This window comes from Vibrio sp. CJQ_6, assembly GCF_043106745.1.
GTDB lineage: Bacteria > Pseudomonadota > Gammaproteobacteria > Enterobacterales > Vibrionaceae > Vibrio > Vibrio furnissii.
In genome coordinates, this window is the sequence record NZ_JBICMV010000027.1 from 1 (window position 1) to 57,671 (window position 57,671).

Below are 57,671 nucleotides of genomic sequence, written 5' to 3' on the forward strand. Positions count from 1 at the left end.
TCTCCCCATGTGAGAGTAGAACATCGCCAGGCTTTAATATCGTTTTCAGATATTCATTTTAAGGAATAATTTGAAAACACAGCTAAAGATCCAGCATCATCTGTATAAGACTCGATTTTTAGTGACAATTTGTGGAGAGATGGCTGAGTGGTTGAAAGCACCGGTCTTGAAAACCGGCGATGGTTAATAGCTATCCTAGGGTTCAAATCCCTATCTCTCCGCCACTATTCAAAAAGCCCGCTGAGCAATCAGCGGGCTTTTTGTCATTTGTCACGGTGAAAATGAATCGTAAAAAAGCCGCAGTGATTGCGGCTAGCATATTCAGTCAACAATACTGCGTTTGGATGACACCACTCGCCACAACGCTCGAACCAACGGATCATCGAGCTGTGAGCGCTTACAGCACACCCCAAGCTTGAATGGTTTGATCGGTGAGAAGGCGAGTCGCTGTACTTTCTCTCGCACAGGGCTGTTGTTGATCACCACATCCGGCGCAATTCCGACACCACACCCCAAAGCCACCATGCTCACGATCGCCTCATGTCCGGCAATCTGTGCGTAAATGTTGGGCTTAATCTTCATCTTCTTAAACCAAGCATTCGCACGATCCCGTGCGGTTCCGACTTCTGGCACAATGAAGGGAACTTGTGTCCAGTCAGGGTGCTCTTTTTGTACTTCCTCAACGAAACTGCTGATGCCAATCGGCGCGATCACCGACAGTGGGATTTCGCTGATGGTTTCAAACTCAACCCGGGATGGCAGACTTTCTGGCATGGCGGAGATGGCGATGTCTGCTTCATCATTGAGGATTTTATCGATCGCTTGTGCTGGATCGCCTGTCAGCAGTTTGAATTCGATGTAGGGATGCTTTAAACGAAAAGCATTCAGTAGTTCAGGCAGATGACTGTAGCTGGCGGTCACGGAGCAAAAAAGGCGAATCTCACCTTTTAATTTGGCTTCCTGATCATTGAGTTCGAATTGAAACTGACGCCATTCATTGATCATCCGCATCGCGACAGGCAGTAGTTTACTCCCCGCTGGCGTGAGCTCAACGCTTCGGTTGTCGCGGACAAACAGGGCATGACCAATCTCTTCTTCCAGTTTCTGGACCTGACGGCTGAGTGCTGATGGACTGACGTGCATCGCGGTCGCGGTTTTACTGAAATTCATGCTGTCACACAGATGCAGAAACAGCTGTAAGGTTTTAATGTTCATGGAAACTCTCACGTTGCATTAATTGCAATAACTAATTGTGAATATATCACTTTGAGCAACTGAATGTCTGTTTTAGTATGAATTCATTCGGTGCAGAGCCACCGCCCTAATGGAATAACGATAAAGGAGCACCCTCATGGCTAACTATTTCAATACGCTAAACCTACGTGAACAACTTGATCAACTTGGCCGCTGCCGCTTTATGGCGCGTGAAGAATTTGCAACCGAAGCAGATTACCTGAAAGGCAAGAAAGTCGTCATCGTGGGGTGTGGTGCTCAAGGCCTGAACCAAGGTCTGAACATGCGTGATTCGGGTTTGGACGTTGCTTATGCTTTGCGCCAAGCGGCAATCGATGAAAAGCGTCAGTCGTACAAAAACGCCAAAGACAACGGCTTTGTGGTTGGTAGCTATGAAGATCTGATTCCACAAGCTGACCTCGTAGTTAACCTCACACCAGATAAACAACACTCTAATGTGGTTGAAACGGTGATGCCATTGATGAAACAAGGTGCAGCGCTGGGTTACTCACACGGCTTCAACATCGTGGAAGAAGGCATGCAAATTCGTCCAGACCTGACGGTTGTGATGGTGGCGCCAAAATGTCCAGGTACGGAAGTGCGTGAAGAGTACAAGCGTGGCTTTGGTGTACCAACATTGATTGCGGTTCACCCAGAAAACGATCCAAAAGGTGAAGGTTGGGATATCGCGAAAGCATGGGCTGCTGCAACTGGCGGTCACCGTGCGGGTTGTCTGGAATCCTCGTTCGTTGCGGAAGTCAAATCGGACTTGATGGGTGAGCAAACCATCCTGTGTGGCATGCTGCAAGCCGGTTCTATCGTGTGTTACGAGAAAATGATTGCTGACGGTATCGAACCAGGTTACGCCGGTAAACTACTGCAATTTGGTTGGGAAACCGTGACTGAAGCGCTGAAGTTTGGTGGCATCACGCACATGATGGATCGTCTGTCGAATCCGGCGAAAATCAAAGCGTTTGAACTGTCTGAAGAGCTGAAAGATCTGTTGCGTCCACTATACAACAAACACATGGATGACATCATCTCGGGTCACTTCTCAAGCACCATGATGGCCGACTGGGCGAACGATGACGTGAACTTACTGGGCTGGCGTGCAGAAACGGCGGAAACAGCGTTTGAAAACTACCCAGCAACGGACGTGAAGATCGCAGAACAAGAGTACTTCGACAATGGCATTCTGATGATTGCGATGGTTCGTGCTGGGGTTGAACTGGCCTTTGAAGCGATGACGGCATCTGGCATCATTGATGAGTCGGCGTACTATGAATCACTGCACGAATTGCCACTGATTGCGAACACCATCGCTCGTAAGCGTCTGTACGAAATGAACGTGGTGATCTCTGATACGGCGGAATACGGGAACTACCTGTTCGCTAACGTCGCGACGCCGCTGCTGCGTGAGAAGTTCATGCCAAACGTTGGTACGGACGTGATTGGTAAAGGCTTGGGTGAGACATCAAATCAAGTGGATAACGCGACGCTGATTGAAGTGAACAGCATCATCCGCAACCACCCTGTGGAATATATCGGTGAAGAACTACGTGGCTACATGAAAGACATGAAGCGCATCGCAGTGGGTGATTAATCACTCGGCTTAAAAGAATTACAAACGCAAACACAACAACATAAAAAAGAAAAAGGGCTTAGTCGCAAGACTAAGCCCTTTATATATTCAGCGTATCCGCTGCCAATGACATTCTGGCCGAATGGCCTTATTTATCCGCCAGTTTAGCTTCCAGCTCGGCGAGCTTGGCTTCCATCTCGGTCAGTTTTTGACGTGTGCGCAGCAGGACTTGAGTTTGAACGTCGAACTCTTCGCGGCTAACAACATCCAGTTTATTCAACTGTCCTTGAATCACTTGGCGCACTTTTTGTTCCACGTCCGCACCCAGCTCTTTCACTGGCTGAGGCATGGATTCGTGAATCTGCTTGGCAATTTGCTCAAGTTTTTTTGGATCAAACATGCGGTTTTCACTCCTATATTTATTCCGCTCATTCTATGCAATTCGTCGTGGAATGTCGTTAATTGCGACCATAAAAAAGGCCACCGAAGTGACCTTTTGTGAGTCAGAAACTCTTTAGTGATTTACTTGTTCTCTGCCAGTTGGCGTTGTGCGGCTTTCGCTTCATCAACTCGGGCCAGTTTCTCCAAGTCTTTGTCTTCGACAAACACAGGCAGCGGTTTGTGTTTCTCCGCCAAGTAGCTGTAAATCACCGGCAGGACGAACAGGGTAAAGATAGTCCCGATGGCCAGACCAGCGACGATGACAATCCCGATACTGAAACGCTGAGCAGCACCGGCACCGGTGGCGTACATCAACGGGATCAGACCTGCAATCATCGCTGCGGTGGTCATCAGAATCGGACGCAGACGCACTTTAGCAGCCGCCATGACGGCATCAATACGATTGAGTTTGTTGTGCAACTGCTCTTCTTTGGCCACTTCACAAATCAAAATACCGTGCTTGGTGATCAGACCCACGAGGGTAATCAAACCGACCTGCGAGTAAATGTTCATGGTTGCCATCCCCCATGCCAGCGCAATCAATGCACCACAAATGGCGAGTGGTACCGACACCATGATCACGATCGGGTCTTTGAGTGATTCAAACTGAATCGCCAGCACCAAGAAGATGATCGCCAAGGCCAGACCAAACGTGGCATACAGCGCGCTGCCTTCGGTCACGTACTGACGGGCTTCACCCATGTAATCGTGATTGTACCCTTTCGGCAGTTTGGTATCGGCGATGTTCTCGAACCACGCGATGGCATCCCCCATGGCAGTGCCGGGCGACGGAACCGCTCCTACGGTTGCTGAGTTCAACTGGTTGAAGTGTGGCAGCGCACGCGGCTCAGCCACAACATCAATGTTGATCAAGCTACCCAGCGGCACCGCTTGCCCATCTGCGCCGCGAACGTAGTAATTGTTCATCGACTCTGGGTTCAAGCGCCATTTACGCTCAACCTGTGGAATCACTTCGTACGAACGGCCGTTCAGGTCGATACGGTTGACGTAACCGTCCGCCATCATGGTGCCGAGCGTGACACCGATGTCTTGCATGGTGACACCATACGCGCCGGCTTTGTCCTTATCGATGTTGATTTTCATCGTGGCCGAGTCGTAGTTCAAATCCAAGTTGGAGTACACAAACAGCGGACTGTTTTGAACTTCGGTCAGCACGTCGGTTGCAATGGTAAACAAGCTCTCAAATGCATTGGGCGTGGTGATGACAAACTGAATCGGTAGGCCTGAACCCGCACCCGGCAATTCCGGCATCTGGAAGGCGGTGACTGCCATCCCCGGAATGTCTTTCACCAAGTTACCCACGCGTGTGGTCACTTCAGCCTGGCTCGCTTCACGCTGGCTCCAAGGGACCATTGATGCGATACCAAACGCTTGGTTTGAATCTGGCACCCCGGTGAAGACCTGCGCAAATTGCACTTCTGGCTGATCGGAGAGAATCTTGTTCACATCCGCCATGGTGTTGGACAGGTAATCCAAGTTCGCATTGGATGGACCGGTACCCAGCAGCATGACCACGCCTTTATCTTCCGATGGTGCCAGTTCACTTGGAATGAACTTGAACAGCACCGGCAAGCTACCAAACACGATGATCGCAAACGCAATGACCACCGGACGGTGTTGCATGACCGCACGCAGCATTTTTTCGTAGCGGTTGGTCATTTTGTCCAGCACGTGGTGCACTTTCTGTTCAAAGCGATTGGGTTTTTCATTCGCTTTGAGCATTTTTGAACACATCATCGGCGACAGCGTCAGTGCGATAATACCGGACACAAACACGGAACCGGCCAGCGTGAGGGCAAACTCTTTAAACAGCGACCCGGTGATCCCGCCCATCAGCGCGATAGGCGCGTATACTGCACCCAGCGTGAGCGTCATGGCAATCACGGGCACGGCGATTTCACGCGTCCCGATAATCGCGGCGCGGAATGGGGATTCGCCTGCCTTGATATGGCGGTCGACGTTTTCCAGCACCACGATCGCATCATCCACCACCAAGCCGATGGCGAGTACCATCGCCAGCAGGGTCATCAAGTTCCAGGAGAAGCCCATCGCCTGCATCACCATCGCCACACCAATCAGCGACAGCGGAATGGTGACGATAGGAATGATCACGGCGCGGAACGAACCAAGGAACAAAGTGATCACCACCAGAACGATCACTGCCGCTTCGATGATGGTTTTAATCACTTCATGAATCGATTCGTTGATCGCAACGGTGGAGTCATACAACACGTTCATCTTGATGTTGCTTGGCATGTTGCGTTGCAGCTCTGGCAAGATCTCCAACACATCTTTGGCGATGTTGATTGGGTTTGCACTGGGCGCAGCGTTGATTGCGGCAACCACCGCTTCTTGGCCGTTGGCACTCGCGCGGTATGTGTCGTGGCTTTTCGCCAATGTCACGTTGGCAATGTCGCCCAGACGGGTCACGTTCCCGTCTTCGGTTTTCACCACCAGACTTTTCAGCTCGTCGACGTTCGAGACTTGCGTATCGGCGCTACCGTTAAACAGCACGAATTCGCCTATCGCTTGACCGGTAGCCGATTGGTAGTTGTTGGCACTCAGAACGCTCATCACGTCGGTGGCGGTCAGGTTAAACGCCGCCATTTTGGCTGGGTCGAGCCACACGCGCAGGGCGTATTTCAGGCCACCGTACAGATCGATACTGGAAATCCCGTTGATCGAGTACAGCTGAGGGTTGGTCACACGTTGCAGGTAATCGGTGATCTGACTCGAATCCAGTTCATTACTGGTAAAGCCGATGTAGAGAACCGCGGTGGTGGAACCGGTCGACATGGTCACTGTTGGGTCTTCCGCTTCTTTAGGAAGCTGAGAGCGCACCGAGTTGGTCTTGGCCAGCACGTCAGACAACGCCGCATTCGGATCGGTGTTGAGCTTCATGTTGACCGTGATTTTCGAAGTCCCCAAGACGGATTGCGACGTCATGTAGTCGATGTTATCGGCCTGAGCAACCGCCTGTTCCAAAGGCTGGGTAATAAAGCCTTGAATCAGATCGGCACTCGCACCGTAATAACTGGTACTGACGGTAATCACCGTATTGGTCATTTCCGGATATTCACTGACCTGCATTTTGAACACAGCTTGCAAACCAAGCAGCGCAATCAAAAAGCTGATCGAAATCGCGAGTACCGGACGTTTAATAAAAACATCAGTAAAGCGCATACATCCTCCGCTTACAGCATTGGGGTTTCAGCAGGAGGCGTTGTTGCATTGCTTTCGACAATGCGAACTTTGGCGCCATTACTTAAACGAACCTGACCTGAGGTCACCACCACATCGCCGGCTTTCACGCCATCAAGAATGTGGGCAATGTCTTTGGTTCGCTCACCCACTTTCACCACATGCTGTTGCACGCGTTTCACGCCATCTTCTTCGGTCACAACAAACACGTTGTTGCCGTACAGTGTAAAGGTGATTGCGGTTTGTGGCAGCGTGACCTGATTTTCCAGTTTCGGCAGAATGATGCTGGCGCGCGCAAACATACCGCTGCGCAGCTTCCCGTCGCTGTTTGGAATATCGGCTTGCACTTGAATCAGACCACTTTGCACGCTCACTGCCGGTTCAATGGCCGTGATCGAGCCGTGGAATGAAGTGGCTGGGTACGCATCGACAAAAATGTTCACGTCCTGGCCCATCGAAATGCGCGAAATGTCTGTTTGTGGCACGGTAAAACGTAAACGCATCACGCTGGTGTCTTCCAGACGCACGATGTCGGTGCCCGGTTGCAAGTACTGACCCAGGTAGACGTTACGAATACCGACCACGCCAGCAAATGGCGCTTTGATTTCGCGACGGGCAATCGAGGCCTTCAGGCTCTCGATGTCGGCAGACAAGGAGTAGTAATTCGCTTCGGCATCATCAAACGATTCTTTAGAAATGGAGCCTTTTGCGTACAGACCTTTGTAGCGTTCGTATTTGGCTTTCGCTGCCGGTAAGCGGGCCTGAGAACTTTTCAGGTTCGCTTTCTCGACGTCGGAATCCAGCATGACCAGTGGTTGGCCTTGAGTCACTTGTGTGCCTGACTCAAAGGTGATTTGGTCGATGACACCGCTGGTTTCTGTCGTCAGCGTGACGCCCTGATTGGGTTCAATAAAGCCGATGGCATCAATGACCGGAATCCAGTCCACAGGTTTCACTTCGGTCACTGTGATTGGAAATTCTGCTTCAGGGCGATTGGCCATGTATTCAGCAATTTTCTTTTGCTTAAACAAATTGAAACCTATCACGCTGCCAAACAGCAGAATCACGATAAGTATCATGAAGAATGTCCACTTTTTCATTCTAGTGAGAACCCCAGTTTAGTGTTGAATGATTGTGTCCCAACAGGCTTCAATTACTGCCTGAAGGTCGTCGTTGCTTAGTTGGTACAAGCCGGACGCATGTTTTTGCGCCAAGGCGACAGTCGTTTCAAAACTTAGCGCCGCGAGGATTTGATTATCCAGCGGTTTGAATAAGCCTTGTGCTTTACCTTGATCGAACAGCAAATCGACTTTGGTAAACATTTTCCTCTCAAGTTCCTTAATGTTGCAACCAGTTGTTGTGGGTAATGATTCATATTGAACATAGTTGCAAATCAGATCACTGTCCGAGTTCGCCAAACTCCAGATGTTCAGCCACATGGTACGAAAACGCTGTTTCAGCGGCATGTCATCGCTGACATTGTCCTGCACAGCATCCGCAATTCGGCGACTGACATGTAATCGCACTTCACGTAGCAGATGTTCCTTATCGTCGAAGTAGCGATACAACGTTCCTGCGGCTACATCGGCTTTTCTCGCTAATTTGTGCATCGACAAACCACGAAACCCCAATTCTGCAATCAGGGTTTCCGCCGATTCAAGAATCGCCAGTCGCTTGTCAGTTAGTTGATCAGGCACAGAAAAATTCCGTAGTGAATGAACGTTCATCCATTATAGCTTATATTCTGCTCCTTTTTGCAACACAAATGTGCAGTAAAAATAAAGCCACGGTTTTTTCTTTGTGTGGAAAGCAGCGCCGACGGGCATTATCATTAGCAGCTTGAATAAGCAGACCCAGAGAGCAACATGAAGCTGAATCCAAGACAAGATGAAGCCGTGAAATACGTATCCGGTCCGTGCCTGGTTTTGGCGGGGGCTGGCTCGGGCAAGACTCGAGTAATCACCAATAAAATTGCCTATTTGGTTCAGCAGTGTGACTACAAGGCGCGCCATATCGCAGCCGTGACGTTTACCAATAAAGCCGCGCGAGAAATGAAAGAGCGCGTGGGTCAAACATTGGGGAAAGCCGAATCCCGTGGTTTGATGGTTTCGACTTTCCATACTCTGGGGCTCAATATCATTCGTCGCGAATACAAACAGCTGGGCTTAAAAGCGGGTTTCTCGCTGTTTGATGATCAGGACCAGTTGGCCCTGCTCAAAGAGCTGACCGAAAAACAGCTCGATGGCGACAAGGATTTGCTGCGCCAATTGACGAGCACTATCTCCAATTGGAAGAACGACATGCTGTCGCCGGAGCAGGCCAAAGCGCAGGCGCAGGGTGAGCAGCAGCAACTGTTTGCGTTTTGCTACGAGATGTATCAAAAGCAGATGCAGGCGTACAACGCACTCGATTTTGACGACTTGATTTTGATGCCGGTGCTGCTGTTGCGTCATCATGATGAGGTACGTCAGCGTTGGCGCAACCGCATTCGTTACCTGCTGGTCGACGAATACCAAGACACCAACTCCAGTCAGTATGAGCTGGTGAAATTGTTGGTTGGGGAGCGTGGCCGTTTAACCGTGGTGGGGGATGATGACCAGTCGATTTACTCATGGCGCGGCGCGAAGCCCCAAAACCTGGTGTTGCTTGGCCAAGATTTTCCGAATCTGCGTTTGATTAAACTGGAACAGAACTACCGCTCCACCAGTCGGATTTTGCGCGCGGCGAACATTTTGATCGCCAACAACCCGCACGTGTATGAGAAGTCACTGTTTTCCGAGATTCCCGACGGAGAAAAACTCAAAGTCGTGCTGGCGAATAATGAGGATCACGAAGCGGAAAAAGTGACGGCGGAGATCATCGCGCACAAATTCCTCAACCGAACCGAATATCGTGATTATGCGATTTTGTATCGCGGGAACCATCAGTCACGCTTGATTGAAAAATCCTTGATGCAGAACCGCGTGCCGTACAAGCTCTCCGGCGGCACCTCGTTCTTTTCGCGCGCTGAAATTAAAGACATCATGGCTTATCTGCGCGTGTTGGTGAATCCGGACGATGACAACGCGTTCTTGCGTATTGTGAACACGCCGCGGCGTGAGATTGGGCCGGCGACCCTAGAAAAACTGGGTAGTTACGCCAACATGCGTGGCAAAAGCTTGTTTGAGTGCAGTTTTGAGTTGGGGTTGGAGCAGCACCTGTCCGGTCGTGGTTTGGAGAATTTGCGCCGTTTTACCCAATGGTTGGTGGCGATCGCCGACAATGCCGAACGGGGTAATACCGTCGATGCGGTGCGTTCGTTGGTGCGTGACATTCATTACGAAGACTGGTTGTACGAAACCTCCTCCAGCGCTAAAGCGGCGGAGATGCGGATGAAAAACGTCTCGGATCTCTACTCGTGGATTGTGGCGGATTTGGAAGGTGACAATTACGATCAGGAAGAGAAAACCCTCAAAGAGGTGGTGCAACGCCTCACCCTGCGCGACATGATGGAGCGCGGTGAAGAAGATGACGACAGCGACGCGGTGCAACTGATGACGCTGCATGCTTCCAAAGGGTTGGAGTTTCCGTATGTGTATTTGATTGGTGCGGAAGAGGGCATTTTGCCCCATCAAACCAGCATTGATGAAGATAACGTCGAGGAAGAACGCCGTTTGATGTACGTGGGTATTACTCGGGCGCAGCGGGAACTGACATTTGTGATGTGCAAAGAGCGGCGCCAGTTTGGTGAATTGCTCAAGCCGACGCAGAGCCGCTTTTTGGATGAGCTGCCGTTTGACGATGTCGAATGGGAAGTGAAGAAAAAACCGCTGTCGCAAGAAGAGCGAATGGCCAAAGGTCAGGCACACATTGCCAACATTCGCGCCATGTTTAAGAAGTGATTGGCGACCGCACGTGAATAAAAAAGGCTTGGAATCTCCAAGCCTTTTTTGTGTCTGGTCTACTTACAAACCTTCAATCATGTGCTCGATGGCAGCCATGATTTCATCATCGCTACAATCCATACATGTGCCTCGTGGCGGCATCAGGTTCAGACCGTTAATCGCGTGTTGTTGCAAGACGTCTTTCCCTTGTGCAATACGCGGAGCCCAATCACCGGCGTTACCTTTGATGGGCGCGCCACTGACGCCAGATGCGTGACAGGCAATACAAAATGTGCCATAAACTTTAGCGCCATCACGAGGTCCGGTCGGTTCAGCGACAACCGGTTCACTGCCCGCCAAGTACACATCCCCAACGGGTTTGATGCGTTCGGCAATGGCGTCGTAATCGGCTTGGCTGGTGGCAAATGCTGCCGTAGAAAAGGTTAGTGCAGCGAACAATACGCTTAAGACTGATCGAGACATATCCATTAAACTCACTTTACATTCCAAAGGTAAGTGCTGCTTACCCAATTATTATTTAGCGTAGGGCGATTTAAAAAGCGATCAAAGCTGTTAAATCAATGTAAATATTGGGTGATTATATCCCGATAAGTTGTTGCAATAAACAACAAGTTGCGATCTTCAGGGGCTTAGTCACATCCTTTGTGTGGGGTTATTGGCAACTAACTGACGAAAAAGACGCCAAACGATAAAAAAAGTTGAAAAAGTACTAGACGGCCTTGGGGGATATCCGTATTATTCCACTCCGCCGATAGGGCATGCGCCCGTAGCTCAGCTGGATAGAGCGTTGGCCTCCGGAGCCAAAGGTCGAAGGTTCGAATCCTTTCGGGCGCGCCATTTCCCGGAGGAAGATCGGTAACAATTGATAGTGGTGGCTATAGCTCAGTTGGTAGAGTCCCGGATTGTGATTCCGGTTGTCGCGGGTTCGAATCCCGTTAGCCACCCCATTTGTCGGTGAATAGCGCAGTTTGGTAGCGCATCTGGTTTGGGACCAGAGGGTCGGGGGTTCGAATCCCTCTTCACCGACCACTCTTTATCTAGTTAGGCTTTAATCGCGTGACTAGTTCGGCAAGCAGCCGGTTACACAAATTGATGGTGGCTATAGCTCAGTTGGTAGAGTCCCGGATTGTGATTCCGGTTGTCGCGGGTTCGAATCCCGTTAGCCACCCCATTCTTTTAAAGAATAAAAGCTCGGTGAATAGCGCAGTTTGGTAGCGCATCTGGTTTGGGACCAGAGGGTCGGGGGTTCGAATCCCTCTTCACCGACCACCATTCAAAGCCTCGTCAGAAATGACGGGGCTTTTTTGCATTTGTAATTTGTAATTTGTAATTTGTAATTTGGATGTTGGAAGCTTGGGCGGTTGGAGGCTGCGTTTGCTTTTAGCAGACTCGAGTCGTGGGCTGGAGCGCCAGTCCGATCGAATCCTCATTCACCGGCCGTCATTCAAAGCTTCGTCAGACATGACGGGGCTTTTTGCCTGTGTGGTTTCGATACTTGGCAGCGCATTGGTGCACTCACTGGTAAGCTCGGCTTGAATGCGGCGTGGCAACGAGCGCGATGGTAGTGAAAAGGTTTTCCTGGGCGCGAGCGTGCACCGTTTGCGGGGCGATGAGATGGGGACATCCGTCACGAAGACGCCGGCATGCGTTCGCTTAGCGGTGATTAATTTGATCGATATCAGGGAATGGTGCTGTTTCTGTGGTTCATTTGGCATTTTCTGGTTTTATGCGTTTGCGACGCCTGAAAGCCATCTAAGCTCTATGAGTCGAGTGAACCGCGAATGGCGAGTGTTGGGTCGTGGTGACGGTGAAATCCCTGCTTTTTTGTTTTAGATAGTTCTCGATAATCATGCTAATTAGTTTTGAAAGTTTGGTTTTATACACTGGTTTTTGATTTTAATTCCAAGATCTAACGCTTAGGTAATGGATTTCACTTGGCGGTTGTTTCTTTATTGTTAAAAGTCATTGTTTGCATAATTGTGAACAAATATGCGTACAGTCCTATTTACAATATTTTTATATTTACTCGGAATATAGAGTTTAAAACTATATGAATCGGTATGAATTGGCGTGCTAGAAACGGCTTTGATTATTTATATATGTAATTTAAATGCATAACAATTCGACAAAGCTGCTTTATTTTTGGTCGTTATCGATTTTTTATCCTCTCAATGTTGCTTTTCTGTGAAATATTTGCCAAATTGATGACCTTGTAAATTGCCAGAATAATGTACTGGTAAGAATGGATTCACTTGTACTCGTGGTGAGACGGCCAATTCAGGTCGTGCGCCGTGAGTCTCAGACAGGGCAGAAAACTGCCGAAGCAGTAGAGGTCTGGTTAGATGTCACTTTTAGAAGTTAAAAACCTTCGTATTGAATATCCGTCACGTCACGGCGTCCATGCCGCGGTGAAATCGCTGTCGTTCAACATTGAACGCGGTGAAATCGTGGGTGTGGTTGGCGAATCTGGCGCGGGTAAATCGACGGTGGGCAATGCCATCATCGACTTGCTCAGCCCACCGGGAACCATTGCTGGAGGCGAGGTGTTCCTTGATGGCCAAAAAATCTCCGGTTTGTCCGCAGACAAGATGCGCGCCGTTCGTGGATCTAAAATTGGCTTCATCTTCCAAGACCCAATGACGTCTTTAAACCCACTGTTTACCGTCGAGCAGCAGCTCAAAGAGACCATTCACGCCAACATGAAGGTGAGTGATGATGAGGCGTACCAACGGGCGCTGTCTCTGATGCAACAGGTGGGGATTCCTCAACCGGAAAACCGTCTGAAACAGTACCCGCACCAATTTTCAGGCGGCATGCGTCAGCGTGTGGTGATTGCCATTGCGCTGGCGGGCGAGCCGGATCTGATCATCGCTGATGAACCCACCACCGCGCTGGATGTGTCCATTCAGGACCAAATCCTGAGCCTGATTCGCGAGCTGTGCATTCAAAACAATGTGGGTTGTATGCTGGTCACGCATGACATGGGCGTGGTGTCGAACGTCACGGACCGCGTGGCGGTGATGTATCGCGGGGAGCTGGTGGAATTTGGCCCAACCGCCAAAGTGCTGGGCGACCCGGATCACCCCTACACGCGCAGCCTGATTTCGGCCGTGCCACGTTCAGACATCAAACTGGATCGCTTCCCGCTGGTGACCTACATCGAAGATGTGGGCGATCATCAATCACTGGATATCAAAAATCACTGGTTGGGTCAGAGTCAGGATCAGCGCCAATACACCGGCCCGCTACTGAACGTTGAACATGTGAACCTGCGTTTTGTGACCAAAGATTCGCTGTTTGAGAGCCGCCGGGAGTACGTGCAGGCGTCAAACGACGTGAGTTTTGAAGTGTTTGAAGGCGAAACCTTTGGTTTGGTGGGAGAATCGGGTTCAGGTAAATCGACCATTGCGCGTGTAATCGCGGGGTTGTATGAACCGAATGATGGTCGCGTGACCTTTGAAGGCATCGACCTCACGGCGATGAAATCCGAGAAAGAGCGCCGCCCGATGCGTCGTCAGATGCAGATGGTGTTCCAGAACCCATACACGTCCATGAATCCGCGCATGAAGATTTTCGACATCATTGCCGAGCCGATTCGTTTCCACAAATTGACACGTAACGAAGCGGAAACTCGCCAGATCGTGAACGATCTGTTGGATCATGTGGGTTTGGGGCGTCAATCGGGCGTGAAGTATCCTCATGAATTTTCGGGCGGTCAGCGTCAACGTATCTCAATTGCACGTGCGCTGGCGACGCGTCCGCGTCTGCTGATTTGTGATGAACCGACGTCAGCGCTGGACGTGTCCGTTCAGGCGCAAATTCTTAACCTGCTGAAAGACCTTCAGGATGAGCTGAATTTGACCATGCTGTTTATCAGTCACGATTTACCCGTGATTCGCCAGATGTGTGATCGCGTGGGTGTGATGAAGATGGGCACGTTGCTGGAAGTGGCACCGACCGAACAGCTCTTTAATTCACCGTCGCATGAATACAGCAAACAACTGATTTCCTTGATGCCTGAATTTACAGGTTTGAGAGAAGATGTAAAAACGGCATAAGCCGTATCGGATTACCCATTCATTGGAATGGGGATTGATAAACAGAAGCAAATACAACAACTAGGGATTCGGATTCCCGCATAAGGAGTTATGCAATGAAAACCATGAAAAGCAAACTAGCAGTGGCTTTAATGGCAGCTGGCTTGAGCTTTGCGGCAAGTGCTGCAGACATCACAGTGGCTTACGACGCAGACCCAGTGTCTCTTGACCCACATGAACAGCTGTCTGGCGGTACGCTGCAACTGTCTCACATGGTGTTTGATCCACTTGTTCGTTACACGCAAGATCTGGATTTTGAACCTCGCCTAGCGACCAGCTGGGAACGTTTGGATGACAAAACCGTCCGTTTCCACCTGCGTGAAGGTGTGAAATTCCATTCGGGCAACACCATGACTGCAGATGATGTGGTGTGGACGTTTGACCGCCTGCAGAACTCTCCTGATTTTAAAGCGATTTTTGAACCGTACGAGAAAATGGTGAAAGTGGATGCTAACACCGTTGATTTGGTGTCAAAAGGCGCGTATCCGCTGGTGCTGCAAACGGCCACTTACATCTTCCCAATGGACAGCAAGTTCTACACGGGCAAGACTGAAGACGGCAAAGACAAGAGCGAAATCGTGAAGCACGGTAACTCGTTCGCTTCTACGCACATTTCGGGTACCGGTCCGTTCATCGTGACGCAACGTGAACAGGGCGTCAAAGTGGACTTTGAACGCTTCAAAGATTATTGGGATAAAGATTCCAAAGGCAACGTGGATCACCTGAAACTGGTGCCAATCAAAGAAGACGCGACTCGCGTGGCAGCGCTGCTGTCTGGCGACGTGGACATGATTGCTCCGGTTGCGCCAAACGATCACAAACGTGTGGAATCGGCGAAAGGCGTTGATTTGGTGACCCTGCCGGGCACGCGTTTGATCTCGTTCCAAATGAACCAATCCAATAACGAAGCGCTGAAAGATGTGCGCGTTCGTCAGGCGATTGTCTACGCGATCAACAACGAAGGTATCGTGGACAAGATCATGAAAGGCTTTGCGACAGCAGCCGGTCAACAGAGCCCGAAAGGTTACGCGGGTTACAACCCTGAGCTGGTGCCGCGTTACGACCTGAAGAAAGCCAAAGCGCTGATGAAGGAAGCGGGTTACGAGAAAGGCTTCACGTTGACCATGATCGCTCCGAACAACCGTTACGTGAACGATGCGAAAGTGGCACAAGCGGCGTCTGCGATGCTGTCTAAGATCGGCATCAAAGTTGACCTGAAAACCATGCCAAAAGCGCAGTACTGGCCTGAGTTCGACAAATGTGCGGCAGACATGCTGATGATCGGCTGGCACTCAGACACCGAGGATTCAGCGAACTTCTCTGAATTCCTGACCATGACGCGTAACGAAGAGACTGGTAAAGGTCAGTACAACTGTGGCCACTACTCGAACCCAGAAGTCGACAAATTGGTGGAAGCGTCTAACGTAGAAACTGACCCGACGAAACGTGCGCAAATGCTGCAAAACGTGGAAAGCATTCTGTACAAAGATGCGGCATTCGTGCCACTTCACTGGCAGAACCTCGCATGGGGCGCGAAATCAACACTGGACATCAAACCAATCGTCAACCCGATGGAATTCCCATACTTCGGTGACTTGGTCGTGAAAGAGTAATTTCGCACACACTGCGTGAATGAGGCCTTTCGAGCTTCGGCTTGAAAGGCCCGTTGACGGCTTTGGTACTTAACTTTGTTTCAGTCGGGTTAGGTGCCATTTTTGAGACTGAATTTAATTCATGAGCGGTGCGTTGACCCGCGGTGAATTTTTCATGGAAAGTTAAGGGGCAAGGAATGTTTTCGTTTCTGGTCAAGCGCCTGTTTCAGGCACTGATAGTGATGTTTGTGATCAGTTTGGTGGCGTTTGCCATTCAGGATAACCTGGGCGATCCGCTGCGTGAGCTTGTCGGTCAATCGGTTTCGGAAGCAGAGCGTCAAGCGCTGCGTGATGAGCTGGGCCTCAACGATCCTTTCGTGACTAAATACGCTCGTTTTGTGACCGCTGCAGTGCACGGTGACTTGGGCACATCTTACTTCTTCAAGCGTCCTGCGGTAGAAGTGATTCTCGATAAATTGGTGGCGACGCTGGAACTGGTGTTCGGGGCTTCGTTAATCATTGTTATCTGTTCGATTCCGCTTGGGGTGTATTCGGCAATACATCCGAAAAGCTTCTTTACCAAACTCATCATGGCGGGCAGTAGTATCGGTATCTCGATCCCGGTGTTTCTGACGGCCATTATGCTGATGTATGTGTTCTCGATTGAGCTTAACTGGCTACCGTCCTACGGCCGGGGTGAAACCGCCAACTGGCTGGGCTGGGATTCAGGTTACTTTACACTCGATGGCTTGGCGCACCTCATTTTACCGTGTGTGTCACTGGCTTCCATCATGCTGCCACTGTTCATTCGCTTGGTGCGTGCGGAAATGCTCGAAGTGCTGAGCTCGGAATACATCAAGTTCGCGACCGCCAAAGGCTTGCCGATGAACAAGATTTACTATCAGCACGCGTTGAAAAACACCATGCTGCCTGTATTGACGGTCGGCGGGGTGCAAATCGGTACCATGGTGGCCTACACCATTTTGACCGAGACCGTCTTCCAGTGGCCGGGCACCGGCTTTTTGTTTCTTGAAGCGATTAACCGAGTGGATACGCCGCTGATCACCGCTTATGTCATTTTTGTCGGCCTGATTTTTGTGGTGACCAACACCATCGTCGACCTGCTGTATGGTCTCATCAACCCAACCGTTAACCTGACTGGCAAAGGAGCATAATCATGAGTCAAGTAGCTGCTGCTCCTTCACGTTGGGAGCGTTTTAAACAATCGGATTTTCTGTACTACTTCTTGCGCGACAAAGTGGCGATGTTCAGCTTCGCTGTCTTTATGGTGGTGCTGGTGGTCTCTTTGGTGTCGCCGCTGGTGGCGCCGACCAACCCGTATGATTTGTCGTCGATCGACATCATGGACTCCGAGCTGCCGCCATCGTGGATGGAAGATGGCGACGCGCGTTTCCTGTTGGGGACGGATAACCAAGGGCGCGATATTTTATCAACCATTTTGTACGGCTCACGTTTGTCGCTGACCATCGGCTTTTTGGCGGTGGGGCTGCAACTGTTCCTCGGCATTGTGATTGGCTTGTCTGCGGGTTACTTCGGTGGCCGTATCGACAGCTTCCTGATGCGTTTTGCGGACGTGCAGTTGTCGTTCTCGACCATGATGGTGGCGATCATTGTTTCGGCCATTTTCAAGGCCAGCTTTGGCAGTGAGTTCTTCAGTGAATACGCGGTGATCATGCTGGTGGTGATCATCGGGGTGGCGGAATGGCCGCAGTATGCGCGGACCATTCGTGCGTCGGTATTGGCCGAGAAGAAGAAAGAGTATGTCGAAGCGGCACGCGTGATGGGCTTTAAATCGCCACGCATCATGTTCCGCCATATTCTGCCTAACTGCTTGTCACCGATTCTGGTGATCTCGACTGTGCAGGTGGCAAACGCCATCATGTCGGAAGCGGCACTTTCTTTCCTCGGATTGGGGTTGCCGGTTGACCAACCATCGCTTGGCTCGCTGATCAGTATCGGTTTTAACTACATCTTCTCGGGGTCTTGGTGGATCACCATCTTCCCGGGGATCGTGCTGGTGACACTGGTGTTGGTGATCAACCTACTCGGCGACTGGTTGCGTGATGTATTTAACCCAAAAATCTACAAAGGTTGATCAGAGTCGATTGATTTTGTTCATATAATCTACCTAAACTAAGAGTCGTAAGTGATTACGGCTCTTTTTTTGCATCTGTCACTGAACATTGAGCCATAACCATTGTCACTAGAATAGGATAACCATGGATATGAGAGTGGTCGTGATGCCTAAAGTCACCCATCGAGTTCTATTAAGCCTGTCTTGTTGTGCCGTGCCTTTCGTTACTTTACCGGCGCACGCCAAGGATTTTCTGTGCGATGCGACACAAGCATCAAGTCAGCAGTTGCCCGTACTGGATAAAGCTTGTCCGATCGGTCAAGGCTTATGGGGGAACTCGGCCCCAAAAGGCAAGGAATCAAATTTCTGGATTCAGTGTGGTTTGCTGGCGGAACCGCTGTCAGTCGACAAAGCCAAAGTGCTGTATCAAAACATGTCGACCGATGTATGGATGAAGCCGGAAGTCAAAGGCCAACGGTGTTTAATTGGTCCGTACACCGATTATGCCAAAGCGAAACGCGATCTCGCTGGTGTGCGCAGTGTGCCGGGTTACAAAGAAGCCTTTATCCGTGAAGTGCGAAAATCGGGTTCGGTGACGGCGCCCGTTGCGAAAAAAACGGCGACGTCAGCACCCCGTACGCCCGCCGCAGCGCCGAAAAAAGTGACCCAACCGGCGCCCGTTCAAGCCGCGCCAGCGCCAGTCAAGGCCACCGCAACGGTACCGAGTCAAACACGCCCCACGCCCCCCAAAGCGGCTAATGGCGATGTACTGCTGCGCCATCAAACCACGTTGAATGGCCTCACGTACGCAGTGCCATACACCATGGCGGACAACGTGCAGTTCTACATGGAACACAATTTGGCGTGGAACCGTTTGAGCTACGATGGGGCAGAAAAGCTGTGCCGGAGCCAAGGCATGCGCTTGTCGACCGAAGAGGAGTGGAAACAACTGCTCAACTCGAAAGTGATGGAAAACGAACAGTGGCCGGTCTATTTGCCCTATTGGGGATTCAACAAGAAAGGTTTGTTTACCAACGGCAAGATCACCAACCTCAAAGGCACGTCGCTGCTGAATGTGTTGTGTGTTCAGTAACGGAACGCCACATTGGCTGAGCCATATCAGCCCGATGACATAGAAAAAGGCCGAATCTGAGATTCGGCCTTTTGGTGATCACTTGCGGTGACTCGCGTCGCGTGATTAATCTTTAGAGATTGGCAAGGATTCCACGACCGCATTCATCAACGCTTTGTCTTCGCTAAAGAGGCGGAAGAACGGTGCCGATTGGTATAGATACTGCGCTTCTTCATCCCAACCCATGGAAATGTAGAAGTCACCAAAATCGCGGTACACATAGCGAATTCGTGTTTTTTGGTCTTCTTCTGTTTCGATAAACTCAGCGTAGCTGTAGCCTTGCTCATCGGTTGAAATCGACCACGTCCCCGGCGTATAGAATCCCGTTGGCAGAACCGAGTTGGTTTCAAACTCACCTTCGGTCAGTTGGTTCTCTGCGTATGAGTAGCTCAGCTCTGGGCCATCCAACGCTTCAATGAACTCTTTACCCGCTTCGACGAACATCTGGTATTCCGTCACACCCGCGTAAACTTTGGTCTCTGCCGCAATCTGGTTGGCGAACTTAGTCGACGTTCCGTCCAACCAGAACAGTTCTTGGCTGCCCACTTGAATCAGGAATTGGTCGCCATCGGTGTTTTGGTACAACACCTTGGCCTCAAAACCATCGACGTTGCTCAAAGAACCATCGCTTTGCAGCTCGACGCTCCAACAATCTTTATCCGCCGCTTGCACGTACGTGCCGCTCACTTCGTCCAGTTGGGCTAGACGATCAAACGCGGTTTCGTTGTTCCACATGTTGGTGTCACTGATGTTGGTTTTGTATGGGTCACTTTGTGCATCCGTTCCCCAACACATTTGCAGTTGACCATCGTTGTTGAGTAGCGCCGCGTAACCTACTTCGCCATCGATGTCAGCAAAGCTGCCCATTTTCCACTCTTGGTTGTTGAACTGCTTGAGGGTAAAACCAAGTTCTGGTGTTTCTGGCTCTGGTTCCACGCCGTCCATAATTTCAGGCAAAGTGAAGCTGGCGCTCACTTTGGCGGCTTCGTTATCTAGGCCGTAAACCACAAACGTTTGTCCGGCTGGGTAGGCCTTGTTGGGTGTCCCAGCAATCGTGACCACGGCTTGGCTGGCATCCACGTTGATGCTGAGGCCGTCTGCGCTGATGGTGCCGACTTGGTAGTCGCTGATGGTGCCATCGCTGTCGCTAAATAGGCCCGCTAGGCTTAATGTCTGCTCGAACGCGACCCCTTGTTGGAGTTGCCATCCATCGACGATCGCTTGCAATTGCTCTTGTGTGTCTTCTTCCACAACAGGCAGTTGGTTGGTCGAGGTAATGGTGAGCGTCAAAACTACCTGAAGGGGAGAGGTCAGCGTCTCACCTTGTGAATCCACATCGTTGGCTTGCAAGGTGATGGTGAATGAACCGCTTGCCGCGACTGGGTTGACCGCGCCCAGTTGGAGTGTGTTGTTCGAGACACTGACAGAAATACCGGTGTCCCCCAGTTGCGTGGTGCTTGTGCTGACGGTTGGGGTGGTATTGTCTTTATCATTGAACAGGCCGTCGAGCGCCAGCGAAAGGCCCGCAAAGCTCTCGTTTTTCGCAAGGGCGGCTGCACTGAGCTGCAATTGCAGTGATTCTGCGACGGTTTTATCCACCGTCAATTTGTAGTTCAACTGCGTGCTGGCGTTGTTGCTGTCATCGACGGTGATCACCGGTTTGTAGGTGTTGGACGTCAACTGCTCGTCATCCATGCTTTCCACTTGCGTTTGCGCTGCCGCCACGATGGTGGCCGCTTGAGCATGGTAGTTGTCACCCGCCACGGCTTTCGATTCTGTCAGGATCTGCGCGGTTTTGTGCAGTTTGCTGTTGGCCTTATCACCAGACACAAAGTCACTGTAGACGTCGTCGACTTGATCGGAAATCCCAAGGCTCACGGCGACACTGGTTTTCGCGGCTTCTTCATCTCCGCCGTTGCTGCTCATTTCAATCGCCACCAAATCGGTGATCGGCGAAATCACGGTAGATGAGCTAGGGGCACGGAAGACGACTTCATGGGTCATCACCTGATCAGCATTATCCGAATCGTAGGTGTAGATGCCCACGTATTTTGAGTTGTAGTTTGCCAATGCAGTTTGCGCAGTCCCGCCCGGGATCAGGGTTTGCAGGGCAAGTGAGCCGCTGATTTCGGTGTCGGCCGGTAACGTGTATTGACCGTTCTCATCGGTTAAATCGAAAATCGTATCGGTGCCGATGGTGAGCACGCCATCGTTGTTGGTGTCATCGAACACAACCGCCTGATAGAAGTAACCATCGAATGCGGTGATGGTGGTACCTTGCGCCGCGGTCTCGCCGCTGCTGCCATCAGAACCACCGCCACAGCCACTCAATGCCATCGCCACTGACACTGCCAGTAAAGTCATTTGTTTCATTATTATATCCCTGTCGATTTCAAATCAGATCGCTGACACATTGTTATTCCGCACTGCCACTGCTGAGTACGGAACGAAATACGTTGTGGGCAACTTTCTACCTGTTTGAATTCGCGCTTTCAATATACGGAAATTAAATAAAAACCCGTAAAATAATTTATTTTTTTATGATTCATGCGATGTGTGACAACGATGAACAAATAAGCATCAGCGGTTAGTGCACCGGTTGGCGATAAATCAGGTTGATTTTGAACGTTTCCAATAAATGGGCATATTCCGGCCGCGGGCGCAAAATGTAGGTGTATATTTCGCCATCTAACGGGATGTCGTATTCGGAATATTCCAGATCGGAGGACAAATTGGTCAGGCGCTGCGGGTTTTGATATTCAAAGCAGGCAGGCGGATAGTTGCCATAATAATCCCCCGAAAAGACCATCAAGGTTTGCTGATATTCCGTCATGCCCGTCAGTGAGGAGAACGCAAAATACGGTTCAAACTGGCGACACGATAAGTTGCCAACTTCAGCGGTAATATTTAAGTCGGAATCTGCAGGTTGATAATAGTCCGGATTATCGAGGCGGCGGTTATAGATGTAATTCATCATGCTCACCCAGTAATAATGGTGTTGTTCATTCAGCATCAGGTAGTCAAACCGGCTCGTTTGATACAAATATTGGCCGGTTGTGACGTTGAGGCGCGCTTCGGCAGCGGCCGGGACGTCCATCAAGGTGTCGGTTTCATAGCGGTCACCGTTGTAGCTGGTGACCAGAAAATTCGTCCCCGACCCCATTCGCGCGGTGTAGCTTTGTCGAAACGTCCAGCGCATGAAGGTGTTGGAGTCGAGGTCGAAATCAATGTCTTGAGGGCGTCGTTGGTAATAGCCCACCTTTTTAAAGTCACTTGGCGTTGGGCAAGTGAGGCGGCTTTGGCTCATGGCATACAACACCGTGCCATGGTCGAGATAGAACCCTTCGCAATACAGGACGTCGAAGTCATAGCGTTTTCCACCCAATTCGCGGGTGGTGTGAATGCGATATAAATACTTGTTCTCCAGCTGTTGGCTGTCTTGTTGCTCTTCGACATCAATGTTGGCGAGAGTAAAACTCACGCTTTGCCACGCGTCTTCCTGATGGTGGTCGTCGTTGGCTTCGATCAATACCGTGACGGCGCTTAAGTCCGGTTCAACGAGGCCGTTGAGTGTCAGAGACTGCGCCAGTGCCAACTTGAGCGAACGACTGTTGATGGAGACACGGTAAGTGATTAAATCTCCTTCCGGATCGCGAAACAAATCATCGATGTTGATCTGGTAATGCGCCGAATCGGTGGTGCTGAGTTGCCACGTTGCCATGTCCTCGCTGATGCGCTGGTAAGCTTGTTGATTGAGTTCAGGCGGTTGATTGGGGGGCTCGTCGTTGGCGAGTGCATGTTCGCCTGCGCTGATGATGATCTCGGTGCCGATGCCGCTGGACAGCAATGCCTCCAGTGGTGTCTCTTCCTCGGCGGCGTCTGGCAATGGTGCGGTGGGCCGTGGCGTGGCATCCAAGTCGCGCTGGGCGTTGTCAGGATCGGCTGCCGATGAGGCGCGCGGGCTTGGGGCGGCCGAGTCGGTCAAATTCAAAGCGTCACTGCGCGCCGCCTGAGGGCGTGCTTGGGATAGGGCGGCCTGAATGGCGCGCTCGATGGTATCGAGCGGGTTGGAGTGACTCGGCCAGCATAACCACACGCCGAGTACTGTGGAGACGAGGGGCAGCAGTAGGCGCATCATGAACTAAGTCTCGATTGAAACCAACACAGCGCGAATTTGAGATCTTTTTCAATCAGGCTGCGGCTGCACTCGAGCAGCTCACTGATTTCATCGATTTTCATGCCAATCAGGTATTTCAGCTTTAAGGCGTTGGATTGGCGTGGGTAGCGCGCGCTAAAGGTGTCCAACGTTTTGTCCATGATGATCAGTTGTTCAAATGACGCAGCGGCGTTTTTCTCGGCCACTACCGTGACGGGCAGGCGTTTTTGTGCCTGCTTATGACGGGCATGATCAATCAAAATTTGACGCATGATTTTGGCTGCTTTGAGATAAAAGTCGCGGCGGTGATGAACATCATCCAGCGTCGATTGTGATAAACGCAAATAGGCTTCATGCACCAAGGCGGTGGTGCTGTGAATGCTGTCGTTGATGACGGGATTGCCATCGCCGTATTTGCTGATGTTGCGGGTTTGCTCTTGCTCGGCCAAACGGCGTAAATGGGCATAGGCGATGCGGTATAGCTCGCTCTCGGCACGTTTGTCACCTTGTTTCCAGTGATGCAGCACTTGGGTAAAAGGGGTGTGGTTCATTGGCTGTCCTTATGTTGCCGTGTGAATTCGTCGACGCTGAGGGTCTGCATCGACTCTTGCCCATCCATGGCACGATGTTTTCGTTGTTGATAGCGATAGAGAATGCCTTGATCCCATTGCGCGCCCGCGGGCAGGTATTCCCAGCTGGTGTATTGGGGGCCGCGTTGAGGGTCAAACCAGGTCACCGTGAGGTTGAGGTCGGCCAGGGTCAGTGCCGACGCGTTGGTGTTCAGCCACCACATGTCTTTGTACTCAGCGGTCACGTCCTGTGAGTAAGCGCTGGGCTGCTCAGGGCATTGCGTGGTGCCGGTTGGTCCCCGCAACACCGCATGTGGGCCGACTTTCAAACATTGATGCGCCATGCCCGAAGCAAGGTAGCGGGTGCGTAACCAGATCCCTTGATACGGGATGTGATCCCCTTTGCCTGTGGGGTAGGTGAACCACATCATCTCACTGCGATTGCTGTGGCGGACGTTGGAGGTGTGGCCCAAGCCTTGTGCTTTTTCCATATACAGCTGTGTGGTCGGGTCGAAGTTCATCGCGATGGTGCGGTACTTCCAATCCCCGTCGTCGTCAAAGTCTTCAATATAGAAGCCGTTCAAATCGTTACGCGTGCAGCCGTGCCGGGCGCAGCCAATCAAGCCGCCTTTAAACGAAAAATCATCCAGCGGGGTCGATTGCATTTGGCGCAACCCATGTTCCGGTCGCAATTGGCAGCCGTTGAAGAAGTCCCCCAACGCCGGGTATTCGATCAGCGTGTTCCCACGAACCGCAAAGCGGACGATGCCCACCGGGCGGTGGTAATTCGGGTGATTAGCGCGGTCGAGGTTATAGGCGCAAATTTTGCCCTGCCAGTCTTTTTTCGGCACCAGGGTACTTTCAAACTGCACGCCGAGTGGGCGGTAGACGATTTGATCCGACGTGAAGTTGTCGGTGATGTATTGCTGGCTTTGGGTCAGGTGTTCGATGGCTTCGCGGGCGGAAACCAAGGGTAAATCCAGTTCGTCGAGGTGCTCGTCGATGAACGACAAATCAATCTGCTTAAGTTGCTGCAGAAATTTTTTATCCGTTAAGGCATCGCTGAGCAGTTTGATCTCAGCGTTGTTTTGTGGCGTCGCGTCGAGGGTCAGTAACAGCCGAGTCATGTTGATGCTGCGGTTGACCTGCGTGCTGGCTTGCGTGGGTGTGATGACCTCCTGCCCGCTGAGCGTACTGAGTAGGTATCCGTTGTCATCTTGACCGAGGTAAAAATAGATGATGTCACCCGGCCGGTATGAAAATTTCCCTTGGTGCGTGGTGCCACTCAGCCCCGACGTGGTTTTATAAAATAGACCCGTGACCGGCGCGTCAATGAAGTGGCCTTCCCGCGTCTCGGCGTTCGCCAACACAGGAGGGAGGGAAAGGAGGCCGAACATCAGCCAAAACAGGGCAAATCGGGTGGTCATGGTTTCGTCGTCGCGGTGGAATCGGCCAAGGCCGTGTCATCGGGTGGTGTAGGAACCGGCGTGATCAACGCCAGCAGCATTTTTTGTTTGATGTGCTGGGGTAAGTCGGGGTTGGAGAGCACGCGTAAGCGCGTGATGGCCAACATGGCTTCAATGGTCAAGGGTTGATCGTGGGAGTCTTTGCTGTGAAACAGCAGCTGCGTGAGTTCAAACAGCATGTTCTCGGAGATTTTCTTCTCTTGTGAGAGCTGGTGGTTTTTGTCCACCACGGCGTAAGTAAAGCTCGCCCCTGATGCCAAGAGTAGCGAGACCAGCAAGCAATAAAATGGCCGCCGCTGTATCAAGCGACGCAGGACATACACCGGTTGATGCTGCTTGAGTGAGATCGGTCGCAGCGCCAGAATGTGTTCTAAGTCGTGGCGCAGGTCGCCAACGCTGAGATAGCGCTGCTCAGCTTGAGGGGCGATGGCTTTCTCCACCACGTGTTGCAAATCCGAGTTGGCGCGTAGCCTTGGAAACAAACACTGCAGAATCTTGCCCAATGAATAGACGTCGCTTTGCTGCGTCAGGTAGTCCCCTTGCTTTTGCTCTGGGCTGGCGTATTGATCACTAAACGCCAAAAGTGACGAGTCCTCGTTGGGCAACGTATTCTGCTTGAGCTTCTGCGTCAGGTTGAAGTCGATGAGCTTCGGCTGACGCGCTGCATCAATCAGTATATTTTCCGGCTTGAGGTCGGCGTGCAGAATGTGGTGGTCATGGGCGTGCTCAACTGCCTGACACACCTGAATGAAGAGTTTGAGTTTCTCTTGAACCGATAACGTCTGCTGCTGAAGATACGCATCCAGCGTTTGCCCCTCAATACGCTCCATCACGATATACACCTGATCGCGAAACAGGCCGCCATCGTAAACTTTCGCGATGCCGGGGTGGTTGAGGCGCGCCAGAATCTGCGCTTCGGTAAACAGCGCCCGTTGGTCGAGGTGGTGCACGATATGGGGCTGAATCAGCTTGATGGCCAGTTGCTGTTCATAGGTGTTGTCATCACGCGTGGCAGAATAAACCAACCCCAAGCCGCCACGCCCAATCTCTTGATGCAGGCGATATTTGTCGATGACTTGGCCGCTGTAATCGTAGTGGTCTTGCACCCAGTCGTTGGCGTGCTGGGTGAACACATGCGCTAGCTGAGTGGTTTGTAGCTGATGAATCAAGGGGAGCACTTGCGCATGTAAGGCGGGCTTCTGTTGGCGAAGCTGGCCGAGTGCGGCCGTTTGTTCAGCGTCAGTGAGATCAAGCCAATCATAAAAAAATTGGGTTGGAGAGTCAGTCGAGCACACGGATTTGTTCAGAATGGATCGTAATGCGCCGTAGTGTATCGAAAATGTGTGTAAAAGGTGAAATATTTCTTAATCTTGGTACGTTTTGTTGCGGAAAAACTAAGCAATACGGGTGAAATTCATCACTGAGCAGAATGAAATAAAAAAGCCACTGACCCGCTTGCGCGGATCAGTGGCGAGGGTTCGCTTGTGTGTCTCTTAAGCGTCGGTTGGAATCTTATGCGGTTTGGTGCGGAACAGTTTCATCACCATCACAAAGAACACCGGTACGAAGAAGATCGCCAGTATGGTCGCGGCCAACATACCACCGACCACACCCCAGCCAATCGCGTTACGGCTGGCAGCACCTGCACCGGTACTCAGTGCCAGTGGCAGTACGCCGAGGATGAACGCGAACGAGGTCATCATGATCGGACGCAAACGCATTCGACACGCTTCGACCGTTGCGTGCACCAGATCCATGCCGTCGTCATACAAGTCTTTGGCAAACTCCACGATCAAGATGGCGTTTTTCGCCGACAGACCGATGGTGGTCAACAGACCCACTTGGAAGTAGATGTCGTTCGAGAGCGACTTCATCGTCGCTGCTGCAATCGCACCAAAGACGCCCAGTGGCACCACCAAGATGATGGAGAACGGGACGCTCCAACTTTCGTACAACGCAGCCAGGCTGAGGAATACGATTAAGATAGACAAGGCGTATAGGAACGGCGCTTGTGAACCGGTTTGGACTTCTTGGTACGAGGCGCCCGTCCATTCTAGGCCAATGCCTTCCGGCAGTTGCTTCACAATGTCCAGAATCGCCTGCATGGCATCACCGGTACTCTTACCTGGCGCAGCGGAACCTTGAATGTTCACGGCCGGTACGCCGTTAAAGCGCTCCAGACGAGGTGAACCAAAGGTCCATTCGGTGGTGGCAAAGGCATCAAACGGCACCATGTCGCCATCGGCGTTCGCCACATGCCACAAGCTCAGGTCATCTGGATTCATGCGGTAAGGTGCATCGGCTTGTACGTACACTTTCTTCACACGACCGTTGTCGATGAAGTCGTTGACGTAGCTCGAACCCAGCGCTGTTGACAGGGTGGAGTTGATGTCAGATACGGACACACCCATGGCCATCGCTTTTTCGTAGTCGATATCAATGCGGAACTGTGGCGTATCTTCCATACCGTTCGGGCGTACCTGAGTCAGGTTCGGGTTAGAACCGGCCATGCCCAAGAGCTGGTTACGTGCTTCGATCAGTTTGTCGTGACCCAAGTTCGCAGTATCGGTCAAGTAGGCATCAAAACCACTCGCGCTACCCAAACCTTGAATGGCGGGCACGTTGAACGAGAAGATTTGCGCTTCTTTGATTGGGGCAAACGCCGGATAAGAGCGTCCAACCACAGCATCTACCGATAGCGCCGGATCCGTCCGTTCACTCCAGTCTTTGAGACGCACGAACGCCATCCCCATGTTCTGACCTTGACCGGCGAAACTAAAGCCAGCCACGGTAAACACCGATTCAACCGCGTCTTTTTCATCTTCTTGGAAGTGTTTACGCACTTTGCCCATCACTTCCAGCGTTTGTTCTTGTGTGGCACCCACAGGCAATTGAACAATCGACAAGAAAATACCTTGGTCTTCTTCCGGTACAAAGGAAGTCGGCAGGCGTGTCCACAACGTGGCGAGTACACCAACGATCACGATGTACGCCAGCATGTAGCGCACGCGGTGGTTTACACCACGATTCACCGTGTTCTGGTAGCTCTCGGTGCCGCGATCAAACCATGTGTTGAACCAAGCCAGCGGGCCGCGTTTTACGTGGTGCGCTTCGCCTTTCTTGATTGGTTTGAGCAAGGTCGCACACAGGGCTGGCGTCAGAATCATTGCCACCAGGACCGACAGGACCATCGACGAAACAATGGTCAGCGAGAACTGACGATAAATCGCCCCCGCGGCGCCCCCGAAGAAGGCCATCGGAATGAATACCGCACTCAGGACCATCGCGATCCCCACCAGCGCGCCGGTGATTTGCCCCATCGATTTACGCGTCGCTTCACGCGGTGACAGCCCTTCTTCGCTCATCACCCGTTCCACGTTCTCAACCACCACGATCGCATCGTCCACCAGCAAGCCGATGGCGAGGACCAGACCAAACATGGTCAACGTGTTAATCGAGAAGCCAAACGCCGCCATTACCCCGAAGGTCCCCAACAGAACCACCGGAACGGCGATGGTTGGGATCAAGGTGGCGCGGAAGTTTTGTAGGAACAGGTACATCACCAAGAAGACCAGCACAATCGCTTCCATCAGCGTGTGCACCACTTCCTCAATCGAGATTTTTACGAATGGGGTGGTATCGTATGGATACACCACTTCGATGTTCGATGGGAATGTGGGTTGCAGTTCGGCCAGACGCGCTTTCACCGCATCGGCGGTTTCCAGTGCGTTGGCACCGGTGGCCAGTTTCACTGCAATACCAGAAGCGTATTTGCCGTTGTACAGCGCAACCGCTTGGTAATCTTCAGCGCCCAGTTCCACACGCGCCACGTCTTTGAGACGAATTTGCGCGCCGTCGGTGTCCACTTTCAGCAGAATGTTTTCAAACTGTTTGACGGTGGTAAAACGGCTTTGTGCAGTAATGGTCGCGTTCAGCTGTTGACCTTCAAGCGCGGGTGTGGCGCCCAACTGGCCCACAGAAACTTGCGTATTCTGTGCGCTGATGGCGGTTTTCACTTGCGCTGGTGTTAGCTGGAAGTTGTTGAGTTTATTTGGGTCGAGCCAGATACGCATCGCGTGCTGCGCACCGAACACCTGAACTTCACCCACCCCTTGTACACGGCTGAGCGGGTCTTTGACCTGCGACACCATGAAGTCGGCGATTTCGGTGTTGTCCATGCTGCCGTCGTTAGAAATAAAGCCTACCACCATCAAAAATGAGCTGGAGGACTTCGCGACGGTGATCCCTTGTTGGGTCACTTCGGTCGGTAGCGTTGCTTCCGCCAAAGACAGCTTGTTCTGTACTTGAACCTGCGCGATATCGGGATCGGTACCTGATTCAAACGTCAGTGTGATGCTAAAGTTACCCGCAGAGTCACTGGTGGCCGACATGTACAAGAGATTGTCGATACCATTCATGTTCTGTTCGATGGTCTGCGTCACGCTGTTTTCCACCGTTTCCGCAGAGGCTCCTGGGTATGAACCGGACAACGACACTGCTGGGGGTGCGATATCCGGGTATTGCGAGACGGGCAGTGTCATGATTGACAGCACACCGGCCAGCATGATGATTATGGCGATCACCCACGCAAAGATGGGGCGATCTATGAAAAATCGAGCCATATCTTATTGTTCCTTAGAGGCTTCCAGGACGTTCGCGGTCACCGCGCTGCCCGCATGAACTTTTTGCAGGCCTTTGACAATCACAAGATCACCTGCGTTCAAACCCGAATCAATCAACCATTGGTTGCCAATCGCACGGCTGGCGACCACTGTGCGGCTTTCCACTTGGTTTTGATCGTTAACGACGAATACGGACGCCTGACCACGCGCATCGCGGCTGACGGCCGATTGCGGGATCAAAATGCCGTTGTCACGATATTCGGTCGGTACCGCTGCACGCACATACAAACCCGGCAGCAGGAACTGATCGGGGTTCGGAATGGTGGCGCGCACGTTGACGGTGCCGGTTTTCTCGTTGACAGACACTTCGGCAAATTGCAGCGTAGCGCGTTGCTCGATTGGCGTACCATCATCCAAGAACAGTTTGATGCCAGCGAGTTCCTGATTCTCTTTACCCGCAGACTGGCGCAGTTTCAGCAGTTCATTACTTGGCTGAGAAAGGTCGACGTACAGTGGATCCAGTTGCTGAATGGTAGCCAGCGCATTGGTTTGGTTGGCAGTCACCAGCGCACCTTCAGTAATCAGGGTACGACCGATACGACCGGAAATCGGCGCGGTAATTTTGGTGTAATCCAGATTGATTTGCGCTGAATTGACGTTCGCTTTAGACGCTTCTACAGAAGCCAAGGCTTCTTTGTAGCTCGCTTGAGCATCTTCGTAATCTTGTTGGCTGACCGATTTTTTGGCCACCAGTTCACGGTAGCGTTTCGCTTGAAACTCTGCCTGAGCCAGGGTGGCTTCTGATTTCGCCAGATTCGCTTTGGCACTCGCCAATGCGGCTTTGTAAGTGGACGGATCGAGTTCAAAGAGCACCTCGCCCTTGTTCACCATGCTGCCTTCAACGAACAGACGATTGGTCACAATGCCACTCACCTGTGGACGCACCTCCGCAATGCGGTAGGCACTGGTCCGGCCCGGTAGCGTACTGGTGACTTCAACTGGTTGGGTGTTAATTTGAACCACATCCACCGCAACTGGGGGTGGCGCACCATTGCTGGCGGCTTGTGGTGTGGCTTCTGGCTGACATCCAGCAAGCGCAACTGCGGCAACAATTGCGGTCAGCCATTGTTTAGAAAAGGCTTTACCGTCGCCCATAATCTTTCTCTCCTTTACCACTTAGAACGCATTAAGCTCAGTGACTCATGTGGGTATACGTACAATTCAACGCTTTTGATTCACAGGCTCAAATGTCTTTGTGAGAACGCTATTTAATCGCAAGGCCGCTCGAAAGGATAATGTAACCCTAGTTAACAATGGGTTAAGAATCGTCATGAATCGGCTGCTGACTGAACTCTGTCATTTATTGCACAAATGGACAAGCGAATTTTACTATACAGTTGGATAATTAACTACAGAAGTTTATTTCCCGTACAAAATTGGCTCATGATTGTCGCATTGAATGCATGATGATGCATGCGCAAATTTTATCCATTGGCGATTTTTTCATCGATGAGAATGACATGACGCGATCAAAAAAGCGATGCCGGAAAACCGAACATCGCTTGTGTGGGCTGGGGGTTAGCGGCGTTTGAGCCGTTGCCAATGCGGCTGCACGTGTTTCAGCCCATCGGCGGCACGGCGCGCCATCCTTGCCGGTTGCGGCGTGCGTTGGTGCTCTTGCGTGGCGTAACGATTGAGCAGGGCAATCGTCGCTTGCGGCGAGTCACGCAGCGCACGTTCTAGCCGTTGCAACCACACATGATGACGTTGTTGATGGTACGTGCTGGTACTGTGGGTCGCGATCTGCTGCCAATGCTGAATGCATTGGCCCAGCATGATCAGAGTCAGGCCACTTTCGCCATGTGCGGCCCAATTGAGGCCATTTTTTCGCGTGATGGCAATCAACTTGAGCACACGATGCTTCATGCGCGCTTGCCAGAAGTGAAAGGGGATTGCATGTTGAATCAGGGTGGGCAGTGCATGCCACATGGCATCCATCAAACGTTGTTGGCGGCGCAACAAGTTGGTGGGGAAAATCAGTTTAAATGCCAGCAGCGCTAACATGGGGCCAGCGATGACCGCCAGCGACATGGTGATGGCGTGCGCAGCATCGGCGCTGTAGGGTTGGTGCGGCTGCGACATCAACAAGAAAATCATAAAGTAGTCCATCGACCCCGAACTGAGGCGGCGATGGGCAAACGGCACCACGCCCAGCAGAATCAGCGGCACCATCATTAGCAGCATCTGCAATTCATTGGCCGCCATCGGCCACAGCACCAACTGACAAATCAGGTTCGACATGCCGCCGACAATCTGCCACCAGAAGATATGCGTCATGATCAGCGCTGGGTTTTCAAAGGTGGAGAACAGCGTCACCATCACTGATGCTCCCAGTAGCACGTACGCGCCAATTGGCGATCCGGTCCATGCCCAACCGAGGCCCAGCAACACCATTAAACTGGTGGTGCGATACATGGCCTGCGTGGCGCCAACCCAGTCGCGGTGGAGCACCACTTTGCCGGTCGCAGCAGTGATCTCCAGTTTGCCTGATTGACGAAACGTCTTGCGGCCTTGCAAGGCTTGGCTCAGTTCATTCAACGCTTGTGACAGCAGCAAATCGTCGCACTCTTCATCGGCGCGTTGCAAATGCACCACCACCTGATCGAGCGGCGATTGCAGTTCGTGCGCGTTGATGGCGTGTTGAATCTCGCGCAGGAAAGCACTGTGGTTGACGCGCGAACCTTGGTTCATCAGCCAAGTCAGTATCGAGATCAGGGCAAACACCACCGAACGCAGGGTTTGTACCGCGCGGCGTGAACGAATTGACCCGACGCTATGCGGATCCAGCGCTTCTTCAATCTGCGCGGCTTCCAGCATCAAATGTTCCAAGGGCTGAGAGAGAGGTTGTTGCCGAGAATGCTGGGTGAGCGCTTGCAAGACCGCAATGGTGAGCGAGCGCACGCGCCACACCAAGGCATCTTCATCGCTGCGACGGGCAAACAGCAAGCCCACCAACAGCGCGATGAACACCCCGGTCATCACGGTGAGCAAGCGGTCGGTGCCCAGCTCCAGCATGTCGGTTTGATTGGCGGTGCCAAGCAGCGCCACCAGCGAAGCCGAGTAGCCAGACAGCAGCGTCGCGTAACTGAACAGGCCATGAATCACGTTGCCCGCACCGGCGCACAAGCCGACCCACACCGACAGCCCCAGCGCCAGCAGCAAAATGTTGTCCCCGGCGACTGACACCAGCGTGACCCCGACGACCGTACCGACCAGCGTGCCGATAAAGCGGAACAAGCTTTTTTCCAGCAGCATGCCGCGCCCGGGTTGTGAGGCCGCCCAGACGGACATCGCTGCCCATTGCGGGTGCTCTAAACCAAGCGCCCAGCCGACGAACAGCGCCGCGCACGATGCCAGTGCGGTGCGCAGCGCAAACGCTAAGCGACCCGCATCCAAGCCGAGATTTGCAAGTTGAGCGTTCATGGAGTGCCCTCAGTCCTTAATGCTTGAATTTGGTGATGAGGCCGCCAAGCACTTGTCGCATGACCTCAATCTGTTCATCGGATACATCGGCCAACATGTCGGTTTCGATCGCCAGCAGTTCTGCGCGCAGCGACACGACGTGCTCACGCCCGGCTGCGGTGAGAAAAATGCGTTTCGCGCGGCGATCGTACGTATCTGCTTGACGCTCAATCTGGCCTTTTTGTTCGAGCGTATCGAGCAAGCGGACCAAGGTGGAGCCTTCCATGCCAACAGAAGCGGCGAGTTCTTTTTGGCTGATGCCATCGCCAAATTCATCTAAATGCAGCAGCGGGGCCCAACTGATGTCTTTGATGCCCGCTTGCGCCAGACGTTGATCGAGGTGGCGGCGCCACAGTCGCGCCGCGATGGAAAATTGAATACCAAATTTGTGTCGAGACATAATACGTTTGATTGATATAGTTTGAATTCAAACTATATGGATAAATCCGCTGCGGATCAACGCAGAATTGAAGGCCAAGGCTGAAATGCAGGCATAAAAAAGCCCCGCAGTCTCTGCAGGGCATTGATATGTTTGGCATAAGCCAAATGCATGCTTATGGCTTCAGCGGTTGAAGCATTAACGCATGGTCACGAATTCTTCGCTGCCTGTTGGGTGAATCGCCACGACAGCGTCGAAATCGGCTTTGGTGGCGCCCATCTTCATCGCGACGCCAAAGCCTTGAATCATCTCATCGACCGCAAAACCGATGCCATGCAGGCCAACCACGGTTTCTTCTGGCCCTGCGCACACCAGCTTCATTTTGCAAGGCTGACGGTGCTGAGTCACCGCGGTGTACATGGCCGTAAAGCCGGATTGGTACACTTTCACGTTGTCTGCGCCGAATTTCGCGATCGCGTCGGTTTCCGTCAGGCCGATGGTGCCGATGGGCGGGTGGCTGAACACCACGGTCGGCACCAGATCGTAATCCATTTTCGCATCCGGCTTGTTGTTAAACAGGCGCTCAGACAGCTGACGACCCGCTTTCACGGCCACTGGCGTCAGTTCGATGCCGCCTTCCATGATATCGCCGACACAGTAAATGCCGCTAACGTTGGTGGCTTGGTAAGCATCGACTTTGATGTAGCCTTGCGCATTGGTTTCCACACCCGTCGCCGCGAGGTTAATCGCATCGGTCGCTGGGTGACGGCCAATGGCCCAAATCAGGGTATCGACATTGCAGCTTTCGCCGTTTTCTAGATGCAGGGTCAGGCTGCCATCGGCTTCCTTGACCACTTCTTTTGGCACGCTGTGCGTGTGCAGTTGCGGGCCTTCTGCCGCCATCACTTCCACCAAGGTGTCGATGATCATCGGGTCAAAGCTGCGCAGGGGCGACTCTTTACGGCAGAACAGGTGCGTTTCGGTGCCCAGTGCGTTGAGTACGCCCGCGATTTCTACCGCGATGTAACCCGCACCGACGACCGCAACTCGTTTTGGCTGTGCGCTCAGTTCAAAGAAGCCGTTGGAGTCGATACCGAATTCAGCGCCCGGAATATTCGGAATGGTTGGGCGGCCACCGACGGCGATCAGAATGTGATCGGCGGTGTAGTGCTCCCCATTGACTTCCACGGTGTTCGCATCGACGAATTTGGCAAAGCCGCGAATCACTTCGACTTTGTTGTTGCCCAGCACGCGATCGTAAGACTGGTGAATACGACCGATGTACGCCTGACGGCTTTCCACCAGTTTGGCCCAGTCGAAGTGTTTCACGTCCACATCAAAACCGTAATCTGCCGCGTACAGGTTCATCGCTTCTGCGACCTGAGCGCCGTGCCACATCACTTTCTTCGGCACACAGCCGACGTTCACACAGGTCCCGCCAAGATCTTTGGCTTCAATCAGGGCGACTTTGGCGCCGTACATGGCTGCACGGTTGGCTGAGGCGATACCGCCGCTGCCGCCACCGATACAGATATAGTCAAAATGTGTTGCCATTACTTTCTCCAATTTGGGCTCATCGCGAACAGGTTCGCATTCAGCCTCTGTTATGCATATATCCAACGACCTAATCTAGGTTAGTTGGGGGTGGATTGCCAAATTGCAATCCCAGTCGCTGAGTCTTGTTGAGCGGTCGCGACCTTATTCAGGCACAATCCAGTCCACTTTATAGTGACCGGTGGCCGGCGCAATTGCTTCTTTCAGGAACGGCAGAATGCTTTGCATCTGGCTTTCCAGTTTCCACGGCGGGTTGATGACAATCATGCCCGAGGCGGTCATGCCGCGCTCGTTGGTGTCGGGGGACACGCCGAGTTCAATTTGTAAGATTTTGCGAATGCCGAGGCCTTGCAAACCTTCAATCATGTCCTCGATGTCGCAGCGGTTCACCACCGGATACCAGATGGCGTAAATGCCGGTCGCCCAACGCTTGTAGCTTTGCGCGATCGCCTGCACCACATCGCGATACTCTTTGGCGAGCTCATACGGAGGGTCAATCAGCACCAGACCACGGCGCTCTTTCGGCGGCAGGCTGGCTTTCAGGCGGGCAAATCCGTCTTCTTTGAAAATTGCTACTTGGCGATCGCGGTGAAACTCCTGCTCCAGCAGCGGGTAATCGCTCGGATGCAGCTCCGTCAGCACCATGCGGTCATGGCTGCGCAGATGCGCGCGTGCCACACGTGGTGAACCCGGGTAGTAACGCAGCTTGCCATCGTCGTTGAGCGCTTTAATCGCCTCGAGATAGCTGTGAATATCTTCCGGGACTTCGGTTTGTTGCCACAGGCGGGCGATACCTTGTTTGTATTCACCGGTTTTTTCTGACCATTCGTGGGTCAGATCGTAGCGGCCGACACCCGAGTGCGTGTCGTGGTAGACAAAGGGTTTGTCTTTCTGCTGCAGGGCAGACAGGATCAAGCTCTGTACGATGTGTTTCACCACATCCGCGTGGTTTCCGGCATGGAAACTGTGTCGGTAACTTAACAAATTGCGCTCTCTCACCCAAAGCCGGGTGCTGGTCAGTTCAAAAAACAGTTCGCCTGATTATACGCCAGTATTGAAAATTGCTGAACCTGACTATATCTATTAACGTAATAGCCAAAGTCTTCTTTGCTGGCGCACAGGTGTATTGATAACGTACGCTTAGCAAATCATCGAATGAATGAAGGCGCTTCGTCGCGCCCGTCTCCATGACTTCAGGTACCGTGATGGTTCGTCACGGACTCTCTTTTATGAAAAGGAACGTTATATGTCTAATCCACTTCTGACCTTTACGGATTTGCCACCGTTTTCTGCGATTAAGCCGGAGCACGTCAAACCAGCGGTTGAGAAGGCGATTGAAGATTGCCGCGCGCGCATTGATGCGGTGCTGGCAGGCAACGCCGAGCCAAGCTGGGAGAGCGTGATTGCGCCGATTGAAGAAGTGGATGATCGCTTAAGCCGTATTTGGTCGCCGGTCAGCCACATGAACTCCGTGATGAACAGCGATGAGCTGCGCGATGCCTACGAAAGCTGCCTGCCGATTTTATCGGAATACAGCACTTGGGTTGGCCAGCACAAAGGGCTGTTTGATGCCTACAAAGCGATCAAGGCCAGCAAAGCATTCGCCACATTGAGCCGCGCGCAGCAGAAAACCATCACCGACGGTCTGCGTGATTTCGAGTTGTCGGGCATCGGTTTGCCAGCGGCTGAGCAAAAACGCTATGGCGAAATCAGCAAACGCATGTCGGAGCTGGGCTCTAAATTCTCCAACAACGTGCTTGATGCCACCATGGGCTGGACCAAGCAAGTCACGGACGTGAACGAACTGTCAGGCATGCCGGAATCGGCATTGGCGGCGGCGCAAGCGGCGGCGGAAGCCAAAGGGCTGGAAGGCTACTTGCTGACGCTCGACATTCCGTCTTACCTGCCGGTGATGACTTACTGTGACAACCAAGCGCTGCGTCAGGAACTGTATGAAGCGTACGTCACGCGCGCCTCCGATCGTGGTCCGAATGCCGGAAAATGGGACAACAGCGAAATCATTGCCGAGCAGTTGAAACTGCGTCACGAAATCTCGCGCATGCTTGGGTTTAACACTTACAGTGAAAAATCACTGGCGACCAAAATGGCCGAATCGCCAGAGCAGGTGCTGAGCTTTTTGAATGATCTGGCCACCAAAGCCAAGCCGCAGGGCGAGCGCGAAGTGGAAGCGCTGCGCCAGTTCGCCGAGCAAGAGTTTGGCGTGACAACGCTTAACCTGTGGGACATCGCGTACTACAGCGAAAAACAAAAGCAGCATCTGTTTGAAATTTCCGACGAAGAGCTGCGCCCTTACTTCCCAGAACACAAAGTGGTGAGCGGCCTGTTTGAAGTGCTCCATCGCGTGTTTGGGATGGACGTCAAAGAGCGCCAAGGTGTCGATACTTGGCACGAATCGGTGCGTTTCTTCGATATTTTCGACAGCGAAGGCGCGCTGCGTGGTAGCTTTTACCTTGATTTGTACGCCCGTGAACACAAACGTGGCGGCGCGTGGATGGATGAGTGCCGTGTGCGCCGCATCAACGCAGACGGCGAACTGCAAACGCCGGTCGCGTACCTGACCTGCAACTTCAACCGTCCGGTGGGCAACAAACCGGCGCTGTTTACCCATGATGAAGTGGTCACGCTGTTCCATGAAACTGGCCACGGTATTCACCACATGTTGACGCAAGTTGAGGTGGGTTCGGTGTCTGGTATCAACGGTGTGCCGTGGGATGCGGTCGAGCTACCAAGTCAGTTCCTGGAAAACTGGTGCTGGGAAGAAGAAGCGCTGGCATTTATCTCTGGTCACTACGAAACCGGTGAACCGCTGCCGAAAGCGATGCTGGAAAAAATGCTGGCTGCGAAGAACTTCCAGTCTGCGATGTTTATTTTGCGCCAGTTGGAATTCGGTTTGTTCGATTTCACCCTGCACACCACGTACGATCCGGAAGCTGGCCCGAAAGTGCTGGAAACGCTCGCCGACGTGAAGAAGAAAGTGGCGGTGCTGCCAAGTTTGGAATGGAACCGTTTCTCGCACAGTTTCAGCCATATTTTTGCTGGAGGCTACAGCGCGGGCTACTACAGCTACTTGTGGGCTGAAGTGTTGTCGGCTGATGCGTTTTCTCGATTCGAAGAAGAGGGCATCTTTAACCGCGAAACGGGTTTGAGCTTCCTCAATCACATTCTTGAAATGGGCGGCAGCGAAGAGCCGATGGAGCTGTTCAAACGCTTCCGTGGTCGTGAACCGCAAATTGATGCGCTGCTGCGCCACGCAGGTATTGCGGCCTAAGCGGCTGCATCCGCGCGCTTCATTCAATTCGGTTGGTCAACCCATTCGTGCGCTTAACCAATTTGTGTGCTTAACCAAAGTATGACAATAACCCCGCTCCATGGAGCGGGGTTATTTGTTATGGTAAAGCCCATGACGGATGACGTCGTTCACAGGAGATCGATCATGAAGGGAATTTACGGCGCGCGATGGGGTCAAGCGCTCTCGATGAGTGCGTTGCTGGCGTTACTGACATTGACGGCGGGCTGCGCTGAGATGAAACAAGCAGGCACCGACGTCGGTCACGCCACCCGCGACGCAGCGACCGCCATTGGTCATGCCACCCGCGACACCACCAAAGCGATTGGGCATGCGACGCGTGATGCGGTTAACTCGGTAAAAGACGATCTCAATGCTGCAGAATAACGCGCTGCCACTTGCGGCTCAGCCAGTGATCCAGCGACAGACGCCCCGGCCCCCACACGACCACCATCAATAACATGAATCCCCACAGCTGGTGGTCGGTAAATCCTTGTTGCCACAACAGCGGATACGACACCACTGCCATCGCATTGACCGCAAACAGCGCCAGTGCGCTGAACCGTCCTAAAAGCCCCGGCATCAACAGCAGCGACAGCGCCAGTTCGGCGCCGGTGGCCAGATACGCGGCGAGCTGCCACGGTAGCAGCGGCACCTGATATTCCAGTTCAAACAAGTACAGCGTGCTGTCCCAGTTGGCGATTTTACTCAACCCTGATTGCCAGAATACCCAGCCGGCCCAGATGCGGCACAGCAGTAAAAGTAAGCTGGCGAAGTCGCGTTGCAACCAATGGCACAGGGCATGATAACGGTGTATGAAGTCAGCCATGTCGGGCTCCTTAATTTAGTCGTGAGTATTGGGGGCGGCCAAGCGAAAGCCAGCGACAATTTCCATCGCCATGATGGCGGGCAACGCCGCCAGTGCATGCGGATGAATCTGCCCCAGCGGCGCGCGCTGATGCATCGCCAGCAGTAGCTGATACGTCGGCTCATCCAGCGCTTGCGTCCACGGCTCGCCCTCGGCCGTGCAGGCGATGATCCCCGATTGAAGCGCATTGATAGTGAGCTGGCTCAAGTCGTCATCCCGTATCGCACGCTGCAAATCAAACAGCGCAAACGGCGCGCAATATGGTGTGGCCCACGGCACCAACTCAAACACCAGCTGTGGTTGCTGTTCCGGCGTGACCTGACTCAGCGTGCTGAGTGGCTGATATTCAATGCGCGGTGACTGTGCGTATTGTTGCTGCACGTGGTCCAGCGCCCATTCAAACCGCGCCAGTGCCGCGGCATACGGCGCGGCCTGCATCACGGGCTGCGCGCGTTCAATCACAGCCGCAAAGCCTTCGCCATAGTGGCTGACATCACCACGGGTCAGCGGATGCGACAGCACGTATTCGCGCGCCAGCGCGGCAAAACACTCGTCGCCCAGTACCGCCTGCAGCATCGGATAGGTGGCTTCGAGCACTTCGCTCAGGCTGATCACGCGGTTGTTGCGATAAATCTGCAACCGCTCATCGGCGCTCAAGCCGTCCGCGATAATCGCGCATTCGTCGCCGCCCGCCTGATAGTTGAGGCCGCGGGCAAACTGTGCCTGCAATTGCGCCAGCGTCATGAGGCTCTCCTTATGCCGCGTTCGGCATCAATCGCATGCAGGCGTGCGGCCGCTTGGTGCGCTTCGCCCAGCAGGACTTCAGGCGCTGGAATCTCCAGATCCCACTCAATCAGGGTGCGGCGCGTGCCGTGCTGACGGCACCAGCGTTCAAACAGTTGCCACACCGCGTCGCTCACCGGGCGACTGTGCGTATCAATCCAGATGTCGCCTTGCGGCAGCGTTTTGACGGTGTAACCCGCGAGATGAATTTCGGCCACGGCACTGGCGGGAATGGCATCCAGATACGTCTGGCTGTCAAAACCATGGTTAAACGCCGACACATGCACGTTGTTGAGATCGAGCAGCAAACGGCAATCGGTGCGCTGCTGCACCGCGCGCAAAAATTCCCACTCCGGAATGGTGGAGTGGGAAAAACGCAGGTAGCTGGACGGGTTCTCAATCAGTAGCGGGCGACCCAGTGCGTGCTGCACCTGATCAACATTGCGGCAGAACACCGCCAGCGCCTCTTCGGTGTAGGGCAGTGGTAGCAGGTCGTTAAAATAGTGGCCGCCGTTTTCGCTCCAGCTGAGGTGATCGGAAATCAGGATGGGGTCGATGTCATCGACTAACGTTTTAAGCTGTGCCAGATGTTGTGTATTGACCGCCGCCACTGAACCGAGTGATAAGCCGATGCCGTGGCAACTGATGTCGTAGCGCTCACGCAGGCGGCGCAAATCGCGCCTGGCCGGGGCGTGCGGTTGAAAATAGTTTTCGCTGTGAATTTCCAGCCAGTTCAACGGGGTCGGTTGGCTGAGAAAATGGCTCATGTGTGGGCTGCGTAACCCCACGCCGACCTGAGGGTGAGAGTGCGTTGAGTGCATGGCCATGTCCTTATCACGGGGTCAGGGAGAGAAATCGAGTGCGCCGCCAGCGCCGCGCACTCAAGTCGTTGTGTGCGATTACTTCGCCATGGTGCTGCCGCCAGCCAGTTTGTCGCACAGCCCTTTGGGGACCACGACAAATGCATCTTTCTGATGATCCATTTTTGACGTGCCGGCGCAGGAGCTGGATTTGGTCGCGCAGTCATTTTTGCCCGCTTTCGCCACGCCGTAGCATTTTTCTTTCTCTGCCGCGGCAGCTGGCGCTGCGGTTAATAGAGTGCCACCCATGGCTAGGAGGCCAGTGATTGCTGCGGTGACGGCTAGGTTTGATTGTTTCATCTTTATTTCCTCGAGACGGTTCCTTGGTTGTTAGCGTCGCAGGCCGCGGTTGTGGCTTGCTTACCCAAAAAAGAGAGGCAGGCGCGCGGAAAACTTTCACCACACAAATAGGAAAAATCGAGATATTGATAAAATAAATAACTAAAGCGATGATTTATCGAGTGATTTAATGTGTGATTTTTTTTGAGATTTTTTGCACGCCGCAGCCGTTTGCGGCAAAGCGCAGGGAAATTCAAGGCAAATTTCGCTCGCTTGGGTCTCGCTGCGTTTAGGGGTATAATCGTTCAAATTATGTATAAATAACCAGTAGCTAAGCCATGATCGATCCCTCTCTTTTACTTGACGGTTTAAACGACAAACAACGCGAAGCGGTGGCCGCACCGCTAGAAAACCTGTTGGTGCTGGCAGGGGCCGGTAGTGGCAAAACCCGGGTGCTGGTGCACCGCATCGCTTGGTTGATGTCGGTTGAACAGGCCTCGCCGTTCTCCATCATGTCCGTGACCTTTACCAACAAAGCGGCGGCGGAAATGCGCGGCCGTATTGACGAGCTGATGATGGGCAGTTCATCTGGAATGTGGAACGGCACGTTCCATGGCATCTGCCATCGCATTCTGCGTGCCCATTATCTCGACGCCAAACTGCCGGAAGATTTTCAGATCATCGACAGCGATGACCAGCAGCGTCTGTTGAAACGCCTGATCAAAGCGCAGAATCTGGATGATAAACAGTGGCCAGCGCGTCAGGTGTCGTGGTGGATTAACGGCAAAAAAGACGAAGGATTGCGTCCGGCGCACATCGACGCGTATCGCGATCCGGTGACTCAGACTTACCTACAACTCTACACCGCGTATCAAGATGCCTGTGACCGCGCGGGGCTGGTCGATTTCGCCGAAATTTTGCTGCGCGCGCTTGAGCTGCTGCGCGACAACAAACACATTCGCGAACATTATCAGGCGCGCTTTAAGCACATTCTGGTCGACGAATTTCAAGACACCAACAACATTCAATACGCGTGGCTACGCATGATGGCGGGGCCGCAATCGCACGTGATGATCGTGGGCGATGACGACCAGTCAATTTACGGCTGGCGCGGCGCGAAAGTGGAAAACATCGAGAAATTCACGCTCGAATTTCCAAGCGTGAACACCATTCGTCTTGAGCAGAACTACCGCTCGACCAAAACCATTCTTGAAGCGTCTAATACCCTGATCGCCAACAACACCGAGCGTATGGGCAAAGAGCTGTGGACCGATGGCAACGTCGGCGATCCGATTTCGGTCTATTCGGCGTACAACGAGCTGGATGAAGCGCGTTTTGTGGTCGGCAAAATCAAAGAGTGGCAGGACAAAGGCGGCATTCTCAATGACTGCGCCATTTTGTACCGCAACAACGCCCAGTCGCGGGTGCTGGAAGAAGCCCTGCTGCAAACCGGATTGGCGTACCGCATTTATGGCGGCATGCGCTTCTTCGAACGTCAGGAAATCAAAGATGCGCTGAGCTATCTGCGCTTGATGAACAACCGCAACGACGACACCGCCTTTGAGCGCGTGGTGAACACGCCCACCCGTGGTCTGGGTGATAAAACGCTGGATACCGTGCGCTTTGCGGCGCGCGATCGCGGCTGCACGTTGTGGCAAGCCAGCGTGCAGCTACTGGAAGAGAAAGTACTCACGGGCCGCGCGGCCTCGGCATTGAGTCGGTTTGTTGAACTGATCAACGCGCTGGAAGATGACAGTGCCGAGATGTCGCTGCATAGCCAAACCGACCATGTGATCAAAACCTCGGGTCTGTTTGAGATGTACCAGCAGGAAAAAGGCGAGAAATCCAAGGCGCGCATTGAGAACTTGGAAGAGCTGGTGACCGCAACGCGTCAGTTTGAAAAACCGGAAGAAGCGGACGAAATGACCATGCTGACCGCGTTCTTGACTCATGCGGCGCTGGAAGCGGGTGAAGGGCAAGCGGATGAATTCGACGATGCCGTGCAACTGATGACGCTGCATAGTGCAAAAGGTCTGGAGTTCCCGCTGGTATTTATGGTCGGCGTGGAAGAGGGCATGTTCCCGAGCCAGATGTCGGCTGAAGAAGCGGGGCGTCTCGAAGAGGAGCGCCGTCTGTGCTACGTGGGCATGACCCGTGCGATGCAGAAGCTCTACATCACTTACGCGGAAATGCGCCGTCTGTACGGACAGGACAAATACCACAAGCCATCACGCTTTATTCGCGAGTTACCGGAAAGCTGCCTTGATGAAGTGCGCATGAAAGCACAAGTCAGCCGCCCGGCCAGCAGTGGTCGCTTCAGTCAGAGCGCGGTGAAAGAGAACTTCAACGAAACCGGATTTACCCTTGGGTCGCGTGTGCTACACCCGAAATTTGGCGAAGGCACCATCATTAACTTTGAAGGCAGCGGTCCGCAAAGTCGCGTGCAGGTCGCCTTTAACGGCGAGGGCATCAAGTGGCTGGTCACGGCTTACGCCAAGCTGGAAAAAGTCTAACCCGACGGATGAGCCACGAAAAACCCGGTCAGCGTACCGGGTTTTTTATGTCCGCCGCCGACGGATGACACGCCATTTTTGAGCGATAGAAAAAGAAAAACCCCGAGGGGCCAAAGCCCTTCGGGGTTATAGTCTTACTCGCAGCAATCCGGCTACTAATAGGTGCTCCCTGCATCTATTCCTTGATAAGTATGCTGTATCCGTCAGCGTAATCCGTTCATCGCCATCCTAGCGGTGTCCTTGATCGTCCTGATCTGCTAACTATCCCGGTTAGCTCTCATCACTTGGTCCTTGAGCGGTGTCCTTGGCATCATCCTGATGCTGAGTCCTTGCCTCGTCCAGAGGAGTCCATTGTCATTCCCTTGTCGTCACCATCCTAGTCACGATTGAGTCCGTTCAATGTCCTGTTTGCTATCCGTGCCGATCATTCATCCTGAATAACCGTATCTTCTTCCTGAAGATCACCAATCCGTAGTGATTTCCTGTTCCGTGTCAGCATCCTTCCGACACGATTCATCTTACGGATTTCGTGCTGTGGAGCAATGGTAGGAAATCGTTTGCTTAGCGATTTATTTTGCGCTCACACGATGGTTTTATTTAAAAACAATCACTTAAGTTTTACGGTGTGCCATTTTGCCAGATAAAAAGCGAGATTGCCCCATTGCTTTGTGCGAGATCTCTTACACGGCGAGGGGCCAATCGATGACACAAGGATCACTCGCCGATCGCGACCCCTTCACGGCGAGGATCCGCTGCGCCTTCCAGACCTTGCGCCGTGATGCGAATCGCGTGCAAGCCGGAGTTGAGATCGCGCACGGCGACTTTCACGCCCATCTGCTCCAGTGCTGGTTTGAGCTGTTCCGCTTGGGTGCCCTGTTCGACATCGGTTTCCCCAAAGCGGTTGAGCACATGCGGCTGGTCAATCGCGCGCTGAATGTCCATGCCCCATTGCAGATGGGCAATCAACGCCTGCGCCACATAGCCGATGATGCGGCTGCCACCCGGTGAACCGATGGCTAGGTAAGGTTGCTCGTTGTGCAGCACAATCGTGGGTGCCATCGAAGAGCGCGGCCGCTTGCCCGGCTCCAGACGGTTGGCGATCGGGCGGCCGTTCTCGTGGGTCGCAAAGGAGAAATCGGTCAGTTCGTTGTTGAGCAAAAAGCCGCGTACAAACAGACGCGAGCCGAACGCGTTTTCGATCGTGGTGGTCATCGACACCACATTCCCATCGCGGTCGACGATGTTGAAATGGCTGGTGGACGGCAGTTCGATGGACTGATCGGGGCTTTGCAGCATCGCATGTTGCCAAGGGGGCGTGCCGGCTTCGGCGCTGGTCAGCGCTTTGCCCGGCTGAATCAGCTTGGCGCGCTGCGCCAGATAGCCGGGGTCGAGCAGTCCTTCCGTTGGCATCGGCACATAATCCTGATCGGCCATGTACAAGCCGCGGTCGGCAAACGCCAGGCGTGAGGCATCACCAATCACCTGCCACGATTTAGCGCTGCTGGCGCCCCAGCCTTTGAGGTCATATTTTTCGGTCAGCGCCAGAATCTGGCCGACGGTCAGTGCGCCGGAGCTTGGTGGCCCCATGCCACACACCTGATAGCTTTGATACGGCGCGCACACGGCTGCACGTTGTTTGATTTGATAGGCATCGAAATCATGCTGCGCCAGCACACCCGGATTGCCCGTCGCGGTCTGAACCGTGTGAACGATGTCTTCGGCGATCTCGCCCTGATAAAACGCTTTGTCACCGCGCTGGGCGATGGCGCTCAACGTGGCGGCGTACTCGGGGTTTTTCAGCACGGTGCCTGCGGTCAGCGGCGAGCCATCGGGCTGAAAGAAATAGGCTTTGGTGGCGGGGAAACGGCTCAACCGCTGCTGATCGTCGGCAATCAGCGTGGCAAGGCGCGGGCTGACTTCAAATCCCTCTTGTGCCTGTTTGACCACTGGCTCAATCAAGCGCGCCCAAGCCATTTTTCCGTACAGACGATGCGTCTCCCACAGCAGTTTGACGGTGCCCGGCGTGCCGACGGAGCGGCCACCGACCACGGCATCGTAAAATTTCAGCGGCTGGCCGGCGCTGTCGAGAAACAGCTGCGGCGTGGCATCGAGCGGCGCGGTTTCGCGGCCATCAAAAGTGGTGAGCGCCTTTTGTTTGGCGTCCCAATACACCAGAAAGGCGCCACCGCCAATGCCGGACGACTGCGGTTCGACCAAGCCCAGCATCAACTGCACCGTTACCATGGCGTCGATGGCATTGCCGCCATCGCGCAGAATTTGCGCGCCCGCTTCGGCGGCGAGCGGGTTGGCCGCGGTCACCATCCAGTTCTGGGCGTTCACCAGCTGTTTGCTTGCCAGTCCGCTACTTTGCTCAGGGGCAATCGCGTCGGTGGCTTGATTGGGGGCGGCTTGCGCGGCGAAAGAAAATATCAGCCCTGACGTGGCGAGTGTGGCGAGAGTCCACTGCATACGCTTCTCCTTGTTGTCATGATCAACAATCAGCGTGGCAGGGGACGTGGTGTTTTTCTAGCCAAAGATGATAAATATGCAACCTTGACTCAGAATTGAGGTGAACCGAGCAAGCCCGTCAGCGATTGCCACAGAATCATCACGCCGATCAGGGTGAAGATCGCGCCGCACAGCAGATCGATATACCGGCTGGCGGCCTGCAATTGACGCTGCAAACGTGGGGTGGACAGCATCCATGCCAGCGCCGCAAACCACAGCAGTGACAGGCTCCATAAAATCAGCAAAGCCAGGCTTTTGCCCCCCAGTGACATGCCTGCAGGCACCAAGGTCGACATCAGGCTGACGAAAAATACCAGCGCTTTCGGATTCAGAAGATTGGTCATCAAGCCGCGCGAGAAGGCTTGGCGTTTGTTGCTCAGCAGCAGCGCCGGTTTGCTCGATAACTCGCCCGGGGCTTGCGACCAATTGGCTAGCGTAGCCCGCAAGGCCCCGCTGCCGAGATAGAGCAGATAGCTGCCGCCACACAACTGCACGAGGGCAAACAGCAACGGCTGCTGATGCACCAGATAGCTGACGCCGGTCAGGCTCAGCAGCGAGTGCAGTAAAATACCGAACGACAAACCGAGGGCAATGTAAACACCGGTCTGGCGGCCATAACGCGTGGCATTTTGGACCACCAGCGCCACATCGGGGCCGGGGCTCATCAGGGCGATAAAGTGCACCGTCGCAAGGGTCATAAGAATACTGGCTTCATTCATGAAAGGATCTCCAACAACTGATGCCGTCATTGTGCCAAGTGCGCGTTCGCGCCGCTTGTAAAATTCTGACACTCAGTGCGCGTTGACCGCGGAAGGAGAGACGCCGTAGGTGTGTTTGAATGCTTTGGTGAAATGCGCCTGATCGTAAAAGCCGACCTGATGAGCCACATCGGTGCCGGGCAGTCCTGCTTTCACCAGCTTCATGCCTTGTTCGAGACGCAGGCGGGTCAGCCAGGCATACGGCGTCATGCCGGTGCGCGCTTTAAAATGGCGCTGCAATTGCGTTGGCGTGAGATCGCACAAGCTGGCCAGTTGCGCTAAGCGCACGGCTTGGTCGAGGTTGGCGAGTAGATACTCTTTTAAGGTGGCCAGCGACTGGGTGCCAAGCGCGACGGCAGCTTTTTCTTGGATGGCGCCATAGCGCGACACTAAACCGGAAAACCCTTCATACGGCAGGCAATCTTTGGCGAGCTGACACAAATCCGGCTGCGCCAGTTTCTGATGCAACTGAGTGAGGGATGCAAATATCTGCGGGTCGCTGACGATCAGGCGATCAAAGCTCATCACATCGCTGGGTTGACTCAGTTCGAGCGTGTGGTGAAACCATTCAGGTTCAATTGCGAACACGCGTACCTGATAGCCCGAATCGAGCAGTGAACGGCCGTCGTGCAGTTCATCCGGCGGCATGATCACCAGCTCGCCGTGGCCGACGTTGTGATGTGTGCCCTGATGGAGAAAACGCTGCTGCCCCTGAGTGATGAGCCCAAGGTGAAAATCGAGGTGATAATGGCGCTCGAACGCGAACTCCTGATAGTCCGCTTCAATCAGGCTGATTGCCTGATGAGGGGTGGTGCTGTAGCGAACGTTGTCCATGATGATGCGTGCCCGGCGCTGAAGGCGTGCGCAGCGGCACGCGGTGAAAACAGGGGTGAAAAAATCGTCAAACACTTCTAGCGTAGCGAGGCGGGCGCCGTTTGTCTTGTAAAAAACGATCACCCGCCGTTGCGGTCTGTTGTCAGCACTGAATGGCTTCAGCGCGAAATTATTTCTGTGCGGTGGCGCTTCGCCGCGGCGCTACTTGGCGACCACGTTGGCCAATGGTCGTTTACGCCCTTGGGTCAGGCCATCGATACTGAAAATCACCAACGCGCTCCAGATAAAGGCAAAGGTAATCGCTTTGTCAGCACTGAAGGCTTCGCCGTACACCAGCACCGCCAGCAGGAACATCAGGCTGGGGCCGATGTACTGGAAAAAGCCCAGCGTCGAGAGCTTGAGTTTGGTCGCCGCGCCAGTAAAGCACAGCAACGGCAGCGTGGTGACGATACCGGCTGAAATCAGCAGCAGGTTGAGATGCCAGTCGTTCGCCAGCATCGAGCTGGTGGCCGAATCAGCAATCCACAGCAGATAAATCGCCGCCGCTGGCACCAGCACCAATGTTTCAATAAACAGGCCGGTTTGCGCATTCACGCCGACTTTTTTGCGCAGCAGGCCATACAACCCAAAAGTGATGGCCAGCGAGAACGCCACGATCGGCACTGAGCCGAACACCACCAACTGAATGGCGACGCCGATGGCTGCCAGCGCCACGGCAAACCACTGTAATTTGCGCAGCCGCTCGCCGAGAAACAGCATGCCGAGCACCACGTTAAGCAGCGGGTTGATGTAATAGCCTAAGCTGGCGTCGAGCATATGATTGGCGTTGATCGCCCAGATGAAAATCAGCCAGTTACCGCCGACCAGCAGCGCGGTGGCCAGCAGGTAGATCATTTTCTTTTTGTCGCGGAATACACTCACCATACCGCGCCAATGGCGGCCGAAATGCAGCAGCGCGGCCAGCAGGAAGAACGACCAAATCACGCGGTGGCTGAGAATTTCTAGGGCAGAAACGGAACTGATCGCTTTAAAATAGATGGGCGCGATGCCCCACATGGTGTAGGCGCTGATCGCCAGTATCACGCCTTTCTTGGCGTTTTGTTGTTCTTCGGATGTCATGCTTTACTTCTCACTCAGATCGCGCACCGAAGGGTGGCGAGTTAGCGGGCAGTATACAGGGCAAATCGTTTTCCTCGAACAAATATGCACCATTTCCGGTGGTGACCCGCGCACCTTGCCCACGCGGGCGGCGCAATTACTTTGCCAATAGCGGTTTAATTCACCGCTAAACGTCTCTACAATATCCGGCTTATTGAAATGCCCAATCGTCTGCTTGCAGACCGCCACTGAGACCCAGCATGACCGCTACTTTAATCGCTGAACAATCCGACGCGTTGCCCGATCCGCAGACCATTCTGCGCGATGTGTTTGGCTACCAGACCTTTCGTGATGGTCAGCAAGAAGTGATCGAATCGGCTGTTGCGGGTCGTGATGCGCTGGTGATCATGCCCACCGGCGGCGGTAAATCGCTCTGTTATCAGATTCCGGCACTCGCGCGCGAAGGCGTGACGGTGGTGATTTCGCCGCTGATTTCGCTGATGAAAGACCAAGTCGATCAGCTCAAAGCCAACGGCGTGGCGGCGGAGTGTGTCAACTCGACCCAGAGCCGCGAGGCGCTGATGGGCATTTACAATCGCATGCATTCCGGCCAGCTGAAATTGCTGTATGTGTCGCCAGAGCGCGTGCTGACTGGCGAATTTATCGAGCGTTTGCACAACCTGCCGCTGGCGATGATTGCCGTCGATGAAGCGCACTGTATTTCCCAGTGGGGACACGATTTCCGCCCGGAATACGCGGCGCTTGGCCAGCTCAAACAGCAGTTTCCACAGGTGCCGATCATGGCGCTGACGGCGACCGCCGACGATGCCACTCGCAGCGACATTCTGTCGCGTCTCAACCTGACTGACCCGCACGTTTATCTCGGCAGCTTTGATCGGCCGAACATTCGCTATACGCTGATGGAAAAACACAAGCCGGTGTCGCAGGTGATTCGTTACCTCGACACGCAAAAAGGCCACTGCGGCATCATCTACTGTGGTAGCCGCAAGAAAGTGGAAATGGTGACGGAAAAACTGTGCAACAACCACATTCGCGCCGCTGGCTATCACGCCGGAATGGACGCCGATGAACGGGCGTATGTGCAGGAAGCGTTTCAGCGCGACGACATTCAGATTGTGGTCGCCACCGTGGCGTTCGGCATGGGCATCAACAAACCCAACGTGCGGTTTGTGGTTCACTTTGATATTCCGCGCAACATCGAATCTTATTATCAGGAAACCGGCCGCGCTGGCCGCGATGGCTTGCCTGCAGAAGCCGTGATGCTGTATGACCCGGCAGACATTGCCTGGCTGCGCCGCATGCTGGATGAGAAAAGTGACGGCCCGCAAAAGCAGGTGGAAACCCACAAGCTGACCGCGATGAGTAACTTTGCCGAAGCGCAAACCTGCCGCCGTCAGGTGCTGCTCAACTACTTTGGCGAATATCGCGACAAACCGTGCGGCAACTGCGATATCTGCCTTGATCCGCCCAAACATTTCGATGCCACCGAAGAGGCGCGCAAAGCGCTGTCGTGTGTCTATCGCGTTAATCAAAGCTTTGGGATCGGCTATGTGGTGGAAGTGCTGCGCGGCATGCAGAACATTCGCATTCGCGAGCATGGCCACGACAAGATTTCGACTTACGGGCTTGGGCGCGATCACAGCCACGACTACTGGGTGAGTATTTTTCGCCAGTTGATTCACAAAGGCATGTTGCATCAGAACATCACGCGGAACTCGACGCTGCAACTGACCGAAGAAGCGCGCCCGCTGCTGCGTGGCGATATGTCGCTAGAGCTGGCGGTGCCGCGTTTGGATACCGCAGTGCGCGCAGCCAAATCGGATAAGTTGTCGAGCAAAAACTACGACAAGAAGCTGTTTGCCAAACTGCGCAAGCTGCGTAAGTCGATTGCCGATGAAGAAGGGTTGCCGCCGTACGTGGTGTTCAGTGACGCGACTTTGATTGATATGGCGGACATTCTGCCGACATCGTATGGCGAAATGCTGGCGGTGAGCGGCGTGGGCCAGCGCAAACTGGAAAAATACGCCGACCCGTTTTTGGACTTAATTCAGGAGCATCTGACCTATCATGGCTGAGTTTGGTTTACGTGAGTATCTGGCCAGTGACGGCCGCCTGATTGTGGCAACGCCCGCGTTTGATTTTGACTCCTTTCCCCCGCTCGGTGAGCGTTTGGTCGCGCTGTTGTCGGCGCGCGTGCTGGAAAAGCAGAGCGATGCCGATTTGCACTCGTGGCTGATTGATTTTGAAGGTTGCCACCTGATGCTGCGTGCCGAACACTACAGCGAATGTGTGTGGCTCGAAGCGATGGGAGAAGGCTTGGCCACAGAAGAGCTCGATTTTATCGCCAGTCTCCTGCGCCGCGGCATCTGAGTGCCAAAGCGCGACGGTTGTTCCATCTCGCTGCCATTTCCCTTTTTCTTTATTTTTCAACGCTTATGCTACTCCTATTCGGCTGAGAACAAGGAGAGCACCATGCGTCTGGAATCCATTCATCAGGATGTCATTTCATTTGAGCGTTTTATTGGGCGCTGTATCCGTTACGCGTTGATTGCGCTGGGAGTGTTGCTGCTGGGCCTGTTGCCGGGCGTGCTCGGTTTTCTGCTGCTGGCGGAACTCACCGCTGTGCAGGCGTGGCTCAATGCACTGTCGATGGTCAGCGGGCTGGCGCTGCCGTATCCGGTGGCGGATTTTCACCAGTCGGCGTCGCTGCATCTGTTTCTCGCGTTTTATAGCCTGTTCATCGAAACCGTCTTCTTCGTTGCGCTCGCCACGCTGTTTGCGCCGATCATTCACCGCGTTTTTCATCGCATGCATTGCGCGGAAGACGCCTAGCGGACGCACAAAAAAAAGCCCCAAACGGGGCTTTTTCTGTCTCATCAGTTAGGCTTCGCCGATAAAACCGCCGGTCTGGTGCGCCCACAACTGCGCGTACACGCCGTTTTGTGCCAGCAGCTCTTGGTGGGAACCTTGTTCGACGATGTGGCCTTGGTCCATGACAATCAAACGGTCCATGGCTGCAATCGTCGACAAACGGTGCGCAATCGCAATCACGGTTTTGTTTTCCATCAGCTTGTCCAGATTCTCTTGAATCGCCGCTTCCACTTCTGAGTCGAGCGCTGAGGTGGCTTCATCCATGATGAGGATCGGCGCGTCTTTGAGCAGCACGCGCGCGATGGCAATGCGCTGGCGCTGGCCGCCGGAGAGTTTCACCCCGCGTTCGCCCACTTGTACGTCGTAGCCCGAGTGGCCGTTTTCGTCTTTCAGCAGTTCAATGAAATCGTGCGCTTCCGCTTGGCGACTGGCGTGCATCAGCTCTGCTTCGCTGGCGTGCGGATTGCCGTAGAGAATGTTTTCACGAATCGAGCGATGCAGCAGTGAGGTGTCTTGCGTGATCATGCCGATTTGCTGGCGCAGCGATTCTTGCGTGACCTGCGCGATGTCCTGACCGTCGATCTCAATGCGGCCCGTATTCAAATCGTAAAACCGCAACAGCAGGTTGACCAGCGTGGATTTGCCCGCGCCGGAGCGACCGACAATGCCGACTTTCTCGCCCGGTTTGAGGTGCAGATCGAGTCCGTCAAACACCGCTTTCTGGTCGTTGTATTGAAAGCCAACCTGATGGAAGCGAATGTCGCCTTGGGTGACGGCCAGCGGTTTGGCGTGCGTCACGTCTTCAATTTCAATGTCGTTGGCGATGGTATTGATGCTGTCGATCACCATGCCGATACTTTCAAACATGCCGCGGATTTCCCACATGATCCATTTCGACATGCCCTGCAGGCGCAGCGCAATGCTGATGCCTATCGCGATCACGCCGACGGTCACGCTTTCCGCCAACCACAAATGAATCGATAGCGCGGCCATCGAAAACAGCAGCAGGTAGTTAATCAAATCGACGCTGTAGAGCAGGCTGGTGAGGGTGCGCATCTGCTGATACACCGTCGCCAGATAGTTTTTCATCCCTTTTTGCACGTATTGGGTTTCGCGCTGCGAATGCGAAAACAGCTTCACGGTGGTGATGTTGGTGTAGGTATCGACAATGCCGCCGGTCATGGATGATTGCGCGTCTGCCTGCGCGGTGGAGATGCGTTTCAGGCGCGGAATGAAGAACACCTGAATCAGCACATACAAACACAGCCACGCCAGAATAGGCAGCACCAGTACGTCGTCGGCACTGGCAATCATCACCAGCATTGAGACGAAATAGACCGCGATGTAGACCGACAGATCGACCAGTTTCATCACCACTTCGCGCACCGAATGGGCGCTTTGCATCACTTTGGTGGCGACGCGCCCGGCAAAATCACGCTGGAAAAATCCAACACTCTGTTTGAGCAGGTAACGGTGCACCAGCCAGCGAATCGACATCGGGTAGTTGCCGAGAATGGCCTGATGCAGCAGGTTGGAATGCACAAACGCCAGCACTGGCATCACCACCAACACCAACAGCGCCATCGACAGCAGCGCGCTGCCATTTTCCGCCCAGAAGTTGGCGCGCGAGCTGTTGCTCAGCATGTCGACCAATTCCCCCATGTAGCGTACCAGCGTGACTTCGGCGATCGCCACACAAGCGCTGAGCAGCGACATCAACAACAGCGGTTTTTCAAACCCGCGCGTGTAGTAGCGGCAGAAGCCAAACAGGGTTTTAGGGGGTTGTTGCGGCTCGTGATCCGGAAACGCGTTGGTGAGATTTTCAAACCAATGAAACATGAATGAATTGACCTGGGTTAATGAAATTGAGATTGGTTCCTATTTATACTTTTAATTGTGAGAATTGTAAGTAAAATGGCTGACTAATAGTAATGATAACTAAAATGATTCTCAAATATTTAAAGCAGAGGTAATTCCAATCATGGTTGATGTACGACCAAATCGACTGGCGCAGTCGATTCGCAACGCACTGCGTTTTAGCCTAGTGCCCTTGTCACTGTGCATGGCACACAGCGCACTGGCTGCCGACGAGCAACAGGCGTCCAACGAGGTTGAAACCATCGTGGTGACCGCATCGGCCTCGGCGTTGAAAGTGGATACGCCAATGGCGGAAACGGCGCAGAGCGTAGACATCATCGACCGTGAAAAGCTGGACATGCACAATGTGCAGAAGTTGGATGAAACCTTCCGCTATACGGCGGGCTACACGTCACCTTACGGGGCTGACAATGATGCTGAATGGATGTTTGTCCGTGGCTTTGAACCGAGCGTTTATCTCGATGGTAACCGTCTGTACAAAGAAGGATTCTTTGCTTGGACCGTAGAACCTTACGGGCTGGAGCGCGTGGAACTTGTGAAAGGTGCATCCTCGGTGTTGTACGGTGACTCGATGCCGGGTGGCCTGATCAACGCGGTTCAAAAGAAACCCACCGATGTACCACAGGGCAATGTGACGTTTTCTGCGGGCAACAAAGATTATCTGCAATTTGGTGTCGATGTATCGGGCTGGGCCAATGAAGATGGCAGTCAACGTTATCGCATGGTCGCCATGGTGGACCAAAAAGATGGCGAGCTTGATGGCACAGAACGCAAACGTGTGTATTTAGCCCCAAGCTACACCATTGATTTTTCGGATGCGACGACCTTGACCGTGTTGGCCAGTTATCTGAAAGATGATGGCGTGCCACAAAACGGCTTTTTCCCGCTAGTAGGCACGCGTTACGCGCTGCCAAATGGCGAGTATCTGGATCGTTCCACCAACTATGGTGAACCGAATGACGACGATTTCGATAAAACTCAGTTCTCGTTGGGTTATCAACTCAGTCATCAGTTGAATGACACATGGACGTTGAAACAAAACGCCAATTACGCGTATACCGATTTGTACCTGCGCAGTTCTTCGGCCTATTCGTTCAACAGTGCTGACCCATATACACTGACTCGCTACACCCTGATTAACGATGGCGATGTGAACAGCGTGACTTTCGATAACAACGCAACGGCGGAGTGGGAAACCGCGCAATTTGAAAACCGATTCCTAGCTGGGGTGGATGTTCAGCAGCACGTTAATCAGTTCAAGGGCAACGGTACGGGAAGCTATGTTGGCACTGTCAATGCGCTCAACCCCACATATGGCAATGTGCCGGATCTCAGCAGTGATTTGTACGACAACAAAATCACCAAAAAACAAGTCGGTGCTTATTCTCAATTCCACACCAAATGGCGTCAAAGTTGGCTCGCCAACGTGGGCGCCCGTTACGACTGGTTTGATGTCGAGAACAAAGGACAGAACAAAGACGCCATTGATGACGGTCAGTTTACGTGGAATTCCAGTCTGATGTATTTGGCATCCAATGGCATGTCTCCGTATATCAGCTACTCTGAGTCGTTTTACGTGATGAGCAGCCTCGATTACATCACCGATAAACTGTATAAACCGGTGGAAAGTGATCAGTATGAAGTGGGGATGAAATACACCCCAAGTTGGATGAACGGATATCTGAATCTAGCGTGGTTCAACTTAGAGCAGAAGAATGCGACCTCAACGGCAGTTAGCAGCAATGGCGCTTTGACCAGCAGCCAAACGGATAAAGTGGAAACGCAAGGCGTCGAAATCGAAGGCCAAATTCAAGCAACGGAACATTTGAAGCTGACAGCGAACTACACCTATTTGGATGCGCGTACAGGCGCAAACGATGTGCGTAAGTCCATGGTTCCTCACCATTTGGCCAGCGGTTGGGCACACTATAATCTGGCGGGTTTTGGCGTGGAAGGTCTGACGATTGGCAGTGGTGTGCGTTACACGGGCACCAGCGTCGACAACACCGTATCAGGCATGAAAGTGCCGGCCTACTTGGTATGGGATGCGATGGCCAGCTATGCAATCAATAAGCAGTGGAATCTGCAAGTGAACGTCAACAACCTGACGGATGATGATTCTGTTGCAGGTTGTGACTATGGTACGTGTTACTACACGGAATCGCGTCGTGTGTCTGCGACAGTCAACTATAACTGGTAATGACCGAATGCTCCCGCTTGCGTGCGGGAGCTGTCATCATTCACGACTCCCGCGCTCTGCGGGATTTGTCGTTTTTGTGGATCCCGAATAATGAGGGGGAGAGATGTATCATTTAGCTGATATTCAAATGATTCGAGGCGGTCGAACGATTCTGGCCATCGATGAGCTGAATATTCCCACCAACGAGCTGACGGTGGTGCTGGGCCACAATGGTTCCGGGAAGTCGACCTTGGTCAGTTTGTTATCCGGCCAGCAAGCGCCGGATACTGGGTCGGTGTTGCTGAATGATGCACCGCTGGCGTCGCTCAGCAGCAAGTCACTGGCCAAAGCGGTGGCGTTCTTGCCGCAAAAACTGCCAGCCAGTGCCGGTTTAACGGTGCGCGAATTGGTGCGTCTGGGCCGTTTCCCTTGGCGCGGTGCGCTGGGGTTTTGGCGCCAACAAGATGCCGAGATGATTCATGCGGCGATGGAGAAAACCGGTGTCAGCGCGTTCGCGGAGACGTTTGTGGATGAGCTGTCGGGCGGCGAACGCCAACGGGCGTGGGTGGCGATGCTGCTGGCGCAAGAATCCCCGATGTTGATTTTGGATGAACCGACCTCGGCACTCGATGTGCAGCATCAATACCAATTGATGGCGCTGCTCGCAGAACTCAATCAACAGCAGGGCTGTGGCATCATCGTGATTTTGCATGATCTCAACCTCGCGCTACGTTACGCCACCCACATCGTGGCGCTCAAGCAAGGACGCATTGCTTTTGACGGCCCAGCATCTGCACTGGCCGATGAGCAGCGTCTGTCTGATTTGTACCAAACGCCGATTACGCTGATCGACCACCCGCACGCGGTGGGCGATGCCTCGACTCATAAGGTTGCGATTGTATGTGCTTGAAACTTAACCTGAAAAAAACACTGATGCTGCTGGGCCTGTTGGTGAGCAGTGTGTCGTCGGCGCTGGCCGCAATTTCGGTCACCGATTCATTGGGCCAGCACACACTGGCGGCCGTGCCGCAGCGCGCAGCGGTGCTGGATTGGGATTTGATGGAGCAGGTGATTGAACTGGGCGTTGCACCGGTGGCGGTGACCGATGCGGAGTCGTACCGCGATTGGGTGGTGAAGCCTGCGATTCCAGCGAGTGCGGAAAACGTCGGCACCCGCGGGGAGCCGAATTTGGAACGAATTGCGGCTTTGCAACCGGACATCATTTTGATCACGGGCTCGCAGCGCGATCTCAAACCGCGCTTAGAGCAGATCGCGCCGGTGCTGCTTTACACCAACTTCAGTGCGCGAGATGCGCAAGCGGAAGTGGCGATCGCCCAGTTCCAACAACTGGCTCAAGTGTTTGGCAAA

General features: G+C 53.3%; 42 protein-coding genes and 6 tRNA genes (1 of these 48 running past the window's edge). 22 read left to right on the top strand and 26 right to left on the bottom strand.

The features are described from left to right. Window positions 1–133 precede the first annotated feature (133 nt). Window positions 134–224 (top strand) — tRNA-Ser (locus tag ACF8PK_RS14350). Between the two features lie 97 nt (window positions 225–321). Here the strand turns inward: ACF8PK_RS14350 and ilvY are convergent. Next, window positions 322–1,215 carry an HTH-type transcriptional activator IlvY gene (gene ilvY, locus ACF8PK_RS14355; protein ID WP_004728351.1) on the bottom strand — a complete coding sequence of 298 codons (894 nt, stop codon included), beginning with the start codon at window positions 1,213–1,215 and terminating at the stop codon, window positions 322–324. Window positions 1,216–1,351: 136 nt separating this feature from the next. On the opposite strand from ilvY, the gene ilvC reads away from it, so the two are divergent. Continuing rightward, entirely contained in the window at window positions 1,352–2,836 is a 1,485-nt protein-coding gene (gene ilvC / locus ACF8PK_RS14360) for a ketol-acid reductoisomerase (RefSeq protein WP_004728352.1), read from the top strand. 127 nt (window positions 2,837–2,963) lie between these two features. Here the strand turns inward: ilvC and ACF8PK_RS14365 are convergent, their stop codons facing one another. From ACF8PK_RS14365 to ACF8PK_RS14380, 4 genes are all read right to left on the bottom strand, one after another. Further along, window positions 2,964–3,215: an accessory factor UbiK family protein gene (locus ACF8PK_RS14365; RefSeq protein ID WP_004728353.1), complete on the bottom strand. Its 252-nt coding sequence runs from the start codon at window positions 3,213–3,215 to the stop codon at window positions 2,964–2,966. A gap of 122 nt (window positions 3,216–3,337) precedes the next feature. After that, window positions 3,338–6,460, bottom strand: coding sequence for a multidrug efflux RND transporter permease subunit (locus tag ACF8PK_RS14370; protein WP_004728354.1), 3,123 nt, complete (start codon window positions 6,458–6,460; stop codon window positions 3,338–3,340). 11 nt (window positions 6,461–6,471) lie between these two features. Continuing rightward, entirely contained in the window at window positions 6,472–7,578 is a 1,107-nt protein-coding gene (locus tag ACF8PK_RS14375; RefSeq protein ID WP_038152543.1) for an efflux RND transporter periplasmic adaptor subunit, read from the bottom strand. 18 nt (window positions 7,579–7,596) lie between these two features. Further along, window positions 7,597–8,205 carry a TetR/AcrR family transcriptional regulator gene (locus ACF8PK_RS14380; RefSeq protein ID WP_050780285.1) on the bottom strand — a complete coding sequence of 203 codons (609 nt, stop codon included), beginning with the start codon at window positions 8,203–8,205 and terminating at the stop codon, window positions 7,597–7,599. 138 nt (window positions 8,206–8,343) lie between these two features. Here ACF8PK_RS14380 and rep point away from each other — a divergent pair, with 138 nt between their 5' ends. Then, complete coding sequence (gene rep, locus ACF8PK_RS14385; RefSeq protein WP_004728357.1) at window positions 8,344–10,359, top strand: DNA helicase Rep; 2,016 nt, start codon at window positions 8,344–8,346, stop codon at window positions 10,357–10,359. A gap of 63 nt (window positions 10,360–10,422) precedes the next feature. Here rep and ACF8PK_RS14390 read toward each other — a convergent pair whose 3' ends face one another. Further along, complete coding sequence (locus tag ACF8PK_RS14390; protein ID WP_004728358.1) at window positions 10,423–10,830, bottom strand: cytochrome c5 family protein; 408 nt, start codon at window positions 10,828–10,830, stop codon at window positions 10,423–10,425. A gap of 292 nt (window positions 10,831–11,122) precedes the next feature. Here ACF8PK_RS14390 and ACF8PK_RS14395 point away from each other — a divergent pair. From ACF8PK_RS14395 to ACF8PK_RS14440, 10 genes are all read left to right on the top strand, one after another. Beyond that, window positions 11,123–11,199: transfer RNA gene (locus tag ACF8PK_RS14395), tRNA-Arg, on the top strand. 34 nt (window positions 11,200–11,233) lie between these two features. Further along, window positions 11,234–11,309 (top strand) — tRNA-His (locus ACF8PK_RS14400). Between the two features lie 5 nt (window positions 11,310–11,314). Then, a tRNA-Pro gene (locus ACF8PK_RS14405) sits at window positions 11,315–11,391 on the top strand. 66 nt (window positions 11,392–11,457) lie between these two features. Further along, window positions 11,458–11,533, top strand: a tRNA-His gene (locus ACF8PK_RS14410). Between the two features lie 21 nt (window positions 11,534–11,554). Next, window positions 11,555–11,631: transfer RNA gene (locus ACF8PK_RS14415), tRNA-Pro, on the top strand. Between the two features lie 1,073 nt (window positions 11,632–12,704). After that, window positions 12,705–14,420 carry an ABC transporter ATP-binding protein gene (locus ACF8PK_RS14420; protein WP_154180554.1) on the top strand — a complete coding sequence of 572 codons (1,716 nt, stop codon included), beginning with the start codon at window positions 12,705–12,707 and terminating at the stop codon, window positions 14,418–14,420. Window positions 14,421–14,515: 95 nt separating this feature from the next. Then, a complete protein-coding gene (locus ACF8PK_RS14425; RefSeq protein ID WP_392441919.1) occupies window positions 14,516–16,072 on the top strand; it encodes an ABC transporter substrate-binding protein in 1,557 nt (518 codons plus the stop codon). 176 nt (window positions 16,073–16,248) lie between these two features. Next, the gene (locus ACF8PK_RS14430) at window positions 16,249–17,226 is read left to right on the top strand and encodes an ABC transporter permease (RefSeq protein ID WP_004728362.1); all 978 of its coding nucleotides are present in this window, start codon (window positions 16,249–16,251) and stop codon (window positions 17,224–17,226) included. A 2-nt stretch (window positions 17,227–17,228) separates the two neighbouring features. After that, window positions 17,229–18,167 carry an ABC transporter permease gene (locus ACF8PK_RS14435; RefSeq protein WP_004728363.1) on the top strand — a complete coding sequence of 313 codons (939 nt, stop codon included), beginning with the start codon at window positions 17,229–17,231 and terminating at the stop codon, window positions 18,165–18,167. A gap of 124 nt (window positions 18,168–18,291) precedes the next feature. After that, entirely contained in the window at window positions 18,292–19,239 is a 948-nt protein-coding gene (locus tag ACF8PK_RS14440; protein WP_392441922.1) for an SPOR domain-containing protein, read from the top strand. Between the two features lie 105 nt (window positions 19,240–19,344). On the opposite strand, the gene ACF8PK_RS14445 is transcribed toward ACF8PK_RS14440, so the two are convergent. The 11 genes from ACF8PK_RS14445 to ACF8PK_RS14495 form a co-directional block, all read right to left on the bottom strand. Next, on the bottom strand, window positions 19,345–21,651 hold the full coding sequence (locus ACF8PK_RS14445) for a hypothetical protein (RefSeq protein WP_392441925.1): 2,307 nt from the start codon (window positions 21,649–21,651) through the stop codon (window positions 19,345–19,347). A 214-nt stretch (window positions 21,652–21,865) separates the two neighbouring features. Further along, on the bottom strand, window positions 21,866–23,416 hold the full coding sequence (locus ACF8PK_RS14450) for a hypothetical protein (protein ID WP_392441928.1): 1,551 nt from the start codon (window positions 23,414–23,416) through the stop codon (window positions 21,866–21,868). Continuing rightward, window positions 23,413–23,985 (bottom strand): ECF-type sigma factor, encoded by a 573-nt coding sequence (locus ACF8PK_RS14455; protein ID WP_014204133.1) that lies wholly within the window; start codon window positions 23,983–23,985, stop codon window positions 23,413–23,415. Before ACF8PK_RS14455 ends, ACF8PK_RS14450 begins: the two co-directional genes overlap by 4 nt. After that, on the bottom strand, window positions 23,982–25,430 hold the full coding sequence (locus ACF8PK_RS14460; RefSeq protein WP_392441932.1) for a chromosome partitioning protein ParA: 1,449 nt from the start codon (window positions 25,428–25,430) through the stop codon (window positions 23,982–23,984). The genes ACF8PK_RS14455 and ACF8PK_RS14460 overlap by 4 nt, the downstream gene beginning before the upstream one ends. Continuing rightward, window positions 25,427–26,764 carry a serine/threonine-protein kinase gene (locus tag ACF8PK_RS14465; protein WP_143680949.1) on the bottom strand — a complete coding sequence of 446 codons (1,338 nt, stop codon included), beginning with the start codon at window positions 26,762–26,764 and terminating at the stop codon, window positions 25,427–25,429. The genes ACF8PK_RS14460 and ACF8PK_RS14465 overlap by 4 nt, the downstream gene beginning before the upstream one ends. 198 nt (window positions 26,765–26,962) lie before the next feature. Continuing rightward, window positions 26,963–30,091, bottom strand: coding sequence for an efflux RND transporter permease subunit (locus ACF8PK_RS14470; protein ID WP_238820295.1), 3,129 nt, complete (start codon window positions 30,089–30,091; stop codon window positions 26,963–26,965). A 3-nt stretch (window positions 30,092–30,094) separates the two neighbouring features. Then, window positions 30,095–31,246: an efflux RND transporter periplasmic adaptor subunit gene (locus ACF8PK_RS14475; RefSeq protein WP_392441935.1), complete on the bottom strand. Its 1,152-nt coding sequence runs from the start codon at window positions 31,244–31,246 to the stop codon at window positions 30,095–30,097. A gap of 423 nt (window positions 31,247–31,669) precedes the next feature. After that, window positions 31,670–33,574 carry an FUSC family protein gene (locus tag ACF8PK_RS14480; RefSeq protein WP_392441938.1) on the bottom strand — a complete coding sequence of 635 codons (1,905 nt, stop codon included), beginning with the start codon at window positions 33,572–33,574 and terminating at the stop codon, window positions 31,670–31,672. A 16-nt stretch (window positions 33,575–33,590) separates the two neighbouring features. After that, window positions 33,591–34,013 carry a MarR family winged helix-turn-helix transcriptional regulator gene (locus ACF8PK_RS14485; RefSeq protein WP_154180561.1) on the bottom strand — a complete coding sequence of 141 codons (423 nt, stop codon included), beginning with the start codon at window positions 34,011–34,013 and terminating at the stop codon, window positions 33,591–33,593. Between the two features lie 177 nt (window positions 34,014–34,190). Continuing rightward, the gene (gorA, locus tag ACF8PK_RS14490; RefSeq protein ID WP_014204128.1) at window positions 34,191–35,546 is read right to left on the bottom strand and encodes a glutathione-disulfide reductase; all 1,356 of its coding nucleotides are present in this window, start codon (window positions 35,544–35,546) and stop codon (window positions 34,191–34,193) included. Window positions 35,547–35,690: 144 nt separating this feature from the next. After that, on the bottom strand, window positions 35,691–36,530 hold the full coding sequence (locus ACF8PK_RS14495; protein WP_392441941.1) for a 23S rRNA (adenine(2030)-N(6))-methyltransferase RlmJ: 840 nt from the start codon (window positions 36,528–36,530) through the stop codon (window positions 35,691–35,693). Window positions 36,531–36,792: 262 nt separating this feature from the next. On the opposite strand from ACF8PK_RS14495, the gene prlC reads away from it, so the two are divergent. Both prlC and ACF8PK_RS14505 read left to right on the top strand, forming a co-directional pair. Beyond that, a complete protein-coding gene (gene prlC / locus ACF8PK_RS14500) occupies window positions 36,793–38,835 on the top strand; it encodes an oligopeptidase A (RefSeq protein WP_014204126.1) in 2,043 nt (680 codons plus the stop codon). Window positions 38,836–39,000: 165 nt separating this feature from the next. After that, entirely contained in the window at window positions 39,001–39,240 is a 240-nt protein-coding gene (locus ACF8PK_RS14505; RefSeq protein ID WP_199251349.1) for a hypothetical protein, read from the top strand. On the opposite strand, the gene ACF8PK_RS14510 is transcribed toward ACF8PK_RS14505, so the two are convergent. From ACF8PK_RS14510 to ACF8PK_RS14525, 4 genes are all read right to left on the bottom strand, one after another. Continuing rightward, window positions 39,224–39,682: a DoxX family protein gene (locus ACF8PK_RS14510; RefSeq protein WP_392441946.1), complete on the bottom strand. Its 459-nt coding sequence runs from the start codon at window positions 39,680–39,682 to the stop codon at window positions 39,224–39,226. The genes ACF8PK_RS14505 and ACF8PK_RS14510 overlap by 17 nt on opposite strands. A 15-nt stretch (window positions 39,683–39,697) precedes the next feature. Beyond that, entirely contained in the window at window positions 39,698–40,465 is a 768-nt protein-coding gene (locus ACF8PK_RS14515; RefSeq protein ID WP_392441948.1) for a DNA-binding domain-containing protein, read from the bottom strand. Beyond that, the gene (locus ACF8PK_RS14520; protein ID WP_392441951.1) at window positions 40,462–41,331 is read right to left on the bottom strand and encodes a DUF692 domain-containing protein; all 870 of its coding nucleotides are present in this window, start codon (window positions 41,329–41,331) and stop codon (window positions 40,462–40,464) included. The genes ACF8PK_RS14515 and ACF8PK_RS14520 overlap by 4 nt, the downstream gene beginning before the upstream one ends. Before the next feature lie 72 nt (window positions 41,332–41,403). Then, window positions 41,404–41,664: a DUF2282 domain-containing protein gene (locus ACF8PK_RS14525; RefSeq protein WP_004728380.1), complete on the bottom strand. Its 261-nt coding sequence runs from the start codon at window positions 41,662–41,664 to the stop codon at window positions 41,404–41,406. Window positions 41,665–41,981: 317 nt separating this feature from the next. On the opposite strand from ACF8PK_RS14525, the gene uvrD reads away from it, so the two are divergent. Beyond that, a complete protein-coding gene (gene uvrD, locus ACF8PK_RS14530; RefSeq protein WP_004728381.1) occupies window positions 41,982–44,156 on the top strand; it encodes a DNA helicase II in 2,175 nt (724 codons plus the stop codon). A 714-nt stretch (window positions 44,157–44,870) separates the two neighbouring features. Here the strand turns inward: uvrD and ggt are convergent. From ggt to rarD, 4 genes are all read right to left on the bottom strand, one after another. Further along, window positions 44,871–46,625, bottom strand: a complete 1,755-nt coding sequence (ggt, locus tag ACF8PK_RS14535; protein WP_392441955.1) for a gamma-glutamyltransferase — start codon at window positions 46,623–46,625, stop codon at window positions 44,871–44,873. An 89-nt stretch (window positions 46,626–46,714) separates the two neighbouring features. Beyond that, on the bottom strand, window positions 46,715–47,383 hold the full coding sequence (locus tag ACF8PK_RS14540) for a LysE family translocator (protein WP_392441957.1): 669 nt from the start codon (window positions 47,381–47,383) through the stop codon (window positions 46,715–46,717). Window positions 47,384–47,455: 72 nt separating this feature from the next. Beyond that, complete coding sequence (locus ACF8PK_RS14545; protein WP_004728384.1) at window positions 47,456–48,256, bottom strand: AraC family transcriptional regulator; 801 nt, start codon at window positions 48,254–48,256, stop codon at window positions 47,456–47,458. A gap of 201 nt (window positions 48,257–48,457) precedes the next feature. Then, on the bottom strand, window positions 48,458–49,375 hold the full coding sequence (gene rarD / locus ACF8PK_RS14550) for an EamA family transporter RarD (protein ID WP_392441959.1): 918 nt from the start codon (window positions 49,373–49,375) through the stop codon (window positions 48,458–48,460). Between the two features lie 239 nt (window positions 49,376–49,614). On the opposite strand from rarD, the gene recQ reads away from it, so the two are divergent. The 3 genes from recQ (at window position 49,615) to ACF8PK_RS14565 (ending at window position 52,207) form a co-directional block, all read left to right on the top strand. Beyond that, window positions 49,615–51,450, top strand: a complete 1,836-nt coding sequence (gene recQ / locus ACF8PK_RS14555) for an ATP-dependent DNA helicase RecQ (RefSeq protein ID WP_004728386.1) — start codon at window positions 49,615–49,617, stop codon at window positions 51,448–51,450. Next, complete coding sequence (locus tag ACF8PK_RS14560; RefSeq protein WP_004728387.1) at window positions 51,443–51,745, top strand: DUF3630 family protein; 303 nt, start codon at window positions 51,443–51,445, stop codon at window positions 51,743–51,745. Before recQ ends, ACF8PK_RS14560 begins: the two co-directional genes overlap by 8 nt. A gap of 102 nt (window positions 51,746–51,847) precedes the next feature. After that, on the top strand, window positions 51,848–52,207 hold the full coding sequence (locus ACF8PK_RS14565; protein WP_392441962.1) for a hypothetical protein: 360 nt from the start codon (window positions 51,848–51,850) through the stop codon (window positions 52,205–52,207). 48 nt (window positions 52,208–52,255) lie between these two features. Here ACF8PK_RS14565 and ACF8PK_RS14570 read toward each other — a convergent pair whose 3' ends face one another. Further along, window positions 52,256–54,085, bottom strand: coding sequence for an ABC transporter ATP-binding protein (locus ACF8PK_RS14570; protein ID WP_392441965.1), 1,830 nt, complete (start codon window positions 54,083–54,085; stop codon window positions 52,256–52,258). Window positions 54,086–54,227: 142 nt separating this feature from the next. On the opposite strand from ACF8PK_RS14570, the gene ACF8PK_RS14575 reads away from it, so the two are divergent. The 3 genes from ACF8PK_RS14575 to ACF8PK_RS14585 form a co-directional block, all read left to right on the top strand. Next, window positions 54,228–56,324, top strand: coding sequence for a TonB-dependent siderophore receptor (locus tag ACF8PK_RS14575; protein WP_392441968.1), 2,097 nt, complete (start codon window positions 54,228–54,230; stop codon window positions 56,322–56,324). A gap of 103 nt (window positions 56,325–56,427) precedes the next feature. Further along, window positions 56,428–57,213, top strand: coding sequence for an ABC transporter ATP-binding protein (locus tag ACF8PK_RS14580; protein ID WP_055466430.1), 786 nt, complete (start codon window positions 56,428–56,430; stop codon window positions 57,211–57,213). After that, window positions 57,204–57,671 carry the 5' portion of an iron-siderophore ABC transporter substrate-binding protein gene (locus ACF8PK_RS14585; RefSeq protein WP_158107933.1) on the top strand. Its footprint extends 462 nt past the window's final position, so 468 of the gene's 930 nt are visible here — the first part of the coding sequence; its start codon is at window positions 57,204–57,206; the stop codon falls past the right edge of the window. The genes ACF8PK_RS14580 and ACF8PK_RS14585 overlap by 10 nt, the downstream gene beginning before the upstream one ends.

Bases quoted from the DNA above. Each gene is read 5' to 3' on its own strand.
- ilvY (WP_004728351.1), bottom strand. From the start codon at position 1,215: ATGAACATTAAAACCTTACAGCTGTTTCTGCATCTGTGTGACAGCATG.
- ilvC (WP_004728352.1), top strand. From the start codon at position 1,352: ATGGCTAACTATTTCAATACGCTAAACCTACGTGAACAACTTGATCAA.
- ACF8PK_RS14365 (WP_004728353.1), bottom strand. From the start codon at position 3,215: ATGTTTGATCCAAAAAAACTTGAGCAAATTGCCAAGCAGATTCACGAA.
- ACF8PK_RS14370 (WP_004728354.1), bottom strand. From the start codon at position 6,460: ATGCGCTTTACTGATGTTTTTATTAAACGTCCGGTACTCGCGATTTCG.
- ACF8PK_RS14375 (WP_038152543.1), bottom strand. From the start codon at position 7,578: ATGAAAAAGTGGACATTCTTCATGATACTTATCGTGATTCTGCTGTTT.
- ACF8PK_RS14380 (WP_050780285.1), bottom strand. From the start codon at position 8,205: ATGAACGTTCATTCACTACGGAATTTTTCTGTGCCTGATCAACTAACT.
- rep (WP_004728357.1), top strand. From the start codon at position 8,344: ATGAAGCTGAATCCAAGACAAGATGAAGCCGTGAAATACGTATCCGGT.
- ACF8PK_RS14390 (WP_004728358.1), bottom strand. From the start codon at position 10,830: ATGGATATGTCTCGATCAGTCTTAAGCGTATTGTTCGCTGCACTAACC.
- ACF8PK_RS14420 (WP_154180554.1), top strand. From the start codon at position 12,705: ATGTCACTTTTAGAAGTTAAAAACCTTCGTATTGAATATCCGTCACGT.
- ACF8PK_RS14425 (WP_392441919.1), top strand. From the start codon at position 14,516: ATGAAAACCATGAAAAGCAAACTAGCAGTGGCTTTAATGGCAGCTGGC.
- ACF8PK_RS14430 (WP_004728362.1), top strand. From the start codon at position 16,249: ATGTTTTCGTTTCTGGTCAAGCGCCTGTTTCAGGCACTGATAGTGATG.
- ACF8PK_RS14435 (WP_004728363.1), top strand. From the start codon at position 17,229: ATGAGTCAAGTAGCTGCTGCTCCTTCACGTTGGGAGCGTTTTAAACAA.
- ACF8PK_RS14440 (WP_392441922.1), top strand. From the start codon at position 18,292: ATGGATATGAGAGTGGTCGTGATGCCTAAAGTCACCCATCGAGTTCTA.
- ACF8PK_RS14445 (WP_392441925.1), bottom strand. From the start codon at position 21,651: ATGAAACAAATGACTTTACTGGCAGTGTCAGTGGCGATGGCATTGAGT.
- ACF8PK_RS14450 (WP_392441928.1), bottom strand. From the start codon at position 23,416: ATGATGCGCCTACTGCTGCCCCTCGTCTCCACAGTACTCGGCGTGTGG.
- ACF8PK_RS14455 (WP_014204133.1), bottom strand. From the start codon at position 23,985: ATGAACCACACCCCTTTTACCCAAGTGCTGCATCACTGGAAACAAGGT.
- ACF8PK_RS14460 (WP_392441932.1), bottom strand. From the start codon at position 25,430: ATGACCACCCGATTTGCCCTGTTTTGGCTGATGTTCGGCCTCCTTTCC.
- ACF8PK_RS14470 (WP_238820295.1), bottom strand. From the start codon at position 30,091: ATGGCTCGATTTTTCATAGATCGCCCCATCTTTGCGTGGGTGATCGCC.
- ACF8PK_RS14475 (WP_392441935.1), bottom strand. From the start codon at position 31,246: ATGGGCGACGGTAAAGCCTTTTCTAAACAATGGCTGACCGCAATTGTT.
- ACF8PK_RS14480 (WP_392441938.1), bottom strand. From the start codon at position 33,574: ATGAACGCTCAACTTGCAAATCTCGGCTTGGATGCGGGTCGCTTAGCG.
- ACF8PK_RS14485 (WP_154180561.1), bottom strand. From the start codon at position 34,013: ATGTCTCGACACAAATTTGGTATTCAATTTTCCATCGCGGCGCGACTG.
- gorA (WP_014204128.1), bottom strand. From the start codon at position 35,546: ATGGCAACACATTTTGACTATATCTGTATCGGTGGCGGCAGCGGCGGT.
- prlC (WP_014204126.1), top strand. From the start codon at position 36,793: ATGTCTAATCCACTTCTGACCTTTACGGATTTGCCACCGTTTTCTGCG.
- ACF8PK_RS14505 (WP_199251349.1), top strand. From the start codon at position 39,001: ATGAAGGGAATTTACGGCGCGCGATGGGGTCAAGCGCTCTCGATGAGT.
- ACF8PK_RS14510 (WP_392441946.1), bottom strand. From the start codon at position 39,682: ATGGCTGACTTCATACACCGTTATCATGCCCTGTGCCATTGGTTGCAA.
- ACF8PK_RS14515 (WP_392441948.1), bottom strand. From the start codon at position 40,465: ATGACGCTGGCGCAATTGCAGGCACAGTTTGCCCGCGGCCTCAACTAT.
- ACF8PK_RS14520 (WP_392441951.1), bottom strand. From the start codon at position 41,331: ATGGCCATGCACTCAACGCACTCTCACCCTCAGGTCGGCGTGGGGTTA.
- ACF8PK_RS14525 (WP_004728380.1), bottom strand. From the start codon at position 41,664: ATGAAACAATCAAACCTAGCCGTCACCGCAGCAATCACTGGCCTCCTA.
- uvrD (WP_004728381.1), top strand. From the start codon at position 41,982: ATGATCGATCCCTCTCTTTTACTTGACGGTTTAAACGACAAACAACGC.
- ggt (WP_392441955.1), bottom strand. From the start codon at position 46,625: ATGCAGTGGACTCTCGCCACACTCGCCACGTCAGGGCTGATATTTTCT.
- ACF8PK_RS14540 (WP_392441957.1), bottom strand. From the start codon at position 47,383: ATGAATGAAGCCAGTATTCTTATGACCCTTGCGACGGTGCACTTTATC.
- ACF8PK_RS14545 (WP_004728384.1), bottom strand. From the start codon at position 48,256: ATGGACAACGTTCGCTACAGCACCACCCCTCATCAGGCAATCAGCCTG.
- rarD (WP_392441959.1), bottom strand. From the start codon at position 49,375: ATGACATCCGAAGAACAACAAAACGCCAAGAAAGGCGTGATACTGGCG.
- recQ (WP_004728386.1), top strand. From the start codon at position 49,615: ATGACCGCTACTTTAATCGCTGAACAATCCGACGCGTTGCCCGATCCG.
- ACF8PK_RS14560 (WP_004728387.1), top strand. From the start codon at position 51,443: ATGGCTGAGTTTGGTTTACGTGAGTATCTGGCCAGTGACGGCCGCCTG.
- ACF8PK_RS14565 (WP_392441962.1), top strand. From the start codon at position 51,848: ATGCGTCTGGAATCCATTCATCAGGATGTCATTTCATTTGAGCGTTTT.
- ACF8PK_RS14570 (WP_392441965.1), bottom strand. From the start codon at position 54,085: ATGTTTCATTGGTTTGAAAATCTCACCAACGCGTTTCCGGATCACGAG.
- ACF8PK_RS14575 (WP_392441968.1), top strand. From the start codon at position 54,228: ATGGTTGATGTACGACCAAATCGACTGGCGCAGTCGATTCGCAACGCA.
- ACF8PK_RS14580 (WP_055466430.1), top strand. From the start codon at position 56,428: ATGTATCATTTAGCTGATATTCAAATGATTCGAGGCGGTCGAACGATT.